The following is a 49,285-nucleotide window of genomic DNA, read 5'->3' as shown; positions in this document are numbered from 1 at the left end:
TAAAAAATGAATAATGGAAAAGAGTATAAAAAAACCAGGTAATCTAATGATTACCTGGCAGATATTACTCATCAGTCCTATTTGACGAAGAGCCGGTCTATTTGGCAAAAAATTACAAATAAAAAAGCCGCTGATGTCTATGACATCAACGACGTTCTTTGTAATCTTATTTAACTGCATCTTTCAATGCTTTACCAGGTTTGAAAGCTGGTACTTTGCTTGCAGGGATTTCGATTTCATCGCCAGTTTGAGGGTTGCGACCTTTACGCGCAGCGCGGTCACGAACTTCAAAGCTACCAAAACCGATTAATTGAACTTTTTCTCCGTCAGCTAAAAATGCTTCGATTTGTTCGAAAACTGCATCTACAACTGGTGCTACACTTTTTTTAGAATCACCTACTGCATTTGCAACGTTTTGTACTAATTCTGCTTTATTTGCCATTCTAATTTCACCTCCTCCGAAATTCTTTCGGATATATTTATTCAAAGATAAATATACGGGATAATCGAAATGTCTCTCAGATAATCCTTTTATAGAATACCATACAAACCGCTATATAACAACGTTTTTGGTTAAAAATACGCGTGTTTTATACCTTTTTTTGTTATTTTCTGTTTCTTGTGATGATTTGGATAGGTGTACCTAAAAAATCGAAAGATTTTCTGATTTGATTTGAAAGAAAGCGCTCATATGAGAAGTGCATTAGCTCTTCATCATTGACAAATACCACAAAAGTTGGCGGTGCAGATTTGACCTGTGTTAGGTAGTAAATACGTAATTTTCTACCCTTGTCAGATGGAGCTGGGTTAATACGGATCGCATCAACCAATACCTCATTCAATAATGATGATTGAACACGACGATTGAAGTTACCGTGAACGTGGGCAATCATTTCTGGTAGTTGCACTAAACGTTGTTTGGTTTCTGCAGATACGAAAATGATCGGTGCATAGTCGATAAACTGGAAGTCACGACGAATGTCATCAGTGAATTTCTTCATGGTATGGTTGTCTTTTTCAAGAGTATCCCATTTGTTTACCACAATAATAATCCCGCGTCCTGCTTCATGGGCATAACCAGCGATCGTTTTATCTTGATCACGGATACCTTCTTCAGCATTTAAAACAACTAAACACACTTGAGCTCTTTCAATTGCACGCATGGCACGCATTACTGAATACTTCTCAGTTGCTTCATATACTTTACCACGTTTACGGATACCAGCTGTATCAATGATTTTATAAACTTGTCCGTCATCCTCGAAAGATGTATCGATTGCGTCACGAGTTGTCCCCGCTACATTCGATACGATTACACGGTTCTCACCTAGAATTGCATTGACCAAAGAAGATTTACCTACGTTTGGACGGCCAATTAAGGCGAATGAAATAGTATCATCGTCATCATCATTTTCAATATCGTCTGGTGCCAAGTGGAATACTTCTTCTAGTATGTCCCCGATACCTAAACCGTGAGATCCAGAAATTGGGTATGGATCGCCTAAACCTAATGAATAGAAATCATAAATTTCCGCTCTTTGTTCAGGGTTATCCACCTTGTTTACAGCCAGTACGACAGGTTTATCTGTCTTGCGTAACATGCTGGCGATTTGAGAGTCTGTCTTTGTCACACCTTCACGGACATTAGTCATCATGATGATAACATCTGCTTCTTCCATGGCAATTTCAGCTTGCAAGCGAATTTGTGTCATGAAATCTTGGTCGTTAAATTCGATACCACCAGTATCGATTACATTTAGTTGTTTTCCTAACCATTCACCCTGTGCATAAATTCTATCACGGGTAACGCCAGGTTCATCTTGGACAATTGAAATTCGGTCTCCAACAACGCGGTTAAAAATGGTAGATTTTCCTACGTTTGGACGGCCGACAATGGCAATTGTTAAATTAGACATCGTTTTGCCTCCTTTCAATAGCAAACATTGAAATAAAAAAGGTAGGCGAGTTTCCCCAACCTACCATCAAACCAAACTTATGGTTTATTAATAAAATTATTCGTTATCGTCCCCGAAATCGAAGTTTTTCAATTGGTCACCTAATAAGTCACCGAAAGTGAAACCTGATTCATCGTCAGATGATGCATTAGCAGCATTGTTACGACGGTTGTTGTTTTGTTTACGAGGTTTGTTTTGACGTTTTTCTTCGCGAGGAGCAGCAGATTGTGCAGATGCATCAACTTCTGGTGCTTCTTCTAGAGCTTTGATTGATAATGATAAACGTTCGTTTTCAGCATCAACGTCTAAAACTTTAACTTGGATAGCTTGACCTTCTGTTAATTTCTCGCCTGGTGTAGCAACGTGGTCGTGAGAAATTTGAGAGATATGTACTAAACCTTCAACACCTGGGAATACTTCAACGAATGCACCAAAGTCAACTAAACGACGTACAGTACCTTCTAATTCAGCACCTTTAGGCGCTTTTTCTTCAATGTTTTCCCATGGTCCTGGTTGTAAAGCTTTAATAGATAGTGAAATACGTCCACGTTCTTCATCAACTGAAAGAACTAATACTTCAACTTCTTGGCCTTCGCTTAATACATCTGAAGGATGGTTAACGTGTGCTTGAGCGATTTGAGAGATGTGTACTAAACCATCGATACCACCTAAATCAATAAATGCACCGAAGTTAGCCAAGCGAGCTACTGTACCTGTTACTTTATCGCCTTCTTGGAATGAGTTTAATTTTTCTGCACGTTCAGCGATGCGTTTTTCAGCAGCGATTTCTTTGTGTGATAAGATTAAACGATTTTCGCTAGGTTCAATTTCAACAATTTTAACTTCTAATTCTTGGCCTTTGTATGGAGAGAAATCGTCAACGAAAAAGTCTTCAACCATTGAAGCTGGGATGAAACCACGTACACCCGCATCAACAACTAATCCACCTTTAACTACGCTCTTAACTGGAACAGTGATAATTTCACCATTTTCAGCTTTAACTTCTAATTCAGCCCATACTTTTTTCGCTTCGATACGACGGCGAGAAAGTAAGAATGAACCATTTTCTTTTTCTTTGATTTGTTTAATAACAACTAACTCTAAAGTGTCGCCAACTTTAGCAACTTCTTCGATTGAGTCAATTGGTTGAGCAGATAATTCTTTGAAAGGAATAACCCCTTCAACACCTGCGCCTTCGATACCAACAATTACTTGGTTATCGTCGATTGATAATACTTCACCTGTTACTGTATCACCAATTTTTACTTCTACTGATTCTGCAAGAATCTCTTCCATTGATGGAATTTCTTCATTATTTTGATTTTGTTCAAATTCGTTTGACATACTCTAAATCCTCTCCTAAATGTACTACCTCATTCGCACTAAGCCAATGATCAATTATTATTATATCATTTATTTAAACTATATTCAACATTTATTCCTCAAAGATAATAAAAAGAGGTAGAATTCGCTTGAATTTTACCTCTTTTTGTGATTGATAGTATTTTTTGCAATATAAATTATGCAATCACACGGTGGATTTCAGCTAATATAGAATCTTCTACTTCATCAAGTGTTAAATCAGATGAATCTAACATGACCGCATCGTCTGCAGGTACTAATGGACTATCTTCTCGGGTCGAATCATACAAGTCTCGACGCTTAATATCTTCAATCAAGTCTTCAAGATTCATTTCCGAATAACCTTTGGCTTGATTTTCTAAAAAGCGACGACGCCCACGTTCTTCAGCAGATGCCGTTAGGAAGATTTTCACTTCAGCATCCGGCAATACCACTGTCCCAATATCACGGCCGTCCATTACAACGCCTTGCCCATTTTGCGTGTAGGCTCTTTGTTTTTCAACTAGGACCTGGCGTACTTCAGAAACTGCTGAGTAAGCAGAAACTTCTTTTGAGATACGATCTGTACGAATGGCCTCTGACTGGTCCTGTCCGTTAACTAAGACGCGCTGGCCATTTTCCCCTGGCTCAAAGGTAATTTCACTCGCTTCAGCTAAGGCTTTCAATGCGTCAGCATCTTCAGCTGGAATGTGTCCATCTAAGGCTAGTAATGTAATTGCCCTGTACATGGCACCTGTATCTAAATAAACATAGGCTAATTTTTTAGCAATTTTCTTGGCAATTGTACTCTTGCCAGACGATGCTGGTCCATCGATTGCGACTTGAATCACTTTAGACAATCTGTCCACCACTCTTTCATTCTATTAATTTACACGTAAAACGGTTCCTGGTCCTATGCTAGAACTTTGTGTTAAACCATTTAATTCAAGTAATTCATCTAGGGTCATACCGTTGTTCACTGCAATCCGATATAGGTTATCCCCTGCCTGAACAGTATAAGTGCCTGTTGATTCAGACGCACTTTCAGAAGAAGCTGATTCTTCTTCGGCTGCGGCTGCTTGTGATTCAGCAATTGAAGCTGATTCAGCGGCACTTTGCGCTGCAGCTTCTGACGCTGCTACTGCTGCATTTGACTCAGCTACGCTGGCTGCAATACTTGAAGATTCTTGTTCAGAAGCTAGGCGAGCTGATTCTGATTCTGAAGCAGCAACTGCGCTTTCTGAGGCAGCAACTGCGCTTTCTGAGGCAGCAATTGATTCAGAGACAGATTCGGAAGCTGATATAGATGCTGACTCACTGGCTTTTGAAATTGATTCAACATTTTGCGTTTTAGAAATCATGACTTGCTCAGTTGATTCCGGTTCAGGCACCTTGTCTTCATTATTCACATAGGCAATCAAAAGGAACGGTACAACAATCATTACAAATAGCAAGAAGGCAATTACCTTAGATGTTGTCGATATCGTATCTTGATTATTCTTCTTATTGCGGGCCGTTCTCGTATACTTTTGATTTTTTAAATTCTCAAATTCGCCAAACCCTTGATTCTGAAAGTCATCACTTGTAGGGGGGGTTTGGTCAGAAGATGCTGAACTGTTTTGTTCTGAAACATGTTCAGTTTCTACTTCTGTATTTTCATGATTTTTTTTCGTCAACTTGTCCCAGAATTTCATCCATATACCCCTTTCTTAACACTAAGAATTGTACCATGAACCCCTTTTTATGTCAGTATTTCTTTAGGCAATTTAACAAAACTTTATGGACCAGTTTCAAGATAATAAGTGCTGCAAACGTTGGGTCCACATTCCCTTGAAATCATCATGTTGGTCTTTTTCGACTGTCACTCGATTCGGTCGGGCCATTAAGTCTTGCCATATCGGTTGACTGACGTAGTCAGGTTGGCAATTACTGCAACATAAGTCTGGTCTATCCACTACCTGTTCATCGGCTTGTTCTAATAAGAAAGTCCGGTAACACTGGTCAGTAGCCATTAAATCTAACATTTGGTAGATCTGCCGTAGCCGTTCCTGACGAAGTTTTTGGGCATGTACTTTTGCTGTTTGGTGATCCGTAAAATGATGGCGGTAAAAGTACAACATGGCACTTATGCTATCTGCGTATTGGTCAACTTCACTTTGGGTTAAGGCCTGTTTAAACAGCCGTTCCAATAAATCATCCAACAAGTCTGCCTCGTCTTCTAATAACCGGCGCATTTGCTGCAGTCTAGCTGCCTCGCGATGATCGTATAAGACAATTGACACTGATTGTTCCTGATCTCGTCCTGCCCGCCCGACTTCTTGAATAAAGTCTGCCATATTCTTAGGGAGATGATAATGCAAGACAAAGCGTATATGACCATGGTTAATTCCCATACCAAAGGCTGACGTTGCAAAAACAATATCCAATTCATTTTGTAGAAACTGGCTTTGGATGATATGTCTATCCTCTAGACTTCTATCCCCATGGTAAGAAGCGACCCGCAAATCTGTATGATCTTTCATCCATTGGTTGAGTTCTTCGAGTTCACTTTTATGGTGGACATAAACAATTCCTGGCTTAGGCAACCGGTCTAACCAATCCTGCAATTTGTTTACCCTCACTTCACCGGCGTCAATTTCATCGAATAGGTAGAAAATATTTGGTCGGTCAACTGATTCTTTTACCAGTTGAATAGGTTCTCCCTCTTCAAATAAGTAATCCTTGATATCTGCTAGTGTGGATTGGTTGGCAGTAGCAGATAAGGCTAATGTTTTTGGTTGCTTTAAGAGCTGACGAACCTTTTTCAATTCAGTATATTGCGGTCTGAAGTCGTAACCCCATTGAGAAATACAATGGGCTTCATCAACAACTAATAATTGAATGTCCATCCGTTGTAAGGCCCTGATTACTTGATCTTTCAGGAGCATTTCTGGTGATAGAAATAGGAATTGATAGTCAGATAGGTGGCTTAAAATATAAGCTTGTTCCCCGCGGTCATAGGTAGAATTTAAGGCAATGCCCCGTCCTAATCCCATCCGTTGTAATTGACTGACTTGGTCTTGCATCAGGGAAATCAAGGGCGAAATGATCAATGTTACACCAGATTCATTATATTGGTTGATTTGGTATATTAAAGATTTACCTCCACCAGTTGGTAAAATGGCCACCACGTTTTCCTGTCGGTCTAAAGCCTCTAAACTCGCCAATTGCCCGGGTTTAAATGTTTGGTAACCTGTCACTTCTTCCAGGCGTTTATGCCAATCTGTCATCATGGGCTCCTTTCTGGTAGACGATATGCCAATACCGATATAACCAATAATCTTTCTCGCCGAATCTCGCTTTAAAGGACTCGAAATTCTCATCTGGCTCTTGGCTTACAAGGGGTGAAATGTCTTTCAAATTAAGTTCTTCAACCACAATTGGTTGAATTATCCAAGGAAAACTCAAGGTAATTTCTATGATGTGTTCTGTTATGGTAGATAATTTTAACCGTCTTCTATCAGCAATTTTTTGAAGTGACCAACCTTGGTCGATTAAATTAAAAGTATCTTGCGTAGTTTGATTCCAAATTGGGAATTGGTTAAAAACCCCTTGGGCAAAAACTTGCAGCCATTGAGTTTCTGCCCCTAAAGTATGACCACTTACCCAATTTTGATAGATTTGATCCATCAAGGCCTGTTGGGTAATGACAACTGCCCGCTTCGAAATCTGATGATTTTCTGCTACTTGTTCAAGGGTTTGTGCCGGTAATTTGGCGCCTTCAAACTGTTCTAGGAAAATGAGGGCTGCCTGGTCTGGGAAGGCAGATAGTTCCTTAGCGAGTTGCTGATGAAGGCTTTTGGTTATGGCCTGTAAGCCAGCTTGGGACGCGTCTGCACTTTTGGCCATTGAAATAAAATCTTTGATCAGCTGTTGAACTTCTAAATCCTGGACAATTGGGCTATAGTGCGGGTTTTCGGCCTGAATATTGGATAGGACTTGCAGCAATAATTTGAAGGCTAAGTGGTGCTTGTGGTGGTGACTTGGGATAATCAGACCGTTTCGTTTTTGAAGGATGTCATCAACTAACAAATGCATATAATTGGTTTGATCGTTTTGGCGGAAGATAGCTTCCACCGAGATATATTCAGCTACATTTTGGGTATAGGACATCCATGCGTCTTTTGCAAGTTTTGGATAAAGACCGAAATAGGCAGTTAAATTGTTTGAAAATGCAAAAAAAAGTGTTGTGGCTGTTCGCTTGCCAATCAACACTTGATATACGGAATTCGGGGGTAGGGCTTGGACTTTAAAAGCAATCGCCATTAATAAAGTATCCAATCCTATCCCTCCAACGTTCCTACTATTTTTTCCCGACATGATTCTCTGGGTCTATCATACCAGAAAATTAACAATGCTTCACTTTTAATGGTGTGAATATTCGCGCGTACCGAATCGATTGACTAGGGTTGGTAGGGTTTGAACTAGGACGAAATGTGCTAGAAGGGAAACCAATACCCCTTTGAACAAGTTGAATGGGATGATACCCGCAAGGATATATGTTTGCATGTTACCTACATCGAAGTTCATGACTTGCATGTAGAATGGTGTGATCACGAAGTAATTTAAGATAGTCATCACTAATGTTAAAGAAAGGGTTGCAGCTAGGTAAGCAGCAATCGTTTTGCCGAAATTCATTTCTTTCGCTGATTGATTACCTGTGTAAACTGTCGCCATTTGATCTTTCAATAAGTAATAAATTGGCAAGATGTAAGCGATAGTCGCGATAAAGGCTGTTGCGTCACCGATTGGAATCCCCATTTCACCACCTGTATACATGTAATGTAAACCGTTGGCGATTAGGCTGGCAGCAACTGCTTTTTTAGGTCCTGAAATGAATGCGACGAGTAAGATTGGTACAAGTGAAAAGTCTACCTTTAAGTAAGGTAAGGCCGGGATGATTGGAAAACCAATAAACATCAATATGAATGATAGTGCCCCGACAATTGCGACCAATACGATTTCTTTAGTGTGATTTTTTCCCATGTGAATTTCTCTCCTTTTCTACTTCATGGGGTTGGCACTCAAAAGTGGAAATAAAAAAAACTCTTTCCACCTTCAAGGTAAAAAGAGTATAGGCAAACAGACATAGTCCGCCCATCTTCTTCCATCCTGACTTTACAGTCGGTTCTAGAATTTCACTAGATCAGTCCCAAATGGGAGTCGCGGACTTTACCGCCGATCGGGAATTTCACCCTGCCCTGAAGATTGCTTCAAATTTATTTGATTACAATACCTATTATAGCAAGTATCTTACTTTTTTCAAGTAGGACGCTTACTTTTTCTTGGCATGCGCCAATAATTCTTCGATTTCGTGTTTTAGTAAGGTTCTGCTGTCTCCTGGTTTCAAACCTTTAAGGTCTAAAAAGCCGTAACGTTCACGTTTCAACTTGGCTACCGGATGACCCACTGCTTCTAACATTTTACGGACTTGGCGGTTACGCCCCTCATGGATAACCAACTCGATAATGGTGGTCTTTTTGTCCTTATCAACAGAAAGAATTTTCGCTTGTGCTGGGGCAGTTTTCACACCGTCAATTTCAACACCTCGCTCTAATTGCTTACGTTCTTCTCCGGTAATGACACCTTCAACTTTAGCCACATAGACTTTGTTGATTTCATAGCGAGGGTGCATCAAGGTATTGGCGAATTCACCGTCGTTAGTTAATAACAATAATCCTGAGGTATTGTAGTCTAACCGTCCTACTGGATAAATCCGTTGTTCAATTCCTGGGAAAAAGTCAGTCACCACTTTCCGGTCTTTATCATCTTTCACTGCAGAAATCACGCCAGTTGGCTTGTAGAATACGTAGTACACTGGTTCTTCTTTATATATAGGTACTTGGTCTACTTCAATGCGGTCAGTGTTGGATACTTTATGGCCCAGCTCTCTGACAACCTCACCGTTGACTTTCACGCGTCCTGCGGCAATCAATTTTTCAGACTCTCGTCTCGAGGCAACACCTGCGTGTGCCATCACTTTTTGTAATCTTTCCATCTTTAAATAACTCCTATAGGTGACCTATTCAGTCGTTTATTCTGTTGTTGTTTCATTAAATTCTGTCTGGCTAAGGTCTGTTTGGTTAAAGTCTTTTTGTTCAGGTTCACCGTTATCATCAATTTTAAAAAGGGTCTCTTCATCTACCGAGCCATCTAAGACTAGATTATGAATATCCGGCAAGTCTTCTAAGGACTCCAAACCAAAATATTGGTAGAAGTAAGAAGTTACCCCGTAAATAATCGGCCGACCTGGTGAATCCTGACGGCCCGTTTCCATAACCAAATCTCGCTCTAGTAATTTATGGATCATATTAGATGACTGAACACCTCGAATATCATCAATCGTCATTCGCGTGACTGGCTGTTGGTAGGCAATAATCGCCAATGTTTCCAATGCCGCTTGAGACAATTTCGTTGCAAAAGGAGAAACCGCGTAATTTTTGACCACTTCACCGTATGCTGCCTTGGTCACTAATTGAACACGTTCATTAATAACGGTAATTCTTAATCCAGATTGTGGGTCGTGTTGGAGACGATTTCTCAAAACCATCACGTAGTATAAAGCCCATTCCTGTCGTATCTCTAACAAGTTGGCAAGTTCATCGACAGCAATCCCATCTTCACCTGCTACGAAAAGTAAACTTTCTATTGCAGCGACTGCATTCATTCACTTTCCTCCCGTCTAATCAATTGAATATCTGCTCTTAAGTCTTCCTGGTATAAGTATAACTCATTTGACTTCACTAATTCCAAAATCGCTAAAAACATACTAATAATTTGACTACGCGATTGAACTTTTCCAAGAAAAACAGCTTCTTGAAACATCAATACATCCCGGTCCGCCTCAACGAAGGCTTGGCGAATATCCATCATTGCAGTCCCTACCGAGTAAGACTCACCTGCAATCGTGGTTTGAATAGGTTGTTGATTTTTCAAGCGGAAGGCCATCTTTTGAATGGCTCTATACAAGTCATCAGGCGTTAATTGGCGACCCGTCATAGGGATTTTCTCTTGATAAGCCGATAAGTCTGATGGTTGCTTGGTATATTCCAACGACCGTTCAGCCTGTTTATCCGCTAAGATATGGGAAACTTCCTGATATTGCTGGAAAGCGAGTAATTGTTCCACTAATGAGTCACGTGGATCATCTTCTTCCTCAACTGCTTCTTTGGGCGTTTTTGGTAGCATCATTTGTGTTTTGATTTCCAATAAAGTAGCCGCCATCACCAAATATTCTGAAGCAACATCCAGAGATAAGGCTTCATAGGTATGAATATAAGCTAAATATTGGTCGGTAACCAGATTGATGGGAATATCAAAAATATCTACCTTTAAATTTTTAATTAAGTGTAATAGTAAATCAAGCGGCCCCTCAAAGGCCGCTAGATCTAATGTTAATTCACTTGTTTGATCGTTCATCCTGACAATTTTCTCCTAGACTTGGGGTGTGTTTTCTTGTTTATTATCCAATTCCTTGTCCAACTCTTCTTGGCGACGTTTTGTCCATTTTGACAAAATTGTAGATAGGGAAATTACACCAGTAAGGGAATAAACGGGAAATTCTTTCTTTAATGCCGTTAATAAATCATAAGTAAGTCCTTCTTCTCTAAAAGAAGGATTGATCGATAAATAACGCACGACTAAAGTATCTGTATCATCATGTTGGTCAAAGCCTACTAAACCGATGATATTATCAGAATCAGCTTCTTTCCATAAATAAATTTTACGTTCTTGCTGATTAATTTTATCCATTTCTTCTTTAAGTTCAGAAAATTCTTTAAACTCAGGGATGTAGGATAATAGGCCCATTACGATTTTCTCGTATCTTCCTATATAAGGCACTAACATCTTTGCCCTCCTTTTACTTTTGCATAATAACAAAGTATGTGTAAGAGTACATTAGCATATATCAACAGTCAAGGCAATTTTTATTAAAAATATTTAAGGGTGCGAGAGAGACCGTTTAGCTCAACAACACTGGAAAGTTAGTGCGGTATCACACGCAGTGTGATGCAAACTAATTAGAAGAGGATTTGAGCTGGTCGAACGAACCCGACTACGAAAAGCACTCTTTGCATAATTGTTGTTGCATGTTTTTGCTAGCTGATGTGTTGTATTTTTATACAGTTTGAGTTGTAGTAAATATTTGATTGCCCAAGACACTCACCATTCCTATCATCGCCTTAAAAAAGCAGTGCGACCACCTTCAGTCAAGGCCTAATGGTGGTCGCACTGCTAAGGCTTCTAGGAGGCTACTACCTTGGCAATATTTTTTATAATGTGCTTGCTACTAATATAATGTACCTTTTGGATAAATTGTAAAATGTATGTATGTTTAACAAATTACCTGATTATAAATCGTCTGCCTACGGTAATGTATACTTGTTCTTTCAAAAAAACGCACAGTTTCAGTTTGATTAATGATCAATGACAAGTGGTGTTCTGTTACGTTAGTCAATCTTTCTCATATCGATTTCGATAAAAATAGCCAGGTCTAAAGAGACCTGACTAGATAGTTGTTGTTAGCCTTTTTTCTCACTTTGTCTTAAGGTATAAGATTGTTTCAGTGTGCCGAATAAGCCTTTGTCTGAGTAAGTCAGGACGTTTGACTTGTAGAAGTTGGCGGATAACCATAGGCAAAGGATTGAGAATAGTAGTGAAATGATGACAGACAAGATTAATTCTGTGGTCGATACGGTTTCAGCAGCTATTCTAAATGGCATGACAAATGGTGTGAAGAATGGGATTTGTGAGGCTACTCGAACTAAGATATTGTTTGAGAAACCTAGTCCAAACATCCCAATATAAAAACCAATAATACTTAAAAGAATAATCGGTGTGATCATTTTATTCACATCTTGTACATTTGAAACAAGTGATCCAAGGAAGGCACCTAACACTGAGTAGGTGATGATCCCCAAGAAGGATAATAACCCGGACCAACCAATGATAGATGCTGAATTAGACAATAAGGCTGGAATTGTTTGGTCCCCTAATAGCGCTTGTAATTCTGCTGGCATTGGTGTGTTCATGATTGTGATAAAGATGATGCCTAGTAAGATTGCGTAGAAGGCAACTTGTGTCAGCAATACGAGGAAAATCCCCAACATTTTACCCATAAAATGGGTGGTTGATGAAATGGAAGATAGGACGATTTCCATGATGCGTGACCCTTTTTCTACGGCAATTTCTTGTGAAATGATGGAGATGTAGTTCATGACAAACATGAATACGATAAAGGATACAACATAGGCGACACCTGTTCGTACCATAGATTGAATGTCCTGGTCACTTTCGCTGGTACCGGATTCTAAATCAATAGTTTGGCTTTGGATGGCCACATTTGAATCGATTAGATGGCTGGATTCTTCTTCCGTCAGGCCTAATGCTTGCGACCGGTTGGATAATTGAATACTCTCTAATACAGTTTGGAAGCCGGTAGTTGAGATGTTCTTCCCGGTATTACTTTTGTAGAATTCAGCTTGGATGACTTCCGGATCACTTTCGTCAATGACTAAATAACCATCAATTTCCTCGTTAACTAGTGCCTCTTGTGCTTGGTCTACATCTTGGTCAGAAATTAATTGGTTCTGTCCGTTGTCTTCCGTTTCAATTGCACTTACAGTTTGGTCAGTGGCACCAATGATAGATACCGTACCGATTGAATCAGATGCTGTTGCCATACCGATGACGCCTGAAATGATAGCCACTACAGCGACCATCAAGATGGGGCTTAATAATAGCATAACAAATGACCATGAAAAGACATTTTTCTTGTAGACTTCTTCGATAATAATACCCAAACGACTATTTCTCATGACGTCCACCTGCTTCCATTTTAAAGATTTCATCTAAGGTTGGCGGTTGTTGGCTAAAAGATTGGATGTATTCGCCTTTTGAGATGGTCTTGAATAATTCAGGCCCTACATTTTCATCTGATAGGATTAACTTATATTCCCCAGTTGTCAATTGACTAACCGATTCCACCCCTGGTAAGACAGCTAGGGCTTCTTGATCCCAGCCCTTAGCTTGGACGAACAGTCTTGTTTTACCGTAGGCATCACGCACATCATTAATTGGCCCGTAGATTTTCTGCTCCCCGTTATGAATCATAATGACTGAATCACAAACATCTTGGACGTTGGCCATATTATGACTTGAAAAAATGATACATGCACCTTGATCGCGCAGGCGTAAGATACCTTCCATCAAAAAGCCAGCATTCACTGGGTCTAATCCTGAAAATGGCTCATCTAAAATGACCAATTTTGGTTCATGGATTAAGGTGGCAATCAATTGGACCTTTTGTTGGTTCCCTTTGGATAAGGTTTTAATCCTATCTTTACGGTCACCTTTAACATTGAAGTTTTCTAGCCATTCATCAATTTTGGCATTGATTTCTTTCTTTTTCATGCCACGCAAGCGGGCAAAATACATGATTTGTTTTTCAATGGTCATGGTCTCATAAAGGCCACGTTCCTCGGGTAAGTACCCCACCGTGTCATACACTTTCTTCATATGTAAGGGTTGGCCGTCCCATTTAACTTGGCCACCATTTTCCGGTGTTAGGAAATTTAGAATCATTCGAAAAATTGTCGTTTTACCTGATCCATTCTGGCCAACGATACCAAGGATGGTGCCCGGTTGAATTTCAAAGGACACATCATCTACTGCGACAACTCTGCCGAAGGTTTTTCGTAGATGTTCTACTTGTAACATACACTTTCTCCTCCTTCTACTTTCTTAGGGTTTCCCTGTTTCTTTCCCTTGGTCTGCCGAAATGAATCATTTAAGGCAAAAAATACAGGTAATTGAACGAACTTTATCGAACCTATATATACATTATAAATTACATGAAGCAATTTAAGGCTTCAAAACAGGTAATAAATAACCCTTTTCTGAAAACATGCAAAAAAAGGCAGGATAATCCTACCTTTTTAGTTAAGTATGTGGTTATGCAAACATTCCTTGTATTTTTATGCCCGCGGATGATTTTGATTATAAATATCCTTCATATGTTGGGCATGAATATGAGTGTATATTTGCGTTGTTGAAATATCAGAGTGGCCAAGGAGTTCTTGGACCACTCTTAAATCCGCCCCATTTTCAAGTAAATGGGTTGCAAAGGAATGGCGCAGGGTATGGGGACTGATGTCTTTGGTGATATGGGCCATGATCACCATCTTCTTCAAGTTCTTCCAAACACCCTGTCTAGATAAAGGCTTACCCCGGTTATTCACGAATAAATAGCCTTGGGTCTCGTCTTCATCTTTTACTAGTTCTGGGCGCCCTTCTGTTAGATACTTGTTAATCCAGTCTTCTGCCATCTCACCGATTGGGACTAGTCTTTCTTTATCCCCTTTACCAATGGTTTGGATAAAGCCCATCTCTAAATGGATGTCTTCTAGTTTGATATGGATGATTTCAGATACCCGCATGCCAGTTGAATACAAGGTTTCCAACAAGGTTCTATCCCGCAACCCTAGTGGCTTAGTGATATCTGGCGTCGCTAAAATCCTATCAACTTCGTCTAAGGTTAAAACAGCTGGTAAATGTTGGGTTTTCTTGGGTAAAGAAATTTTTTCCATTGGATTGTCTTCAATGACCCCATCCAATTTTAGGTAGCGGAAGAAATGACGCAAGGTTGACACGTAATGTGACCTGGTTGACGTGGCCAAATGGTCTTCGTTCATCCACTTTAAATGGTCTAACACTGTGTCCTGACTAATGTCTTGGACCTTTTCGATGCCTTGACGATTTAAATAGGTCATCATTCGGTTTAATTCTTGCTTGTAGGAGATGATGGAATTTTCTGCCAACCCCTCTTCTACACGCATGGTATTTAAAAAATCTTCAATTACTTCAGTTAGCTTCATGCTTACCCTTTCTTCACTCAACGAAACATATACAGTCAAAGGCCTAGTCCACTTGATTTGCTGTGCCCTTTTCCAAAAAATGAATCAATCAAATCTTAGTTGATAAACCCCTAATGACTGATTATTTAAGACGGATGCCGCCTTCGACTTGTTCAATTTGACGGTTCTTCAATAAGTTCCCCAAGGCACGTTTGAATTGTGCTTTAGAGATGCCAAAGTATTCACGGATATCATCGGGATTCGATTTATCGTGGTAAGGCAAGAAATGATTCGGTTGGCGTTGTAACAAGGCCAAAATCATTTGTGCATCCTCAGAAATTACCGTGTGGGCTAAAGGTTTCAATGACATATTCAAGTTTCCATTTTGTCCGATACCGATGACACGCCCTTCGACTTCTTGTCCTAAATGTGGTTCTTCCAAGCGTTCACTTTCATGGATAAAGGCTAGGAAATAGTCATCTGTAATTACATAGGTCCCCACTAATTTTGCGTGGTAGACAGTCCCTTTCACTTCTTGGTTAGTCCAAGATTTTGATTGAGGTGATAGTTTGTTGGTAATTTGTTGGAAAACTTGGTCCTCAGCTAATTTACCCCAAACTCGATCTTTTTTATCTACTTCTAAACGGATAAATAAGCGGTCGCCTTTTTTCGGCCATAAGTGTTTTTCACTTGGTAGGTCATCTAAAGATACCACGATTTCCTTGTCTGCTAAACCAATGTCTACAAAGACCCCCAAGTCTTTACGGACTGCAGTAACAGTCGACCAACCATAACGACCTTGACGAACGTCAGGTAATTGCGTGGTCATCATTTTTGTGTGTTTCATATTTTCATAAATGAAACCTTGGACCGCATCACCTAATTGGTAATCCCCTTCGCTCTTATCAAGTTGGTAAGTAATACCCTCTTTTTGTACTGAATAAAATTTGTCATTTTGATCCGTTACTAACGCTGTAGTAACCGTCCCTAATTGTGCGCTCATATATTTTCTCCTTAAAACGGTGCTTGTGCATGTTAATGTCATTATATCATATTTATTAATTACTTGGCCGCAGCTTCATTCTTCAAACACCTGATTATACTCGATTCTGAACTAAAGGTAAACGACGATTATGCAAATACTGTATAAGTCGTCATAGTTTCGCCTTTTTTTGCATGAAAAAAGGAGGCCCGCACTTAAGCTGACACCTCCTCTTTATACAAGTAGATTCAAATTATCCAGTTTAACTCATTTTTATAATTACTTCTGCGGTTTCATATGCATCGGTTTGACGAACATCCAGTAGGTAATTCGACGCTTCCTCGTATAAAGGAATTCGTCGTTCATACTTGGCAGCCATCTGACTTTTACTATTGGCATTGACTAAGGGGCGGTCATTGTTACCGTGACCACCACGATTAATCCGTTGCCACGAGGTTTCAAAGCTATCTTGTAAGTAGAAAACCTTATCTTGTTGGGCTAGCAGTTGGCGGCACTCAGCCGTTTCCACAATACCACCACCGGTTGAAATCACTAGAGCAGCATTTTCTTCAGTCTGTAGTAATTCCGTCAAGATTTGAAACTCCAATAATCTAAAACCTGATTCTCCAATTTGATCAAAGATTTCTGCAATCGTCTGACCTCGACGGGCCTCGATATAGAAGTCCATGTCCACAAATGGGACCCCTAACTTGTTGGCCAAAATGCGCCCGACTGTTGACTTTCCGACACCCATAAATCCTGTTAATATGATTGGCATCCTTTGATCGACCTTCCATTTCCAATTGGGTGACTTACGCGCTTAAAGCGGCTAAGTCATCGAAGAAGCTTGGGAAAGAAATGTTTACTGCTTCAGAACGTGCCAAGTTGACAGTTCCTTTTTTTACCAATAAAGCAGCAACTTGTAGCATCATACCAATACGGTGGTCACCGTAACTATCCACATCCGCTGCGTGCAATGGTGTTGGACCAGTAATAATCATGCCATCTTCAGTTTCTTCGATGTTTGCTCCCATTTTATTTAACTCTTGGGCTGTGACCTGAATACGGTCAGTTTCTTTTACTTTTAATTCTTCAGCGTTGCGAATCACTGTCCTACCTTCCGCTTGGGTTGCGGCTAAAGCGATAATTGGAATTTCATCAATTAAAGCTGGAATAATGTCGCCACCGAATTCTGTTGCTTTTAAGTCGCTGGCAGAAACAGTTAAATCACCGCTCAAGCCACCTTCATGCAAATATGTTTCGATATTTGCACCCATCTTGTTCAAGACTTCAATAATCCCTGCACGGGTTGGATTTAAACCCACATTTGGCATGTGGAGTTTAGAACCTTTAACTAATAGTGCAGCAATAATAAAGAAGGCTGCTGAGGAAATATCTGCTGGGACTTTAATATCCGTAGCTGTTAAGCTTTGGCCACCTTCTAGATAGATGTCTTTATCGTCAACTTTTAATTCAACGCCAAAGTTTTTTAACATGTTTTCAGTATGGTCACGTGACCGCTCTTTTTCATGGATAATTGTTGTACCTTCAGCAGTTAAACCTGCCAATAAAATCGATGATTTTACTTGAGCAGACGCCACTGGCATATCATATTCAATAGCATTTAAGTGGTCCACTGGTTGGATATACAAAGGCGCAAACTCGCTACCTTCTGAGCCAGAAATCGATGCCCCCATTTGGCGCAATGGTAGCATAACACGGTTCATTGGTCGTTTTGATAGGGATTCGTCACCAATCATTTTAATTTTAAATGGGAATCCTGAGAAAAGTCCTGCCAGTAAACGCATAGTCGTACCGGAGTTTCCAGCATCTAAGGCATGATCTGGTGCAGTCAAGCCTTCAATACCCTTACCGTGAACGATGACAGACCCATCTGCCTCTTCATCAATTTGAACACCTAAATCTCGGAAGATATTCATAGTTGAAATACAGTCTTCCGCATGTAGAAAGCCTTCAATTTTTGTGGTGCCTTTAGCAATAGATGCGAACATAATTGCCCGGTGAGAAATTGATTTATCACCAGGAATCGTGATTGTCCCTTCTAGTGCATTGGCATCAATCATTAATTCTTTCATGGATGTTTTACTCTCCTTCATTTTGCCAAATGTCAGGGTTTTTAGCGTATTCGCGGTAGTTGTTTACTGCTTTGACTAATTCGTTATAGTCATCATGTGGAAATTTTTCTAAAATTGCTTGGGCTAATTCAGTAGCGATTACTGTCTCACCAATAATGGCTGCACGAGGTACTGCCGTAATGTCAGAACGTTCAATCGATGCTTTGTACGGTTCTTTGGTGTAGATATCCACTGATTGTAATGGATGATATTGTGTTGGGATTGGTTTTTTGTAACCACGGACAATAATTGGCATACCAGTTGTCATACCACCTTCAAAACCACCCATATGGTTGGTTAGACGGTAGAAACCTTGAGTATCGTCGTAGGCAATTTCATCCATTAATTCGTTACCAAAACGGCTAGCCACTTCAACACCGTCACCGATTTCAGCCGCTTTAAAGGCATTAATCGAGACCATAGCACCTACTAATTTAGCGTCTAATTTCTTGTCCCAGTGTGTGTACGAACCCAAACCAGCAGGAACATTTTTAGCGATCACTTCGATAACCCCACCTAAAGTAGTCCCATCTTTTTTCGCTTGGTCAATTTTCGCTTTGATTTCTTCATCAATTGAATGGTCAATCATTTTTAATTCTGATTCATCCGTTGTTTGACGGATTTCTTCATAAGAAAGACTTGTTGCATCAACCTTACCTTCAACGCCACCTAAAGCTTTAACGTAAGCGATGATTTCAATATCTAAGCCATCTAAGATTTGTTGGGCAATTGAACCAACGGCTACACGCATCGTTGTTTCACGAGCAGATGAACGCTCTAAAACGTTACGTAAATCTTTAAAACCGTATTTGATTCCACCAACTAAGTCAGCATGCCCCGGACGTGGATGATGTACAGTACGACGTTTTTTAATACCGTCTTCTACATCTTCTGCACTCATAATTTCAGTCCATTTTTTAAAGTCTCTATTTTCAACAATCAAAGTAATTGGTGAACCTAAAGTTAATCCATGGCGAACACCTGAAGTAATACGCACTTGGTCTTTCTCAATTTTCATACGATTACCTGCACCATAGCCCATTTGACGGCGAGCAAGATTCTCGTTGATTTTATCTATATCGATTGGTAAGTTTGCTGGAACGCCTTCAATGATCGCGGTTTCTAAGGGACCATGTGATTCGCCAGCTGTAATGAAACGTAGCATGTACTGTTTCCTCCTAATTTTCAATTTCTCTTATTCATTTTAGCCTTTATTTCCAATAGGGGCAATTATATTTGTACAAAAATTAGAAAATAATGAAGATTCCATCGAATAATCTAATATAATGTATCATTTTTGGAAAAAAAAAAGTGCTGACCAAGCTATGAAAGCTCAGTCAACACTTTTTAAATGTCCGAATAATAGATTTTAGTGACTCAGGTTAAGCAAGATTAGATAGTTGTAGTTGCGCCGTTATAAACGATACCACGACGAGCATCAACTGTTACTAATTGGCCGTTTTCAATTGAAGAAGTTGCGTTTTCTGCACCTACAACAACTGGAATTCCATTTTCTACACCTAATACAGCTGCATGGCTTGTTAATCCACCTTTTTCAACAACTACTGCTGCAGCGTTTTTAATTGCTTCATTGTAGTCGTTGTCAGTTGATTTCACAACTAATACAGAGTTAGCTTTTACGTTAGCTACTGCATCTGTTGCGTTGTCTACAACTACTGCATGACCAACAACAGATTTCTCACCGATACCTGAACCTGATACTAATTTTTCACCAATAACTTGAATTTTCATCAAGTTAGTAGTACCTTTTTCACCAACTGGTACACCAGCAGAGATAATAATTGTATCACCATCCTGAGCGTAGCCAGATTCTTTCGCTACAGTACCTGCTAATGACATCATTTCGTCAGTTGAAGCTGGTTTTTCAACAACAAATGGTTCTACACCCCATGCTAAAACTAATTTACGTGCTTGGCTTTCAGAGAAAGTTAAAGCGATGATTTTAGCGCTTGGACGGTATTTAGAAATCATTTTCGCTGTGTGACCAGATTCAGTCGCTGCAACGATTGTTGAAACGCGTAAGCTACGAGCAGTGTAAGCAACAGATTGGCTAATTGCTTCTGCCATGTCGCTTTCTGTACTTGGTTTTAATGAACCAATGTCAGTTTTCGCTTCTTTACGTCCTTCAGTTACTAATGCAATACGGTTCATTGTTTGAACTGCTTCTACTGGATAGTCACCGGCAGCAGTTTCACCTGAAAGCATGATTGCGTCAGTACCATCAAAGATTGCGTTAGCAACGTCAGATGCTTCTGCACGAGTTGGACGTGGGTTAGATTGCATTGAATCTAACATTTGTGTAGCTGTAATAACTGGTTTACCAGCTAAGTTGCATTTACGGATCATGTCTTTTTGTACAACTGGTACTTGTTCAGCTGGGATTTCTACCCCTAAGTCACCACGAGCAACCATTAAACCATCAGATACAGATAAGATATCGTCTAAGTTATCTACACCTTCTTGGTTTTCGATTTTAGGGATGATTTGAACTGATTCGTTACCAGTTTCTACTAGAATTTCACGGATTTCTAAGACATCACTTGGTTTACGTACGAATGATGCTGCAATATAATCAATATCATTTTCTAGACCGAAACGGATATCATTTGCATCTTTTTCAGTAATACCTGGCAATTGAACAGAAACGCCTGGTACGTTAACACCTTTTTTATCTTTGACGATACCAGTGTTTTGTACTTCAGTAACGATTTCGTTATTTGCAGTGTCGATATCAGTTACTAATAAGTCTACTAAACCATCATCAATTAAGATATGAGAACCTTTTTCTATATCATTAATCAATTCAGCGTATGTAATTGAGAATTTTGTTTCGTCACCCTCAACTTCTGTCATTGATACGCGAACTTCAGAACCTTTAACCAATGTTACAGGTTTGTGGTCTTTCATGTTGTTTGTCCGAATTTCAGGACCTTTAGTATCTAATAAGATTGCAACGCGGCGACCAGTTTTTTCTGAAGCCTCGCGGATGTTGTTGATACGTGCTAAATGCTCGTCGTGGTCTCCATGAGAGAAGTTCAAACGAGCAACGTTCATACCTGATTCAATCAGTTGAACTAAAGTGTCTACAGACTCCGATGCGGGTCCAATGGTACATACAATCTTGGTGTTTTTTTCCATAATGATTAATGCATCCTTTCTTAGAAAAAATTAAAATGAAATTTCTGAGTTGATATTGTATAGGTCTACTTGTGCTGAACGTGAGTGCCCTTTTGTTTGCAATGCTTCATTAATATCAGTAGCGATAATATTTTCTCCACTGATACCCACACAAACACCGCTAGCCCCCTCATGTAGCAATTCAACAGCTTTAGAACCGAATAGTGCTGCTAACACACGGTCACGAGCTGTAGGTGATCCACCGCGTTGAACGTGACCCAAAACAGTAACACGTGCATGATAATCGTCATATTCATAAAGTTTGTCGGCAAATTCATGACCTTCCATTACACCTTCAGCAAGAATAATAATAGAGTGTTTCTTACCGCGACGACGACCTTCTTCGATATTCGCAACAACTTCATCCATATTAAATTCCGCTTCTGGAATAATAATCTGCTCAGCACCTGAACCGATACCAGTCCATACAGCAATATCACCCGCATTACGTCCCATCACTTCGATTACGAATGTACGAAGATGACTAGTAGCCGTATCACGAATTTTATCGATTGCTTCCAAGGCAGTATTACATGCGGTATCAAAACCGATTGTATATTCAGTACCAGGAATATCATTATCAATTGTTCCTGGAATGCCGACAGTTTGAATACCTGCTGCCGCTAATGATGCAGCACCACGGTAAGAACCATCCCCACCAATTACTACTAAAGAGTCAATACCATGTTTTTTTAATTGTTCAATAGCAGGTCTACGGCCTTCTTCATTCTGAAATTCTGGATAACGAGCAGTATAAAGCATGGTTCCTCCACGAGAAGTCAAATCACTTACATCGCGTTCCGCCATTTGGAAAATATCACCTTCAGCTAAGCCACGATAACCATAGCGAATACCGAAAACTTCATCGCCGTCATGAATTGCTTTGCGAACTACTGCTCTGATAGCTGCGTTCATGCCAGGTGCATCTCCACCACTAGTTAAAACTCCTATACGTTTTCCCATTTTTTCACCTCAATTAATTTATTTACAGTGTTATTCTACCATTTTTCCTTACCAATGTCTTACGTTTTCTAATTTTGTGCAAAGATATACAAGTATTCTATGCTATTTAACAACCACATTTTCCTCGCCATAGAAAGCAATCAATTCTGTAACCGATTCATCCGTCACTTCAATCGCGTACTTTTCAGACAACCAGTAGTTTTCTTGACTCGCCACAATTGTAAAATGCAGCCTGGTTTGACCAGGATATTTGCCAACAACTTCTAGTAGTCCAGCTTTCAGCTCACTAGCCTTGGCCTTATCTTCAACACGAATCCAACAAACTGGGGCTTGAGTGCTTTGTGCAAGCTGGTCTTTTTGTCCGCCAGCATGATCTGCTTGCCCAGAACCGTCTGCTTGTTTTTGACTCAAATTGTTTAAATAAGCTTTTGTATCTTCATCCAACATCCAAGCCTTAGTCAAGACGACTTGCAAGTCATCATTGCGCTTTTGCGTCTTTCCGTAAACCAACAAGGCATTGCCCTGGTTTAAATGTTTGGCGAAAGTTATATAAGCTTCCGGGAATGCCGTCACAGAAATTTGCCCCGTTTGGTCCTCTAATGTCACAAAGGCCATGGGTTGATTTTTCTTAGTAGTGATTCGTTTCACCGCCATAACCTCCCCTATGAAAAAGGCTTTGTCATTTTCTTTGAGGTTTTCAATGTAATCAATAATCCCTGTTTGATAAAAACTTTCATAGTCTTCAAAAAGGCTAATCGATAATGCTTGCCCCAGCGTTTCTATTTCATTTTCAATTAATTGGTGTTGGTCAAATTCATCGATTTCAACAATCTTGGGTGCGAACATGGCTGACAAGTCATCGTCCCCAAGTAGCGATGTTTGGTGTTGATTGTTTGTTTTAAAGAGTTGCTCATGGGTAATCATCTTAGGGATAGCTTCCAATTGTAAGGTACGTCGGTTGTAACCAAAGCTATCCAAAGCACCTGCTTGGGCTAATTTAACTAAGATGTCTTCTTTGAGAGCGAGCTTTCCAAGTCGGTGGATAAAGTCGGCAAAGTCCTTAAATGGTCCTTCCGCTTCCCGAGCTTGAATCATTTCTTCTACTGCCCGCTTAGGAATGCCTCGAATGTCCCCTAAGCCGAGTTGTAATTGGTGGTCGTCCACAACTGACAAGCCATAAAATGACGTGTTGATATCTGGATTGACCACTTCAACCCCGTGGTTTTTCGCTTCTAGTACCAGGTTCTTCCCTTTTTTATCATATATCCTTGTATGTTTCAGGTTGCCATAATAAAAAGCAACTGGATAATTGGCCTTGATCCAAGCCAATTGGTAGGCCAAGTATGAGTAAGCAAAGGAATGCGACTTATTGAAACCATAGTTGGCGAAGGCTTCAATATAGTCATAAATTTGCACAGCAACACTTTCCTGGTAGCCATTTTCAATAGCTCCACTGATAAATTGTTTGCGGACTTTTTCAATGGTTTCATGTTTCTTTTTACCGATGGCACGACGCAAGATATCCGCTTCACCCAGACTAAATCCTGCAATTTTTTGGGTCACCTGCATTACTTGTTCCTGGTAGACCATAACGCCATATGTAGGGGCTAACATTGGTACTAAATCAGGGTGGGGGTAAGCAATAGCTTCACGTCCATGCTTTCTGGCCACAAAATGTGGAATTTGTTGGACTGGACCTGGTCGGTACAAGGCATTAACAGCCACCACATCTTCAATGGATGTAGGCGCTACTTGTTTCAAAACATTTTTGATACCCTCCGATTCAAATTGGAAGACGCCATTGGTATCTGCATGTTGGAAGATTTCATAAGTCTTTGGATCATCTAATGGAATATCCAAGGCTTTGACTGGTCGGCTGGTTAATTTACCAACGGCCGCTAACCCGTCATGCAAAATAGTCAGGTTGGATAGGCTCAGAAAGTCGACCTTCAGTAGGCCCACTGCCTCCACATCCCCCATTGTATATTGGGTATTTGGAATATGGGTGGATGAGGCTTGAAGCGGTGTATGCAAGGTTAATGGTTGGTCTGCAATCACAACACCGGCCGCATGGGTGGAGACGTGACGTGGTAACCCTTCTAGTTTACGGGCGGTATCAAACCACAATTGCCCGTGGTCTTCGTTTTCAATTAATTCCCGCAATTTCTGGGACTGGTCACGGACTGCTGTTAGTGTTTCAGCTGGTAAATTAGGGTTATTACCTACTGTATTAGCCCATTCTGACAAGGTCACTTGCGCTTTCCCAAAGACAGATCCCACATTTCGCAAGGCTTGCCGAGCACCAAACGTCCCAAAAGTCGCAATTTGTGCTACATGGTTGTCTCCGTATTTCCGGTAGACATAGTCGAGCACTTCTTGCCGTTTATTATCTGGGAAATCCAGGTCAATGTCCGGCATATTCTGCCGTTCTGGATTCAAGAACCGTTCAAATAATAAGTCGTTTGCAATCGGGTCAACGTCTGTAATTTCTAAGACGTAAGCCACCAAGGCCCCGGCAGCCGACCCACGTCCTGGGCCCGTTTGGATATGGTGTTGGTGGGCATAGTTCATCACGTCCCAAACGAGTAAGAAATAATCGTCAAAGCCCATATCATGGATGACTGACAATTCATAAGCCAAACGTTCGCTATAGGCATCTGTAACCTCCGCCACCCGCTTAACTAACCCTGCTTCCGCTAGGTCTTTTAGGTATTTAGGTGTATCGGTGTATTCACTTGGTAGCGGGTATTTGGGCAGCAAGGTTTCAACTTGAGGAAATACAATATCAATACCCTTCACCGCTGCCTCTAATCGGTTCAAGGAATCTTTATAAACTGAATCTTGATCATCTGGGTCTTGGTACATCTTGGTCCATTGGTCTGGACTTCTGAGTGCATGGGTTCCTTTCACTTGCTTCAACTCATCAATCCCTATCATTGGCTTATTATTGTCAATGGCTTCAAGGACTTGTTGGGTGAAGTAGTCATCTGGATTTGCATACTGAATGTGCGGCATAGCGACTAATGGAATCCCTGATTGTTCACTCAATTCGATGATGGCTTTTGCGTGGAATTGTTCATTCTCCAAAGCTGAAAGACCTAGGAATAATTGGTCATCTGAAAAATGGCGCCGCCACCAAAGTAGCTCTTTCTCTAACTGGTCGTAGTCTGTCTGACCGTCACCTTGTTTCAAGTACCGCATATGGGGGCCGTTCATAGCAGAAAAAATCACCATATAATCGTCTGCGTGCATGGTGATTTCTTGGTAAATGGCCCGGCGGTTGGCTTCTGCTTGTAATTTTAAGGACGACGAAAGGGCCATCAGATGCTGATAGCCTTTGTAGTTTTTTGCGTAAACAACCAATTCTTCTTTGACATTGTCAATATTAAACTGGACGGTTAGCCCGATTAAAGGGGTGATGCCATTTTGCTCACAGGCACGGACGAATGTCAAGCTTCCTGACATGACATTGACATCGGCCAAGCCTAAATGGGTATAACCTGCAGATGCCCCTGCTTGTACGTACGCTTCAACAGACATGGGACTAGTTAATAGGGAATAGGCTGAATTTACATGTAATGGCACAAACATCCGGTCACCTCCTCATTCATATGGTTTGTTTAAAATCACTATTTATTTGTCTTCATTAGTAAAAAACTGACTATTTCGTTGTTTCGCCGCTTCGATATCTTCTGCAGTAATCGCTGGATCAGCGTATTGGGGCCCTCGTAAGAACATGGCATCCCCAAAGGAGAAGAACCGGTATTTTTCTTCAACTGCATGACGGTAAGCCGCAAGGACATGGTCGCGTCCGGCAAAGGCTGAAACCAACATAATTAAAGTTGATTTAGGTAAGTGGAAGTTAGTAATAAAACCTTCAACCACGCTAAATTGATAGCCTGGTGCGATAAAAATATCGGTCCAACCAGAATCAGCTTGGACTTGCCCCTTGAATTTAGTTCCAATCGTTTCAAGGGTGCGGATAGATGTCGTCCCAACTGCAATCACCTTGTGTCCACCTTCTTGGGCACGTCGAATTTTAGCCGCATTTTCTTGGTCTAAGCGATAGAATTCTGAATGCATTTTGTGGGCATCGATATCATCCACAGATACCGGCCGGAAGGTCCCAAGCCCAACATGTAAGGTTAGGTAGGCAATTTCAACGCCCCGGTCTTTTAAGGCGTTCATAAATTCCTCTGTAAAATGAAGACCCGCTGTTGGTGCTGCCGCTGACCCATTTTCCTTGGCATAGACGGTTTGATACCGGTCCGGATTGTCTAGTTTCTTTTTGATATATGGCGGTAATGGCATTTCACCTAAAGCCTCAAGGACTTCTAAAAAGATGCCATTATATTTGAATTCCACAATTCGGCCACCATGGTCAAGCACTTCAGTAATAACCGCCACTAATTGACCGTCCCCAAAGACAATCTCAGTCCCCACACGAATACGACGAGCTGGTTTAACCAAGGTTTCCCATTTGTCGCCTTCCGTATTATTTAATAGTAAGACTTCGATATGTCCACCCGTATCAGGGCGAATCCCGTGTAAACGCGCTGGTAATACTCGGGTATTATTCAATACCAAGACATCACCCGCTTCAAGTTCACTAGCTACATCTGGAAAATAGCCGTCCTGGAAATTCCCAGTTTGGGCGTCAAGTTTCAACAGTCTACTAGCTAGCCGGTCTTGAATGGGTACTTGGGCAATCAGTTCCTCTGGTAAGTCAAAATCAAAATCATTTGTCGTTAGTGTCACTTAAAATTCCTCCGCATAGGGTATGCCTAAATGGTCGTAGGCCTTTGGTGTTGCTAGACGACCACGTGGCGTTCTTTGTAAGAACCCATTTTGAATTAAGAAGGGTTCATACATATCTTCTATTGTTGTCGTTTCCTCTGAAATATTCGCTGCTATGGTCGACAAACCAACCGGTCCCCCACCATAATAGCGAATAATCACATCGAGAATCTTTCGGTCCGTTTCGTCTAAACCTGCCTGGTCAACTTTCAAAATAGATAAGGCCTTATCCGTGATAGGATCGTCAATTAAACCATCTTCGTGATATACTTGGGCAAAATCACGGACCCGCTTTAATAATCGATTGGCGATACGAGGTGTCCCTCGTGACCGCATCCCAATTTCTTTCGCAGCTTGATCTTTAATTGGCACCTCAAATAAACGGGCTGTCCGTTCAACAATGGTCGCTAATTCATCCACTGTATAGTAGCGTAAATGTTGCACAATCCCAAACCGATGTCGTAGCGGTGAAGACAAAGCGCCTGGTCTAGTTGTTGCCCCAATTAAGGTAAAAGGTGGCAGCGGAAAATGCACAGGGTGCGCTCCTTCATCTTGTCCAACGATAATATCTACTTGGTAATCTTCCATAGCAGAATACAACATTTCTTCTACCACACGGGGTAAGCGATGAATTTCATCGATAAACAAAACATCTCCTGCTGACAGCTCATTTAACAAGACTAGTAAGTCTCCTGTTTTTTCAATGGCTGGTCCAGAAGTCGTTTGAATATTAACCCCCATTTCATTGGCGATAATATTAGCCAGGGTGGTTTTCCCTAAACCTGGTGGTCCATAAAGGAGGACATGGTCAAGGGCTTCATCACGATTTTCAGCGGCTTGTATATAAATCGCTAACTCTTCTTTTAATTCAGCTTGGCCAATATATTCCCGCAAAAACTTAGGTCGTAAGGATAATTCCTGGGCTTCATCTGCTTGTGCATGGGGTGAATGAATTTGGCCGTTATGGACGATTTCAACATCTAAATCTTCCTGGTCAATATCTTCATGATGATCAAAATCCATGGCGACTGCCTCCTTTCTTTTCCTATATTAACGTTTTGTGATAAATTTCAAGGCGATGCGAATGGCTTCTGCTGTAGCGGTCACACCTGTGAAGTCAGCGTTTTTCACTACGCGATTGATTTCTCTTTGGCTGTAGCCAAGACTAGCCATGGCCTCTTCAAGTTCATGCATGAATGGTAGGTTGACTTGGTCTGGCCCTTGAATATCCAAGCTTTCTTGCTTGAATAGTGCAGAAGACGGAGACTCAGCTAAAACTTTTGGCAGTTTTTCTTTCAAATCCAGCACAATCTGGCCGGCTGTCTTTTTGCCAACACCTGGAAACTTCATTAAAAAGGCATTGTCTTCTGCCTGGATGGCTGCGACTAAACCGGCGTTATCGTCTAATGATAGGATGGATAAGGCGGATTTAGGGCCGATACCAGAAACAGAAATCAACTGCAGGAAGATAATCTTCTCTTCTTGTGATTTAAAACCATATAAACGGATGTCATTCTCTGAAACAGATTGATACAACCAAATTTTCACTGGTTGGTCTTGCCCGATTTTGTCTGTAAAACGATAAGGATTGGCCATATAAATATAGTAGCCAATCCCCCCCGTTTCAAGTATGACAGCATCTGGGTAGACACTTTCAACCTGACCTATCATAAATTCGTACATGGTCTTACTTCACTAATTCTTTCAAGTCGCCGTAGCCTTCTTTGTCCATATCTTCTAGCGATACGAAACGAAGTGAAGCTGAGTTGATGCAGTAACGCAAGCCACCTAATTCAGCTGGGCCATCGTTAAATACGTGACCTAAGTGGGTATCTGCGCCTTTTGAACGGACTTCAATACGTTTCATACCATATGAAGAGTCATCTAACTCTTCGATTTCATCTTCCAAAATTGGTTTTGAAAATGATGGCCAACCACAACCGGCATCAAATTTATCAGTAGATACAAATAATGGTTTGCCGCTCACGATATCCACGTAAATACCTTGCTCGTAGAAGTCGTCATATTGACCAGTAAATGGGCGTTCAGTACCCGCGTTTTGTGTTACTTCATATTCTAACTCAGATAGTTCTTTCAAACGTTCTTCTTTATTGTAGTCTTTTGTCATAATGAAACTCCTTTTTTTTCGTTCAATTGAAGTTGTGACATAAGAGTCACACCTCGCTTTTCGTTACTTATATTCTAGCACAATATCTTTCTATACACGAAAATCTAGATTACGACTTTCACACACCCTACAATTGAGGTGACTCGTGCGGATCTTGAATTCGCTTGAACATACGCTCAATTTCATAATTTGAGAAATGGACCAGGACTGGTCGACCGTGCGGGCAGTTATAAGGATTTTTGGTATAAGCCAAGTCATGCAGCAACTGTTTCGCCTGCATGTCGTCTAAATAATGGTTGGCTTTAATTGACCGTTTACATGACATCATAATAGCCGTTGCTTCCCGGTAATTGCCTACCGTTGCTTTAGGATCTTCTAAAATTAAGGCAATCAAATCTTCCACAATTTTTTGGACATTCTTCTTGCCCATCCAAATTGGGTGCTGCTGTAACTGGAAGGCATTTGGGCCAAAGGGTTCTAAATCAATCCCCATTTCCAACAATTTTGGCCGGATTTGGTCAATCTTTTGGGCCTCTGAATTTGAGAAATCGAAAACAATCGGTAATAGTAAACTCTGCATTGCCGTTCCAAATTCCACAATGGTATCCCGGTAGTATTCGTACTTAATCCGCTCCTGGGCCGCATGTTGGTCCACCAAATACATGCCCGTCTCATTTTCAGCCACCAAATAAGTCCCCTGCATTTGCCCCACATAAGTCAACTCGGGAAAGGACATATGCCGGTCTACGAAAGCCTGGTCAAGCGCCCGAACTTGTTTAACCGTTTGCCAGACTGGTTTGTTGTGCGATTTTGGCAAGTTCACTTCTTGTTCCGTATCCAAATAAGCTACTGACGATTCATCTGAATCATCAGCCTCATTTTCAAGGGCCTCTGCTTGAACCACCTGGGCTTCATCCCGCAAGTAAGTTGGCACTTGGACAGATTGTTTGACATCTTCATCGAAATCTTCATTGAAGTTTCCACTGAAACCATTTCCTGAAAAAAGGCTATTGTCGTCTTGTTGGCCCTTGCTGCCATGATTGCTTTGACTGGCCGAGAAGTCGAAACTGGCTTGTTCGCCAAGATAAGTAGTTGGCTGGCTTAGAGGGCGGTAGTTGTTTTGCCCAGAAGATGTTGAAGCAAATGAATCGCTGTTATTGACTGATTGGCCATCGTCCCCTCCACCGTCTGCATATACATCCGGAATCCGTTGTACAGGGGCTAAGGCATCAATAATGCCGGTTTTGATCATATCATAGAGGTCGTCTTCTTTAGAAATACGGACCTCTTGCTTGGTCGGATGCACGTTCACATCGATTAATTGCGGGTCAAGTTCAATATAAATGACTGCAATTGGGTAACGTCCGACCATTAATTTAGATCCATAACCCTTTAAAATGGCCTGGTTTAACTTATAGTTTTTGATAAAACGACCATTCACAAACAGGGACATATAAGACTTGCTGGCTCTAGTGACAGCTGGTAAGGACACGTAGCCTGAAATGTGAAAGTCTAAGTTTTCGCCTTCAATAGCTACCATATCTTTGGCCTGTCTAAATCCGTAAATGGCCGCTAAGACTTCATTGACCCGGCCCTTACCATTTGTTGACAATAAGGTTTTCCCGTCATGGGTATAGTTAAAGCGAATGTCTGGATGTCCAAGGGCCTCACGGTTAATGATATCTGTAATATGGGCTAATTCTGTTTGCAAACTCTTCAAGTATTTCAAACGGGCTGGCGTATTGTAGAAGAGGTTCTCTACCAATACAGATGTCCCCCGTCTTAAAGCAGACGACTTCTGGTCAACAATTTCCCCATCTTTAATATAGATTTCACTTGAAGATTCCCCGTCCGAGGTATTCATGGTCACTTCTGAAACTGAGGCGATTGAGGGTAAAGCCTCACCCCTAAATCCCAGTGTCCGTATTCTAAACAAGTCACTTGAACTATATATTTTTGAGGTTGCATGTCGTTTAAAGGCTAGGCCAACTTGGTCCGCTGCAATCCCTCTTCCATTATCAATCACTTGAATAGACCGTAATCCGGCTTCCTTTATGTTAATCGCAATTTCACTGGCGTCTGCATCTATCGCGTTCTCCACAAGTTCCTTGACAACTGAGGCTGGTCGTTCAACCACTTCCCCCGCTGCAATCTGGTTGGCTACTTGAATGGGTAATTCTTGTATCGCCATTTACATCATCCTTTATAATTGACTCTTTAATTCTGCTAAGAAGTTTAAGGCCTGAATCGGTGTTAAGTTATAAATATCTTCATCCTTCAATTGGTCGATTACTGCTTGACTGCCTGCTTCCACTGGCCTATTGTCTACCGGTTGAACTGGCGTCTCTTCATGGACTAAATCAAATAGCGACAGCTGTTGGTCCTTATTGACTTCATTTAAATTTTTGGCTTCAAGTTCCTTCAAGACCACTTGGGCATTCTGCAACAATTCACCCGGCATACCGGCCAATTTGGCTACATGAATCCCGTAAGACTTGTCCGTTGCACCGTTAAATACCTTATGCAAGAAGACCAATTCCCCATCCTCTTCACTAGCTCCAACATGAATATTGGCTAAGCGCGGTAAGCTTTCATCTAAGGCTGTAAGTTCGTGGTAGTGCGTTGAAAAAAGGACTTTCGCATCGAAGTGGTCATGGATATAGACCAAGATGGCTTGGGCCAAGGCAATCCCGTCATAAGTAGACGTTCCGCGTCCCAATTCATCAAATAATAATAGGGAATTATCGGTGGCGTGTTGCAAAGCTTGATTGGCTTCCATCATTTCCACCATGAAAGTCGACTGACCCGCTAAAAGATCATCTGCCGCCCCAATCCGGGTGAAAATCTTATCAAAAATCGGTAAACGGGCTTCCTTAGCTGGTACAAAAGACCCCATTTGGGCCAGAATGACAATCAGTCCTAATTGCCGCATGTAAGTTGATTTACCTGACATATTTGGCCCTGTAATCATCAAAATGCTTGTTTCAGGATTCATCACGATATCATTGGGCACAAATCGATCTTGGCCAATGACCCCTTCAACCACCGGGTGTCTTGATTCTTTCAAGTACAAGTCACGTTTGTCGGTCATGAATTGTGGTTTCACGTATTGGTGGGTCTCTGAAATCTCCGCTAAGGACTGTAGTACATCAATAGTAGCTACTGTACTCGCAATCGCCTGCAAGGTCACTTGATGACGCTTCACTTCTTCACGTACTGCTTGGAAAAGTTGGTGTTCAAGGACTTGTGACTGTTCTTCCGCTTCAAGAATTTTTGCTTCCACTTCTTTTAGTTCAGGTGTAATGAACCGTTCAGCGTTGGTTAAGGTCTGCTTGCGGTCATAACGGCCTTCTTCAAGTAAATGCAGGTTGGCTTTTGTCACTTCGATATAGTAACCAAAGACCTTATTATAGCCAACTTTAAGGGATTTAATGCCCGTTTTGGCCCGTTCATCCGCCTGCAATTGAGCAATCCACTGTTGCCCGTTACGCATGGCATCCCGGTATTCGTCTAATTGCGGGTTAAAGCCATCCGCAATGACATTCCCATCTTTTAAAGTCGCCGGTGCATCTTCCTTGATGGCCCCTGCAATCGTATCGGTTAATGCTGGTAAGGCTGTAATTTGTCCTTGGATATTGGCCCAGACACTTTCATCTTCATTATCCGCTGCAATTTGGTCAACGGTGTCAATAATTCCTGGGACCCGACTTAGTGACTGGTTTAATTGTAGTAATTCTTTAGGGTTAACGTTCCCCATGGCTACTTTTGCCACTAACCGCTCTAAGTCATACACCCCATGTAATAGGTCTTTAATTTCAAGACGTTGGAAATAATGTTCGATCAAATCTTCAATTTGGGATTGACGCCGTTCAATTGCCGGTAGGGAAATCAGTGGTCTATCCAACCAATTTTTTAGTAAACGAAAGCCCATAGCCGTTTCTGTTTTATTTAAGAAGGCTAACAAGGACCCTTGCCGTTTCTTGGTTCTAACTGATTCGGTTAATTCCAAATTACTTTTGGCATAGTAGTCCATGTGGAGGTAATGCGCTACTTCATAGTGGGTCGCCGCCTGCCAATGGTCAATTGCTTGGTGGGACATAGAATTTACATAAGTCAATAGTAATAAGAGTCCATTCAATTCCTGGTCATCCGAAATGTCAGCTAGGATTTGCTTGTAACTTTCTCTTGTTGTCGACCCTACTTCAGCTGTTAACTCAAAAGGTGATAAGGTGAAGGACTGTAGGTGTTGTAATTCTTCTACCTGGTCTTTTGGTACAGCTTGTGAAACAACCAATTCTTTCGATTGTAATTGGGAAAATTCTGTCAAAACAGCATTAAAGTCGTCAAGTGTAGTCACTTTTAACTCCCCAGTACCCACATCCGAAAAGGCTAAAATGTATTGGCCATTAACGTAATCTAGGGCAGAAAGGTAGTTGTTTTCAACCATGCCAATGCTGTCATTCATATAGGTCCCCGGTGTCAAGACTTTAACAACACCACGTTTGACCATGCCTTTGGTTAATTTGGGGTCTTCCAATTGTTCAGCAATTGCCACCTTATGACCTTGGCTGACCAAGGTTTTAATATATTCGCTGGCTGAATGGTATGGAATCCCACACATAGGGATTGGATCTTCCGCATTTTTATTGCGCGAGGTTAAGGTAATTTCTAAAATTTGGGCCGCTTTTAAGGCATCGTCATTAAACATTTCATAAAAGTCACCTAGACGAAAGAACAAGAAGGCATCCGGATATTGGCCCTTCATTTCATTATATTGTTCCATCATTGGCGTTTGTTTGGTTTTTTGAGGCATCTTGGATTCACTCGCTTTATCTTTTTTACTTCACTTTTTACGTATAAGGTCGTGACAAAAAGGTCATCCCTTCACTTTTCCTAATCTCTGTTATTTTACCACATATCTGGCGACTTGTACGAGTATGGCCTTTGTCTATATAGGTGAAGAAAGTTTAGCTAGCCAAGCCATCCCCTAACCATTTGTGGTTTTCTTATGTATTTATTTTAGGTTACCCTTATTTTTATATTTACCTTTACCTTTTATAGGCGTATACTCTGTTTGCAAAAGAAATTTTCAAAGGAGACGGTAGCCCATGGCAGAAGAATCAAGTATAGAAAATAAAAGAAAAATCAGCGATCTTTCATTAAGTGAAATAAACGGAACAGTTGAAGTCCCAACCGGTAAAGGATTTTGGCGGACACTCTTAGCCTATTCCGGCCCAGGTGCCCTAGTTGCTGTTGGCTATATGGATCCAGGTAACTGGTCAACTTCCATTACTGGGGGGCAAAATTTCCAATACATGCTGATGTCTGTGATTTTACTATCATCACTTGTGGCCATGCTACTTCAATATATGGCAGCCAAACTAGGGATTGTCACCCAAGAAGATTTGGCCCAGGCCATCCGCTTACGGACCGATAAAAAACTAGCTTTCATCTTATGGATCATTACAGAATTGGCGATTATGGCAACTGATATTGCAGAAGTTATTGGGGCAGCCATTGCCTTGTACCTCTTATTCAATATTCCCTTACTCATTGCTGTTTTCATTACGGTCTTAGATGTCCTGCTCCTATTATTACTTGCCCACATTGGATTTCGGAAGATTGAAGCCATTGTCGTTTGTTTGATTTTTGTTATCCTATTCGTATTTGTTTATCAAGTGGCCTTATCAAATCCAACTTGGTCAGCCATTATCGCATCCTTTGTTCCAATCAGTGATGTCCTCCAAACCAGTCCAGCTGTCAACGGGATGACACCGCTAGCCGGTTCTCTAGGCATTATCGGTGCGACTGTCATGCCCCACAACTTGTACCTACATTCCGCTATTTCACAAAGTCGGAAAATAGACCACGCGAATCAAGATCAAGTAGCGGCTGCAGTACGGTTTACCATGTGGGACTCAAACATTCAATTAGGGCTCGCCTTTGTCGTCAATGCCTTACTACTTGTCATGGGGGCTGCAGTTTTCAAAACTGGCGCCGTTCAAGACCCGTCATTCTTTGGTTTATATGAAGCCTTATCTAATCCAGATTTTATGGCCAATTCTGTCTTGGCGGATTTAGCGTCAAAAGGTGTATTGGCCACATTATTCGCCGTTGCACTACTTGCTTCCGGTCAAAATTCAACTATTACAGGGACCCTAACCGGCCAAGTTATTATGGAAGGTTTTATTGAAATGAAATTACCGCTTTGGGCTCGTCGATTAATTACCCGTTTAATCGCCATTATCCCAGTCGTATTGAGTGTTATGTATACCAGCCAAAAAGGGACCGTTGAAGAGCATATCGCCTTGAATAACCTGATGAACAATTCCCAAGTCTTCTTAGCCCTTGCCCTACCATTTTCAATCATTCCCTTACTCATGATTACCGACGCTGAAAGAGATATGGGTCATCGCTTTAAAAATACCCTTATCGTCAAAGTTTTAGGTTGGGTATCTGTCATTGGTTTAACTGTTTTAAATATGCTTGGTTTACCAGATGAAATCTTATCCTTCTTCGGTGACAATCCGACTGATGGGCAAATTTCCTTAGCCCATGTCCTAGTTATTTTAACTATGGCCTTCATCCTAGCCTTACTTGCTTGGACCATCATTACTTTACATAAAGGCAATAAGGCCTTGGCAAAATAAACACTTATATATAAATAAAATCGCAACCAGTCTTGAATGACGCTGGTCGCGATTTTATTTATAATTCAGTATATTTACTATTATTATTACGGCTTTTTTCAACTGGATATTTTTCCTTATTTTTAATCAACTTGCGCTCGATAATATCATCAATATCCAAGTTTAAATTGTCCGCCAACATGTAGGCATAAATCAGCACATCCGCTAATTCATCTTTAATAGCGTCCAAATTCTCAACACCCTCGGCTGCCGTTTTCCACTGGAAGATTTCCAGTAATTCCGAGGCTTCCAAGGTGATTGATAGGGCTAAATCCTTCTCATTGTGAAATTGTCGCCAGTTTCGCTCATCCCGAAATTGATTGACCTTGTCCATACTAGATGTCATCCTGCATTGCCTCCACTTTCATTTTCTGTAGTTTCCGCTTCAAATTGTCATTGACCGCATAGATGGCCAAGCCGTATATCCCCCGCTTCATCAATACGTTGATTGAATTCAAGATGATTTGCTCTTTAGCAGCCATGGCCTCCTTGTGACTGGCAAAACGATTAGCACCGCTGTAACCACCCGTATCTTGATATTTGCTTGGATCGATGGTTAATCTTTCGGTCTTAAAATCGTAATCAATCGACGGTCCAAGGACAATCCCCACATAGTTTAAATCAAATCCCTGGACTGTGTAAATGGACCCGACTTCATTGATGGTTTCTGGCCGCTCTGACCAGGTCACCTTACTATCTGTCGTATTCCAAGGCAGGTTGATGCCAGCTTCATCCACTAGGTAGACGTCGCCATTCTTCTTATGGGCAAAATCAAAGGTGGACACAATTCGTGACAATCCCTTATGCGCATTCTTTTGGTAGATATAATCTTTAAAGGCGATTGGATCGTCGAAGATTTTGAATTCAAAGTGGTCGTCAGAAGGCGGAAGTGGTGTCACTTTTTGCCCAACAAAATCATTCACCCAATTCATGACTACTGGTGAGGCGTTCATACGGAACTGGTCGGTCAGATGGAATTCGTCGGCGTCGTATTTCTTCAAAATAGCCTTTAAATCGTCCGATTGCCACTTACTCTTGACCTTCAAATATTGCTTTTCATCAAAAATTAGAACCGCAACCTTGGCCTTGTCCATGATGGCATCTAATTGGTTTTCCCCGTAAAAATTGTTATAGGGATCCGCCTGGCTCAACAACAAATGGCCTTCATCAATCAAGACAATATCCGCTTGCTCGATTTTTTGATTATTGATGAAAGTGGTCGGTTTAGCGAAATCCTTCTTCTTCAAGTAAGGCAGTGATTCTGAGATTTGCTGGTAAGTTTTCAACATTTCCGAATGGTTGACCAATAAGAAGTTTTTAGTCCCAGCCAATACGGAATGACTTTGCCGGGCCTCTTCCTGCAAGGTGTTGAATAAGGATGACAAAATGACACTCTTACCCGTTCCAGCTTCCCCGTGAATGACATAGACTTTCTTTTTGACGGCTTTTTCTTGGTGAATATCCTGCATAACCCGCTTGCAATAATCGAGGATATTTTCTTTTAAAGCTCGCTGTGGTTCAGACAGGGTTTTAAAGGGCGATAATTTATAGATATCTCGATTTTTAAGGTTATCAGTTGTCTCCTTGGCCAAACCCTCACGCCGTAAGGATTCCCAGATGTCCTCAAATAAATCATCGTCATATAAGGACTTTTGATAATAATTGTGCATGTACAGGTTGGCCGTTTGGCTGATATTTTGCAAGGAAAATTGGTTGTCCGCAATAAAATAGTTAATTAAATTAGTTTCAATATTAAAGGTCGCCGACTGGTTAAAGGTTTGGTGGCCAATAAACAGGGCATCCGTTAAGTCTTTACGTGCCTTATTTTTTAAATGGTCCCGCATCCGGTTGTGGATATGAACTGTCTGGCCGATATAGGCTTTAGGCCGAGATTTCGTCTCCTTATCTTGATGCAGGATATAGACAATTGGGTAATCTTCAATATATAAGGTATGCATCTCCCGGATGTCATCGAGATCAAACTTTTGACGCTCTAAAACAATCGGTTGTAAGCTGTCTTGCTTTTCCATCCGCTTCCCCTCACTCATCATATTCTTACCTCCATCATGCGCCAAGACAAATTGAAATGCAACCCAAAATGATAGATATAAAAGCTGACAAAGTGCACATCCAATGTGACATGACTTAGTCAGCTTTTATATTCATTAGTATTTTTACACGAGTATTCATGCAAATTCCGCTAATAATGCTTCTTGCTGAATTTTTAATTCTGGTATATCTTGGCCGATTAATTTATCCCACATGGATACTTGGCTACCTGTACGGCTGATCATGGATTCTTTAGCTGTATTGGCTAAGTCAGCCCGCTTGATGATTTCATATTTTGTCCATGCATTGGCTAGGAATTGGTCGTCCATGTCACTTGAAATCCCTGTTTCCATTCTAAAATGGTTGCCCTTTTGCAAGAGGTTTAACTGGTTCATCTGACTTGGAAACATATCTAAATAGCCATTGGCCACAATATAAGCTGCAATTTCTTCGTCAATTTGTTTGAAATTAAATTGAAAGGGGATATGCAACTGTTTAAAGGTGGTATAGGGAATATCTTTTACCATAGGGGCGTAGTCACCCATTTGTGCCTTTACCAAGGCTTTCTTGATTTTGATGGTATCCATTTGAACCTCCTAGAAATGGTCACTGTCTTGGTGACTGATTGAGGCGTTTTTATGGTGATGCAAGATATGTCGGTTATACCGCTCGTCCGCTTTCAGATATAAAACTTTTCCGCCACCATCTGTAGATAGCGGTGAGGGATCCCCCACTTCTGTTTCAGTCAGTACCCAATACATATTGGTAAAACCGTAGCGTTCAAAGTCGTCATCTCCATAGCCGTCTGTGAAATAAACGGCTACCGTATCTTCATTGGTGAAGCCTTGTTCATGTAGCCACTGGTAGGCCGGTGCGAAAGAAGTTCCCCCGCGACCCACAAATTCCATATCTTTCAAAGACTGGAAGGATAAGGGCTTAGCGTATTGGACTGTCGTATCCACATGAACAACCCACACTTCTGCATGCAAGGTCTTTTGAATATTGGCCAATTCACCTAGGGAATAAGCTAAAGCCTCCTCATTTTGTGAGGCTGAGGTATCAAAGAAGGCCACCAAGCGGCTGGCTGCATCTAAAATCCGGCCCGGTAAATCTACCCGGTGCGGTTGCCGGCGGTTCATCCGGTTTTTAGATATTTTATAAGGCACTAATGTCGTCCCCATGCCTCGTTTAATCACATCCCGCCAATTTAATGCCCGCTGTTTGGTGATTTTTTCGATGTTGACCTTGACTTCACTGGATAATTTTAGCCTTAATTCTTCAGTCATCTGACTATAAGAATCTTTGATCAGTCCGTTCATCAATTTCCGATATAAGTCCGCGTACTGGCTGTTTGGGGTTATCGGCTGCATGGTCCGGTTGTTTTTCATTTCCTCTTTCAATTGTTTGGCCGAGTCAATCCGCAATTCTTCCGCCTTGTTAGAATCGAAATTGCCGGCTAATTGGCTGTACAAGTCGTCCATTTGTCCAGACCCAAGCATCTTATTGAAGGTCGATTCTGTTCGGTTGTGCCCCTGTTTTTTCGGGTCGTTTTTGACCGCTTTTAACTCATTATAATAGTACAAGGTCCCTGCTTTAGGCAAAATGAGTCTATTTTCTGTAATATGCTTGACCCATTTCAAGGTCACCACCGTATCAGGTAGGTCATCCACATACTGGTTCACCTCAGCTTCCATAGCCACGCTCATGACTTTAGCTGACTCCTCATCTTTAAAAGCCCAATCATACTCAACGATATGCCCAAATAAAACGTGATAACACATCTGTCTAATGGCCGCTAGCATCCCCTCGGGCGTTTCATAATAAAGGTAGAATAGAATTGGATTAATAGTCATGACCAGGTCTAAGCCACGGAAACCGATGGTAATAGGTTTTGCTAGTGATCCATTCATCTCCCGGTCGGTATGGAAGAGAATCCCCGCAAAAAGTACATCTCTTACACCCTTTTGCGAGTCTTGATTGTTCATAAGGGTGGCCGTCAAAATCCCCAACAATTGATTTTGAGCGTCAGCAAATTTCTCATAGTCCTCGTATTGACCATGGTTTAGAAAGGTTATATAAGCAATTCTCATTTTCCGAAAGGTCGACTCGATATTTTCAAATTCAAAGGCGGAAAATAATGCATTCTCACTCACTTCGGCACCCTCTTTCTTCCTAATTATTGTTTATGGGTTGGCGTTCACAGCCATAGTGATGTCAAACGTTTTCTCCACAAAGTCAGGGTGCTGGTTCAAGGCCTTGTAGAAATTCGACATAGCTGAATCATCCGGCCCGTCATGCATTCGTTTGATTAAAATATAAATTTCATCCGGTTCAGAAGCGACGAAAATGTCTGTATAACGGCTGATTAGATGCTTGTCTTCAATCAAATTCGGTTGGTTAACGATATAATCCGTTAAATCTTCAATTACCCGTTTACGACGCACAATTGGCATCGCTCGGTAGCGGTCAAGGATGGCTTGGTCTAAGTCCGCCCCCTGCGCTTGGACAATTTCCGTTGGTTTAATAAAATCTGTTTGCTGCTGTCTCAAGAAAGTCACAAAAACTTGACCTGCTTCGTCCCCGATATTCCCCTCGATTCCTTCAATCAAGAATTCAAGGTAGTCATCCGTTAGGTGATAAATATCATGACCCGCATCTTCAAAAGCGTACAGGAGGTTAGATAATCGTTCATAGGCACGTGGGGTTGGGTTTTTATCCCTTGTTTCATCAATGACAATGAAATATTGACGGCCATCAGCTTGCAAGAATTCAGTGATCAAAGGATGTATCATGGTCCGACTTGGATTACTTGTGCGTGTCTTTTTGGCAAAAGAGGTAACCCAATCTTCTAAGTTGGCACCCATTCGAATCCGCATGGTCCGATCATTAATAGCCATGTCACGGGCGTTTGTAGCATATGAAGTGTTCTCAAAACCTTCCACATCACTAGACGGGTTTTCTGCGGTAATAATCACCACATTATCCGGTAAGGCTTGGCCCATCAAGTTACGTTGTAAGACCAGGTTCATCAATTCCCCTTGCACCATGGCAATTGGCCGGTTAAATTCATCCAAGAAAAGAATGACTTTGTGGTCTGGATTGGCTTCTGCTTCTGTAATGGCCCCTTGAATTTGGGGATTTAAATAGTACTGGATATGGTCTTCTTTAGGCACTGGCATTGTCAAGTCACCTGGTTGCAGTAATGAACAGGTAATTTCAAAGTAACCAAAACCGTTATGTTTGGCTAAGTCACGCACCATTTGGGACTTCCCAATTCCACCGTGGCCGACAATATTTGGCACAATATCTGTATCTTGCGCCAGGATTAAATTTAGCCCCTTATATACAGCAGTATAAGGTAAACCAGCAACTCTATCTGTCATAATCTATTCACACCTTCTGTATTCATCGTCTCTTTTTATTATACGAGATTCCGTTCGTAAATCTACCTATTTCCACATATTTCTTTCTGTTGAAGTCTTTAGAAATACATGATTGTATTCAATTAATCCTGTATTATAATCCTTTATTATTGGTGACCTAGCCAATGAAAAAGGATTGATGTCATAATCACAACATCAATCCCTATACTTGTCGCTTGTTGGCATTTATGACTTGTAGACGTCTCGCAGTAAGTCATTGGCAAAGTCTGCTTGGCCTTCTAAATAAGCCACTTGTTGTTTGAGTGCTGTAATCTCTGCTTGAAGACTATCGATTGTAGTATCTTTAGTAGCCAATTGGCTGGCTATTTGGCTGTCAACTATTGCGGTTGCCTGATGGTTAGCAATTCGCACAGGTTCTGTTAAAGCTTGCGTGTGACTTTCGTCAATACTTTGCCCACTTGGCAGTGATACACCAACCGGTGTAATTGTTAGCTGATAATTTTCGTTATATAGGGGGTCAAAAGTCAGTATTACCGATGTTTTTCAAAATAGGCCCATTAGGTATATTAATTGGTCAGGCTTTGGTCCATCACATCAAATTGAAATGACATTTGTCACATCTTTTTTTTAAAACAATGCAGAGCTAAAATTGTACGTTTTTTATTGTCATACACTGTGAATAGAGGTTTTCTCAGGTAGATTTATCCTTGATATAATAATTTTTATTGGCCTTTATCAACAAAAATGGACCAACTAAAAAGGAGCATTTGCATGCTCCTTTAGTAAACTATTTTGCGTAATCAACTGCTCGTTTTTCGCGTATCACGATTACTTTAATTTGTCCTGGGTAATCCAGTTCATTTTCAATGCGTTTTGAAATGTCATGTGCTAATTCAATTGCTTTTAAATCATCTACTTCATCTGGTTTAACCATTACACGGATTTCTCGTCCGGCTTGAATTGCGTATGCATTATGAACGCCGTCATAATCTTTGGCAATAGCTTCAAGGCTACGTAATCGTTGGATGTAGTTTTCTAATGATTCACTGCGGGCACCTGGTCGTGCTGACGAAAGTGCATCGGCGATGGCAACTAAGCTAGCGATAACACTTGTTGCTTCAACGTCACCATGGTGGCTAGCAATGGCGTTAATAACAGTTTCAGGTTCTTGGTATTTGATAGCAAATTCCGTACCAATTTGTACGTGAGACCCTTCTACTTCATGATCAACGGCTTTACCGATATCATGCATTAGACCAGCGCGTTTAGCCAATTGTACGTCTTCACCAAGTTCTGCTGCCATTACACCAGCTAATTTAGCAACTTCAATACTGTGATTCAAAACATTTTGACCGTAACTTGTTCGGTAGTATAAGCGACCTAATGTTTTCACTAAGTCAGGGTGAAGAGAATGAATACCTAAATCAAAAATAGTTTCTTCACCGATTTCTCTTACTTTACTATCCATTTGTTTACGAGCTTTTTCAACTGCCTCTTCAATTTTGGCTGGATGGATTCGTCCATCTCCAATCAATTTATCTAAAGCGATTTTTGCAATTTCACGACGAATCGGATCAAATCCACTTAATACGACAGCTTCAGGTGTATCATCAACAATCAAGTCAATTCCGGTTAAGGATTCTAATGTCTTGATGTTTCGTCCTTCTTTACCAATGATACGACCTTTCATATCGTCATTTGGTAAGTGAACAACTGTAACTGTAGATTCTGTAACTGTATCCGCTCCAGAGCGTTCAATAGCTTGAAGTACAATTTGTTTTGCAACTCGATCTGCCGTGTCATGAGCTTCTTGCTCTGCCTTCTTAATTAATAAGGCTTTCTCATGAGCTAATGTATCTTCCATCTCTTTTAGTAATAAGTTTTTGGCATCTTCACGAGACATAGCTGCTACATTAACTAAAACTTCATTTCGTTTTTCAATTAATGCGTCTGCTGCTTTTTCAGTCTCAGCAACCTTTTTCTTACGGTCACGTAGAGATTGTTCTTCATTACTTAATTTATTTTCTTTGTCAGAAATAGATGCATCCCGTCTATCCAATTTTTCTTCTTTTTGGTTTAAACGGTCTTCTTGTTTCTTAACTTCACTACGGCGATCTCTAACTTCACTATCTACTTCATTTCTATACCGTTGCAATTCTTCTTTTGCGTTTAAGATAATTTCTTTCCGCTCAGATTCTGCGCTACGTTTAGCATTTTCAATGATTCCTTGTGCGGTTATGTGAGCTTCATCTTTTTCACGTTCTTGTTCTTGTAATAAAGACTTCTTCCCTACATAAACGCCACCCAATAGACCAACAATTAAAGCAATGATAGCGAAGGCAATTTCAGTAAATCCCATAGTTTCACCTCCGTATCTATTTAATTGTGTTCTTTTTTCGTAAATATTAAAATATTATAAAACATGCATTACATGCACATAAGTTCATTTTATATTTAAGTGGAATGAATGTCAATCAAGTCGGCAGTCAAAAGCATGATAGCCTTTTCAAAGGAGATGGCAAAAAATACCTTTCCCATAGTGATTCAATGGGAAAGGCATGGTGGTTATCTATTTAAAAATAAATTTTATTCTGTTTCTTCTTCAAACGATGCCACTTGTGCTTCATCATTTGCTTCTAAGGCCGCTAGTTCTTCTTCGCTTAATTTACCATTTTGGCCAAAACCGAAGTGTTGACGAACTTGTCCATCAATGGTTTCACGAATTTCTGGATTTTCACGTAAGAATTGTTTTGCATTCTCACGACCTTGACCGATACGGTCTTCACCATATGAATACCAAGAACCAGACTTGTTAATAATATCTAATTCAGCTGCCAAGTCAACTAGTTCACCCTCTTGAGAAATCCCTTCCCCATACATGATGTCAACTTCTGCCACTTTGAATGGTGGTGCTACCTTGTTTTTAACAATCTTAATTTTAGTACGGTTACCGATTGCGCTACCGCTCTCTTTAATTTGTTCACCACGACGTACTTCTAACCGTACAGTAGAGTAGAATTTCAAGGCTCTACCACCTGGTGTTGTTTCAGGGCTACCAAACATTACCCCAACTTTTTCACGAATTTGGTTGATAAAGATGGCGATTGTTTTCGTTTTGTTGATGGTACCTGATAATTTACGTAATGCTTGAGACATTAAACGGGCTTGAAGGCCGATATGAGAGTCACCCATTTCACCTTCAATTTCGGCACGTGGTACTAAGGCTGCGACTGAATCGACAACGATGATATCAATGGCACCTGAAGATACTAAAGCGTCAGCAATCTCCAAACCTTGTTCACCAGTGTCTGGTTGAGAAAGCAGTAACTCATCAACGTTTACACCTAGTTTAGCTGCATATTCAGGATCTAGCGCATTCTCAGCATCGATAAAGGCTGCAATACCACCACGTTTTTGTACTTCCGCAATTGCATGTAATGAAACAGTCGTTTTACCAGATGATTCTGGTCCGTAGACTTCAATAATACGACCGCGTGGGTAGCCACCAACTCCTAAAGAAATATCCAATGTTAATGAACCTGTTGGAACAGTAGAAATTCTAGTATCTCCACGTTCACCCATTTTCATGACTGAGCCTTTACCAAAGTTACGCTCAATTTTTTTCATTGCATCGTCTAATGCTTTTTGACGGTTGCTATCGTTTTTATCCATAGTCATGCGTAAATCCTCCTAAATGTTCTCTTGCGTTTCCTTTATTTTATAATTATTTTGCTGAATAAGCAAGAGAAAAGCGAACGAATGTTCTATTATTTTTTAATGATATCAAAGTAAGCTGAATAGACTGAACGATATTGAATATTTTGACGACTGCCTCTTAATGCTGGTGTTAAAACTTTAGTTTCTTGGCCAGCTTCGGCGATACCAATATAGACAGTCCCCACTTCTTTCCCTTCCATGTCATCCGGTCCAGCGACACCTGTAAAGGATATCCCAAAGTCAGATTGATATAGGTCTCTTACGTTTTCTGCCATTTCAGTAGCTGTTTCAGCACTCACCATGCCATAAGTTTTCAGCGTTTGCGGTTGGACATTTAATACATCAGCTTTGGCTGTTTCTGTATAAGTGACGGCTGATCCTTGTAAGACTTTTGAAGCTCCTGGGGCATCGACAACTTTTTTAGCTGCCAGTCCACCAGTGAAACTTTCAGCGAAAGCAATGGTCTGTTCACGGTCTATCAATTTCTCTACCAAAACTTCATTGATACCTAAGTTTTCTCCTTCACCTACATAATAGTCAGCTAACCGAGCGTTGATAGCTGTAGCCAGGTCTTCTAATAAAGGCTTGGTTTCTGCTTCATTTTTACCAGCTGCAGTTAGTCTAACTGTTACCATGAAATTTCCAAAGTAAATGGCTACTGTTGGATTTTCTTGACTCATAATCAAGTCATCAATAGTGTCAGCTAATTGCGATTCACCGATACCAAAATAGTGCAGGTATTTAGATGTTAGTACGATGTCATTTTGGTATTGGTCTAGTAAATAATCAGCTACATAATGGTTGAACATATGCTTCATTTCAGATGGTGGTCCTGGCAATAGAATATAGGTATGGTTATCATCTTCAATCGCTGTACCAAGCGCTTGCCCTACATCATTGGGGAAAGTATGCCCTGCTTGAAAAGTCAGTCCCATAGCAAGATTGTTTTCAGTCATAATTCTGCCTTTAAAGTTTGCTTTGATGGTTTCCATCCCCACTTCATCGTGAATGAGTGGTTGATTTAAGTATGCTGAAATAGTTTGTTTGGTTAAATCATCTCGGGTAGGGCCTAAACCACCTGTATAAATGATGATATCCGACCTTTGTTCAGCCTGAGCGGTCACTTTCTTTAACCGTTCAGGGTTATCGCCAATGACCGTTTGTACGTAATGGTCAAAGCCTAATTCATTCAATTTTCGTGCAATAAATTGCGCATTTGTATTCGCTATTTGTCCCATTAATAATTCTGTTCCGACAGCTATAATTTCTACTTTCATTCTTTTCCCACCTATTAGTATATACGTTTTATTTATGCGTTTGCGCATAGTGATTCCTGTATATTATAGAACAAAAAAGAGCCCGGTAAAAACCGAAGCCCTTAAACTTTGCGCTTATAGTCCGTCTGAAAAGACGGAAATATTTTTAACGAAGTAGTCTACACCTGAATAGATGGTGAATACTAATGCTAGATATAGTAAGATTTGTCCGATTGAAAATGGCAAGAATCCTAAGGGGAAATCCCCGATTAACAAGAAAATAATGGATAGCATCTGGGTGAATGTTTTCAATTTCCCAGCACTCCCAGCTGCCATGACTGTCCCTTTTTCCACTAGTAATAGGCGGAGTCCGGTGACAGCTAATTCGCGCATGATAATGATTGAGACTAACCATGCTGGTGCTAAATCGGTACCAACTAAAGCGATAAAAGCTGTTGCAACGAGCATCTTATCGGCTAATGGATCGGCAAATTTACCGAAATTAGTGACAAGGTTGTCGCGACGTGCAATGTAACCGTCTAGCCAGTCGGTGAAGGATGCGATTGCGAAAATGATGGCTGCCACCACGTATTGCCAGTACCACTGACTGCCGAGTACTTGTGTACCATCTCCACTTGCTGGAATAGATACGAAAATCATGAAGATTGGAATCATAACGATCCGGATGATGGTTAATTTATTTGGTAAATTCAAATAATCCCTCCTAGTTGACTGTCTGCTATGTTAAATATAGTATAGCATTTTTTGACTTGGAAAATGAGTGTATCAGCCTTTACATAACCTACTCAGTTGATTTGTCGCCGTTTTCTTGGAAGATGTTAACTGTACGCGGTTTAGACCCTTCTTGTGGGCCGACAATTCCGCGTTGTTCCATGTCATCTACGAGACGAGCTGCACGGTTGTAACCGACTCTAAATTGACGTTGTAACATAGAAATCGAGACGGTTTCACGGGTTTTAACAAATTCTAGGACAGTATCCCACATTTCATCTAAATCTTCGCCTGGCGCTGATTCGTTAGCCTCACTTGGCATCATAGATTCGACATAATTTGGTTCTTGTTGATCTTTTACAAAAGAGACCACATGTTCCACTTCGTCATCTGTGATAAAGGCCCCTTGGACACGAATTGGTTTCGACTCACCCATAGGTAGGTAGAGCATATCTCCTCGACCCAATAATTTCTCGGCCCCGTTTTGGTCGATGATGGTTCTTGAGTCAGTTCCTGAAGATACGGCAAAGGCAATTCTTGATGGTACGTTGGCCTTGATGATCCCCGTAATAACGTCAACAGATGGTCTTTGTGTTGCTAGAATCATATGGATACCAGCTGCACGTGCCATTTGCGCTAGCCGGGTAATTGCGGCCTCTACTTCTTTAGAAGCGACCATCATCAAGTCGGCTAACTCATCTACAATCACAACAATATAAGGTAGTGTCGGATGCGCAGTACCTTCATTAAGGTTTTCTTCATGAACGAAGTCATTGTATCCGTCAATATTCCGTTGGCCCGAAGCAGCAAACAATTCATAACGACGTTCCATCTCTTGAACGACTTTTTGTAAGGCTTGAGCTGCTTTTCTTGGATTGGTTACAACTGGTGTTAACAAGTGTGGAATACCGTTATAAATTGATAGTTCCACTTTTTTAGGGTCGATCATCATCAATTTGACCTCATTTGGCTTCGCCTTCATCAAAATGGATACGATAATCCCGTTGATAGCGACTGATTTACCAGATCCGGTAGACCCAGCAACCAATAGATGGGGCATCTTGGTCAAGTCTGCTGAACGAATATTGCCTGAAATATCTTTTCCTAATGGGACTTCCAAGACTTTACCCGATTGCAGTTGATGCTCGAAAGAATCACGGAAGGAAACTAAGGATACGTCTTGATTGGGCACTTCAATCCCGATAAAGGATTTACCTGGAATTGGCGCTTCAATCCGGATATCTTTAGCAGCTAGTGATAAGGCGATATCGTCGGCTAAACCAACAATCTTACTTACTTTTACCCCAATCGCTGGCTGAATTTCATATTTTGTTACAGCTGGTCCCAAGTTAGCCTTAGTGACTTTGGCATCCACATTAAAGCTCTTGAAAGTCGCTTCAAGTTTACGGACATTTTCTTTAATGACAGAGTATTCACCACTTTGGTCTGTCGCTTTAATTGGCGTCAACAAGGTGGCTGGTGGTAATTTGTACTCTGGATTTTCTGGCTCTGCAGCCATATCCATGACAATATCTTTACCGTCATCTGGTTCAGTATCGACATCTTGGTCATCAGTGCTTGGACTAGCTTGCGTCTTTGCTTGTTCAGCCTTGTGTAATTCATCAGCTTGCGTGCCAATTTCAAGAGAAGTTTGTTCGATTCCAGCTGGATGGTTGCCTTTACTCGCACTGGCGCTTGGCCCAACAATGACTACATCTTCGTCGTCTGTATCCACTTGTTTTGGTTTAATGCGGTTGTTGCTTTCTAAACTGTCTTGGTCTTCACCAGACTGCTTGCCTTTTTTAGCAGCTTTACTTCGGCTAGCTTTTTGTTTAGATTGGTCTGCCTTATATTTTTCCCGGTCCTCACGATAACTTGAAAATTGTTGTTTCGTTGTGTCCCAGAATTCACTTAACCACTTAAACATCACACTGGTAATGGACTGAATCCCTTCGACTAAATCTATCCAAGTAATACTGAATAGGTAGCACAATAGGATCATTAAGGCGATGCCCACAAAAATATAGGTCCCCAATTGACTTACTGTGTAGAAGGTAAAGGTATAT

At 41.0% G+C, this 49,285-nt stretch carries 40 protein-coding genes and 1 riboswitch (1 of these 41 only partly in view); of the genes, 1 reads left to right on the top strand and 39 read right to left on the bottom strand.

Annotated elements, in window-relative coordinates; all coding sequences use genetic code 11:
- Positions 1–166: 166 nt before the first annotated feature.
- The 28 genes from ACUW85_RS02005 to mutS form a co-directional block, all read right to left on the bottom strand.
- A complete protein-coding gene (locus ACUW85_RS02005) occupies positions 167–442 on the bottom strand; it encodes an HU family DNA-binding protein (RefSeq protein WP_016897591.1) in 276 nt (91 codons plus the stop codon).
- Positions 443–605: 163 nt separating this feature from the next.
- The gene (der, locus tag ACUW85_RS02000; RefSeq protein WP_182023077.1) at positions 606–1,916 is read right to left on the bottom strand and encodes a ribosome biogenesis GTPase Der; all 1,311 of its coding nucleotides are present in this window, start codon (positions 1,914–1,916) and stop codon (positions 606–608) included.
- Positions 1,917–2,012: 96 nt separating this feature from the next.
- Positions 2,013–3,299 (bottom strand): 30S ribosomal protein S1, encoded by a 1,287-nt coding sequence (gene rpsA, locus ACUW85_RS01995; protein ID WP_026465333.1) that lies wholly within the window; start codon positions 3,297–3,299, stop codon positions 2,013–2,015.
- 176 nt (positions 3,300–3,475) lie between these two features.
- Positions 3,476–4,156 carry a (d)CMP kinase gene (cmk, locus tag ACUW85_RS01990; RefSeq protein WP_048726442.1) on the bottom strand — a complete coding sequence of 227 codons (681 nt, stop codon included), beginning with the start codon at positions 4,154–4,156 and terminating at the stop codon, positions 3,476–3,478.
- Between the two features lie 24 nt (positions 4,157–4,180).
- A complete protein-coding gene (locus ACUW85_RS01985) occupies positions 4,181–4,990 on the bottom strand; it encodes a LysM peptidoglycan-binding domain-containing protein (protein ID WP_048726443.1) in 810 nt (269 codons plus the stop codon).
- 96 nt (positions 4,991–5,086) lie between these two features.
- Positions 5,087–6,565: a RecQ family ATP-dependent DNA helicase gene (locus tag ACUW85_RS01980; RefSeq protein ID WP_259345337.1), complete on the bottom strand. Its 1,479-nt coding sequence runs from the start codon at positions 6,563–6,565 to the stop codon at positions 5,087–5,089.
- Positions 6,549–7,616: a helix-turn-helix domain-containing protein gene (locus ACUW85_RS01975; protein WP_259345336.1), complete on the bottom strand. Its 1,068-nt coding sequence runs from the start codon at positions 7,614–7,616 to the stop codon at positions 6,549–6,551. The genes ACUW85_RS01980 and ACUW85_RS01975 overlap by 17 nt, the downstream gene beginning before the upstream one ends.
- 84 nt (positions 7,617–7,700) lie before the next feature.
- Positions 7,701–8,321, bottom strand: a complete 621-nt coding sequence (locus ACUW85_RS01970) for an ECF transporter S component (RefSeq protein ID WP_048726452.1) — start codon at positions 8,319–8,321, stop codon at positions 7,701–7,703.
- 109 nt (positions 8,322–8,430) lie between these two features.
- Positions 8,431–8,548, bottom strand: a riboswitch (FMN riboswitch).
- Positions 8,549–8,610: 62 nt separating this feature from the next.
- Positions 8,611–9,333: a pseudouridine synthase gene (locus ACUW85_RS01965; RefSeq protein WP_149358616.1), complete on the bottom strand. Its 723-nt coding sequence runs from the start codon at positions 9,331–9,333 to the stop codon at positions 8,611–8,613.
- A 36-nt stretch (positions 9,334–9,369) separates the two neighbouring features.
- Positions 9,370–10,002 carry an SMC-Scp complex subunit ScpB gene (gene scpB, locus ACUW85_RS01960; RefSeq protein ID WP_149358617.1) on the bottom strand — a complete coding sequence of 211 codons (633 nt, stop codon included), beginning with the start codon at positions 10,000–10,002 and terminating at the stop codon, positions 9,370–9,372.
- Positions 9,999–10,754, bottom strand: a complete 756-nt coding sequence (locus ACUW85_RS01955) for a segregation/condensation protein A (protein ID WP_149256642.1) — start codon at positions 10,752–10,754, stop codon at positions 9,999–10,001. Before ACUW85_RS01955 ends, scpB begins: the two co-directional genes overlap by 4 nt.
- A 15-nt stretch (positions 10,755–10,769) precedes the next feature.
- Positions 10,770–11,183, bottom strand: a complete 414-nt coding sequence (locus ACUW85_RS01950; RefSeq protein ID WP_016897602.1) for a GNAT family N-acetyltransferase — start codon at positions 11,181–11,183, stop codon at positions 10,770–10,772.
- 674 nt (positions 11,184–11,857) lie between these two features.
- Positions 11,858–13,153 (bottom strand): ABC transporter permease, encoded by a 1,296-nt coding sequence (locus ACUW85_RS01945; RefSeq protein WP_182023075.1) that lies wholly within the window; start codon positions 13,151–13,153, stop codon positions 11,858–11,860.
- On the bottom strand, positions 13,143–14,054 hold the full coding sequence (locus ACUW85_RS01940) for an ABC transporter ATP-binding protein (protein WP_048726464.1): 912 nt from the start codon (positions 14,052–14,054) through the stop codon (positions 13,143–13,145). The genes ACUW85_RS01945 and ACUW85_RS01940 overlap by 11 nt, the downstream gene beginning before the upstream one ends.
- A 257-nt stretch (positions 14,055–14,311) precedes the next feature.
- A complete protein-coding gene (xerD, locus tag ACUW85_RS01935) occupies positions 14,312–15,211 on the bottom strand; it encodes a site-specific tyrosine recombinase XerD (protein WP_016897605.1) in 900 nt (299 codons plus the stop codon).
- 121 nt (positions 15,212–15,332) lie between these two features.
- Complete coding sequence (locus ACUW85_RS01930) at positions 15,333–16,193, bottom strand: CvfB family protein (RefSeq protein WP_048726466.1); 861 nt, start codon at positions 16,191–16,193, stop codon at positions 15,333–15,335.
- A gap of 241 nt (positions 16,194–16,434) precedes the next feature.
- Positions 16,435–16,950, bottom strand: a complete 516-nt coding sequence (locus ACUW85_RS01925) for a shikimate kinase (RefSeq protein ID WP_149256524.1) — start codon at positions 16,948–16,950, stop codon at positions 16,435–16,437.
- Positions 16,951–16,984: 34 nt separating this feature from the next.
- Positions 16,985–18,268 carry a 3-phosphoshikimate 1-carboxyvinyltransferase gene (gene aroA, locus ACUW85_RS01920; RefSeq protein WP_259345335.1) on the bottom strand — a complete coding sequence of 428 codons (1,284 nt, stop codon included), beginning with the start codon at positions 18,266–18,268 and terminating at the stop codon, positions 16,985–16,987.
- Between the two features lie 7 nt (positions 18,269–18,275).
- A complete protein-coding gene (gene aroC, locus ACUW85_RS01915; protein WP_016897609.1) occupies positions 18,276–19,472 on the bottom strand; it encodes a chorismate synthase in 1,197 nt (398 codons plus the stop codon).
- A gap of 227 nt (positions 19,473–19,699) precedes the next feature.
- The gene (gene pyk, locus ACUW85_RS01910; protein WP_149256522.1) at positions 19,700–21,466 is read right to left on the bottom strand and encodes a pyruvate kinase; all 1,767 of its coding nucleotides are present in this window, start codon (positions 21,464–21,466) and stop codon (positions 19,700–19,702) included.
- 30 nt (positions 21,467–21,496) lie between these two features.
- Positions 21,497–22,468, bottom strand: a complete 972-nt coding sequence (gene pfkA, locus ACUW85_RS01905; RefSeq protein WP_182023074.1) for a 6-phosphofructokinase — start codon at positions 22,466–22,468, stop codon at positions 21,497–21,499.
- Between the two features lie 102 nt (positions 22,469–22,570).
- Entirely contained in the window at positions 22,571–26,059 is a 3,489-nt protein-coding gene (locus ACUW85_RS01900; RefSeq protein WP_182023073.1) for a DNA polymerase III subunit alpha, read from the bottom strand.
- 42 nt (positions 26,060–26,101) lie between these two features.
- A complete protein-coding gene (gene queA, locus ACUW85_RS01895) occupies positions 26,102–27,226 on the bottom strand; it encodes a tRNA preQ1(34) S-adenosylmethionine ribosyltransferase-isomerase QueA (protein ID WP_154837065.1) in 1,125 nt (374 codons plus the stop codon).
- Complete coding sequence (gene ruvB / locus ACUW85_RS01890; RefSeq protein ID WP_016897614.1) at positions 27,227–28,288, bottom strand: Holliday junction branch migration DNA helicase RuvB; 1,062 nt, start codon at positions 28,286–28,288, stop codon at positions 27,227–27,229.
- 27 nt (positions 28,289–28,315) lie between these two features.
- Positions 28,316–28,948, bottom strand: coding sequence for a Holliday junction branch migration protein RuvA (gene ruvA, locus ACUW85_RS01885; RefSeq protein WP_149256519.1), 633 nt, complete (start codon positions 28,946–28,948; stop codon positions 28,316–28,318).
- 4 nt (positions 28,949–28,952) lie between these two features.
- Positions 28,953–29,393, bottom strand: coding sequence for a peptide-methionine (R)-S-oxide reductase MsrB (gene msrB / locus ACUW85_RS01880; RefSeq protein ID WP_149256518.1), 441 nt, complete (start codon positions 29,391–29,393; stop codon positions 28,953–28,955).
- Between the two features lie 127 nt (positions 29,394–29,520).
- On the bottom strand, positions 29,521–31,584 hold the full coding sequence (gene mutL / locus ACUW85_RS01875; protein ID WP_182023072.1) for a DNA mismatch repair endonuclease MutL: 2,064 nt from the start codon (positions 31,582–31,584) through the stop codon (positions 29,521–29,523).
- Between the two features lie 12 nt (positions 31,585–31,596).
- Positions 31,597–34,206: a DNA mismatch repair protein MutS gene (gene mutS / locus ACUW85_RS01870; protein WP_149315137.1), complete on the bottom strand. Its 2,610-nt coding sequence runs from the start codon at positions 34,204–34,206 to the stop codon at positions 31,597–31,599.
- A gap of 295 nt (positions 34,207–34,501) precedes the next feature.
- Here mutS and ACUW85_RS01865 point away from each other — a divergent pair, with 295 nt between their 5' ends.
- The gene (locus tag ACUW85_RS01865) at positions 34,502–36,043 is read left to right on the top strand and encodes an Nramp family divalent metal transporter (protein WP_182023071.1); all 1,542 of its coding nucleotides are present in this window, start codon (positions 34,502–34,504) and stop codon (positions 36,041–36,043) included.
- 58 nt (positions 36,044–36,101) lie between these two features.
- On the opposite strand, the gene ACUW85_RS01860 is transcribed toward ACUW85_RS01865, so the two are convergent.
- The 11 genes from ACUW85_RS01860 to ACUW85_RS01810 all read right to left on the bottom strand — a co-directional run.
- Positions 36,102–36,428 (bottom strand): nucleotide pyrophosphohydrolase, encoded by a 327-nt coding sequence (locus ACUW85_RS01860; protein WP_016897620.1) that lies wholly within the window; start codon positions 36,426–36,428, stop codon positions 36,102–36,104.
- The gene (locus tag ACUW85_RS01855) at positions 36,418–38,133 is read right to left on the bottom strand and encodes a DUF2075 domain-containing protein (protein WP_259345334.1); all 1,716 of its coding nucleotides are present in this window, start codon (positions 38,131–38,133) and stop codon (positions 36,418–36,420) included. The genes ACUW85_RS01860 and ACUW85_RS01855 overlap by 11 nt, the downstream gene beginning before the upstream one ends.
- Before the next feature lie 135 nt (positions 38,134–38,268).
- On the bottom strand, positions 38,269–38,718 hold the full coding sequence (locus ACUW85_RS01850; protein ID WP_182023070.1) for a hypothetical protein: 450 nt from the start codon (positions 38,716–38,718) through the stop codon (positions 38,269–38,271).
- A 9-nt stretch (positions 38,719–38,727) separates the two neighbouring features.
- The gene (locus ACUW85_RS01845; RefSeq protein WP_182023069.1) at positions 38,728–40,284 is read right to left on the bottom strand and encodes a VWA-like domain-containing protein; all 1,557 of its coding nucleotides are present in this window, start codon (positions 40,282–40,284) and stop codon (positions 38,728–38,730) included.
- 30 nt (positions 40,285–40,314) lie between these two features.
- Positions 40,315–41,514: an AAA family ATPase gene (locus tag ACUW85_RS01840; RefSeq protein ID WP_182023068.1), complete on the bottom strand. Its 1,200-nt coding sequence runs from the start codon at positions 41,512–41,514 to the stop codon at positions 40,315–40,317.
- Positions 41,515–41,739: 225 nt separating this feature from the next.
- Complete coding sequence (locus ACUW85_RS01835) at positions 41,740–41,925, bottom strand: restriction endonuclease subunit S (protein ID WP_149315131.1); 186 nt, start codon at positions 41,923–41,925, stop codon at positions 41,740–41,742.
- A gap of 376 nt (positions 41,926–42,301) precedes the next feature.
- A complete protein-coding gene (rny, locus tag ACUW85_RS01830; RefSeq protein WP_149256209.1) occupies positions 42,302–43,873 on the bottom strand; it encodes a ribonuclease Y in 1,572 nt (523 codons plus the stop codon).
- Positions 43,874–44,100: 227 nt separating this feature from the next.
- The gene (recA, locus tag ACUW85_RS01825) at positions 44,101–45,192 is read right to left on the bottom strand and encodes a recombinase RecA (RefSeq protein WP_016897626.1); all 1,092 of its coding nucleotides are present in this window, start codon (positions 45,190–45,192) and stop codon (positions 44,101–44,103) included.
- A gap of 89 nt (positions 45,193–45,281) precedes the next feature.
- The gene (locus ACUW85_RS01820; protein WP_259345333.1) at positions 45,282–46,508 is read right to left on the bottom strand and encodes a competence/damage-inducible protein A; all 1,227 of its coding nucleotides are present in this window, start codon (positions 46,506–46,508) and stop codon (positions 45,282–45,284) included.
- A 114-nt stretch (positions 46,509–46,622) separates the two neighbouring features.
- A complete protein-coding gene (pgsA, locus tag ACUW85_RS01815) occupies positions 46,623–47,201 on the bottom strand; it encodes a CDP-diacylglycerol--glycerol-3-phosphate 3-phosphatidyltransferase (RefSeq protein WP_182023066.1) in 579 nt (192 codons plus the stop codon).
- Between the two features lie 88 nt (positions 47,202–47,289).
- Positions 47,290–49,285: the 3' portion of a DNA translocase FtsK gene (locus tag ACUW85_RS01810; RefSeq protein ID WP_182023065.1), read on the bottom strand. It continues 428 nt past the right edge of the window; the window shows 1,996 of its 2,424 coding nt (coding positions 429–2,424); its start codon lies beyond the right edge, outside the window; the stop codon is at positions 47,290–47,292.

It is taken from the genome of Aerococcus sp. 150760013-2, assembly GCF_053627715.1.
Note: the sequence above shows the minus strand (reverse complement) of the source record. Positions and strands in the feature narration are given on the sequence as shown.

What these genes read in the sequence shown, in the direction of transcription:
- pfkA (WP_182023074.1), bottom strand. Translation starts at nt 22,468, where the DNA reads ATGGGAAAACGTATAGGAGTTTTAACTAGTGGTGGAGATGCACCTGGC.
- xerD (WP_016897605.1), bottom strand. Translation starts at nt 15,211, where the DNA reads ATGAAGCTAACTGAAGTAATTGAAGATTTTTTAAATACCATGCGTGTA.
- ACUW85_RS01865 (WP_182023071.1), top strand. Translation starts at nt 34,502, where the DNA reads ATGGCAGAAGAATCAAGTATAGAAAATAAAAGAAAAATCAGCGATCTT.
- ACUW85_RS01940 (WP_048726464.1), bottom strand. Translation starts at nt 14,054, where the DNA reads ATGTTACAAGTAGAACATCTACGAAAAACCTTCGGCAGAGTTGTCGCA.
- ACUW85_RS01840 (WP_182023068.1), bottom strand. Translation starts at nt 41,514, where the DNA reads ATGACAGATAGAGTTGCTGGTTTACCTTATACTGCTGTATATAAGGGG.
- ACUW85_RS01945 (WP_182023075.1), bottom strand. Translation starts at nt 13,153, where the DNA reads ATGAGAAATAGTCGTTTGGGTATTATTATCGAAGAAGTCTACAAGAAA.
- ACUW85_RS01950 (WP_016897602.1), bottom strand. Translation starts at nt 11,183, where the DNA reads ATGTTAGTGCCTTATATAGGAAGATACGAGAAAATCGTAATGGGCCTA.
- der (WP_182023077.1), bottom strand. Translation starts at nt 1,916, where the DNA reads ATGTCTAATTTAACAATTGCCATTGTCGGCCGTCCAAACGTAGGAAAA.
- ACUW85_RS01930 (WP_048726466.1), bottom strand. Translation starts at nt 16,193, where the DNA reads ATGAGCGCACAATTAGGGACGGTTACTACAGCGTTAGTAACGGATCAA.
- mutS (WP_149315137.1), bottom strand. Translation starts at nt 34,206, where the DNA reads ATGCCTCAAAAAACCAAACAAACGCCAATGATGGAACAATATAATGAA.
- ruvA (WP_149256519.1), bottom strand. Translation starts at nt 28,948, where the DNA reads ATGTACGAATTTATGATAGGTCAGGTTGAAAGTGTCTACCCAGATGCT.
- msrB (WP_149256518.1), bottom strand. Translation starts at nt 29,393, where the DNA reads ATGACAAAAGACTACAATAAAGAAGAACGTTTGAAAGAACTATCTGAG.
- ACUW85_RS01925 (WP_149256524.1), bottom strand. Translation starts at nt 16,950, where the DNA reads ATGCCAATCATATTAACAGGATTTATGGGTGTCGGAAAGTCAACAGTC.
- ACUW85_RS02005 (WP_016897591.1), bottom strand. Translation starts at nt 442, where the DNA reads ATGGCAAATAAAGCAGAATTAGTACAAAACGTTGCAAATGCAGTAGGT.
- ACUW85_RS01985 (WP_048726443.1), bottom strand. Translation starts at nt 4,990, where the DNA reads ATGAAATTCTGGGACAAGTTGACGAAAAAAAATCATGAAAATACAGAA.
- ACUW85_RS01980 (WP_259345337.1), bottom strand. Translation starts at nt 6,565, where the DNA reads ATGACAGATTGGCATAAACGCCTGGAAGAAGTGACAGGTTACCAAACA.
- pyk (WP_149256522.1), bottom strand. Translation starts at nt 21,466, where the DNA reads ATGGAAAAAAACACCAAGATTGTATGTACCATTGGACCCGCATCGGAG.
- ACUW85_RS01970 (WP_048726452.1), bottom strand. Translation starts at nt 8,321, where the DNA reads ATGGGAAAAAATCACACTAAAGAAATCGTATTGGTCGCAATTGTCGGG.
- ACUW85_RS01965 (WP_149358616.1), bottom strand. Translation starts at nt 9,333, where the DNA reads ATGGAAAGATTACAAAAAGTGATGGCACACGCAGGTGTTGCCTCGAGA.
- ACUW85_RS01900 (WP_182023073.1), bottom strand. Translation starts at nt 26,059, where the DNA reads ATGTTTGTGCCATTACATGTAAATTCAGCCTATTCCCTATTAACTAGT.
- mutL (WP_182023072.1), bottom strand. Translation starts at nt 31,584, where the DNA reads ATGGCGATACAAGAATTACCCATTCAAGTAGCCAACCAGATTGCAGCG.
- ACUW85_RS01855 (WP_259345334.1), bottom strand. Translation starts at nt 38,133, where the DNA reads ATGATGAGTGAGGGGAAGCGGATGGAAAAGCAAGACAGCTTACAACCG.
- ACUW85_RS01860 (WP_016897620.1), bottom strand. Translation starts at nt 36,428, where the DNA reads ATGACATCTAGTATGGACAAGGTCAATCAATTTCGGGATGAGCGAAAC.
- aroA (WP_259345335.1), bottom strand. Translation starts at nt 18,268, where the DNA reads ATGAAAGAATTAATGATTGATGCCAATGCACTAGAAGGGACAATCACG.
- aroC (WP_016897609.1), bottom strand. Translation starts at nt 19,472, where the DNA reads ATGCTACGTTTCATTACAGCTGGCGAATCACATGGTCCCTTAGAAACC.
- rny (WP_149256209.1), bottom strand. Translation starts at nt 43,873, where the DNA reads ATGGGATTTACTGAAATTGCCTTCGCTATCATTGCTTTAATTGTTGGT.
- scpB (WP_149358617.1), bottom strand. Translation starts at nt 10,002, where the DNA reads ATGAATGCAGTCGCTGCAATAGAAAGTTTACTTTTCGTAGCAGGTGAA.
- ACUW85_RS01955 (WP_149256642.1), bottom strand. Translation starts at nt 10,754, where the DNA reads ATGAACGATCAAACAAGTGAATTAACATTAGATCTAGCGGCCTTTGAG.
- rpsA (WP_026465333.1), bottom strand. Translation starts at nt 3,299, where the DNA reads ATGTCAAACGAATTTGAACAAAATCAAAATAATGAAGAAATTCCATCA.
- ACUW85_RS01850 (WP_182023070.1), bottom strand. Translation starts at nt 38,718, where the DNA reads ATGGATACCATCAAAATCAAGAAAGCCTTGGTAAAGGCACAAATGGGT.
- ACUW85_RS01820 (WP_259345333.1), bottom strand. Translation starts at nt 46,508, where the DNA reads ATGAAAGTAGAAATTATAGCTGTCGGAACAGAATTATTAATGGGACAA.
- recA (WP_016897626.1), bottom strand. Translation starts at nt 45,192, where the DNA reads ATGACTATGGATAAAAACGATAGCAACCGTCAAAAAGCATTAGACGAT.
- ruvB (WP_016897614.1), bottom strand. Translation starts at nt 28,288, where the DNA reads ATGGATTTTGATCATCATGAAGATATTGACCAGGAAGATTTAGATGTT.